We start from the raw sequence: 57671 nt of genomic DNA on the forward strand, positions 1-57671 counted from the left end.
TCGCCCATTCACCTATAATTTCAATCAACATCAAGTCCCGCCCTTAAGAAACTATGCTGTACCCACAATTCCAGAGCTCCCCCTAGCCTCTTTTTCAGGGGGATTAGAGGGGCAGGGAAAGGCTCTGACGTTACTTTTTCAAGTTGTGTGTACAGGGTAGCCCTTAAGAAAGGCGTGCCGGGGAATAAGCGGCCCTAATCGTCAAACAGTAGACTGGTACTACATAAGACGTTAAGTTGACACGAATGCTACTCGGCGACTTCAGCTTCCGCTTCCGCTTCCGGTGCATCTGGCACATCTTGCTTGATCGTCAAATAGCGAATCACTTCTTCGCTCAGACGCATCGCGCGCTCCAGGGTAAAAATTGCAGCGCCCGGAGCTGTATAGTTCATTTGAACGTATACTCCGTCCCGGTGCTTGCCGATTTCGTAAGCCAAACGGCGCTTGCCACGGTGCTGAGTTTCGATGCTTTCAGCACCCTGATCGCGCAAAATAGTTTGATATTTAGCGATCGCCTGGTCTGTCATTTCCTCACCCAAATCAGGGCGCAGAATGTACATAGTTTCGTAAATAAACGGTTTCATGGCAATAATCCCCTTATGGACAACAAGGCTTCTCACGAAGCAAGGACTTATTATCATATCCCAACCATGAACAATCTCAAAACAAAAAAACCAAAATCCCCAAATAACACTCCCTCGCCGTGGAGAACCCTGTGGACGTACAGCATCATGAGCGCGATCGCACTTTTAATGCTGTTTCCCCTGCTGTGGCTGCTCAGTACCTCCCTCAAATCCCCCAACGAAAACATCTTTCAATTTCCCCCGCAACTGTGGCCACAACAGCCAACCCTCGAAAACTTCATCAAAGTTTGGCAAACCAACCCCTTCGGTCGCTACCTTTTCAACAGCACCCTAATTGCCGGCCTGACAGTTAGCATCAACGTCCTCTTTTGTGCCCTCGCCGCTTACCCCTTAGCCCGACTCAAATTTCGCGGCCGCGAAGCCATCTTAATCACGATCGTTTCCACAATCATGATTCCCTTCCAAATAGTCATGATTCCCCTATACATATTGACAGTACAACTCGGACTAAAAAATAGTTATTTAGGCGTAATCTTTCCCGGACTAGCCTCAGCCTTCGGCATATTTTTATTACGACAAGCATTTCTAGCAGTTCCCAAAGAACTAGAAGAAGCCGCCCGCATCGACGGTTGCAGCGAATTAGGCATTTGGTGGCACGTCATGATTCCGGCAATTAAGCCAGCTTTAGTGACCCTAGGAATTTTCGTATTTATCGGTTCTTGGAGCGACTTTCTGTGGCCACTGCTAGTTTTAGACAGGCCGGAATATTACACTTTACCTTTAGGGGTAGCCAATTTAGCCGGGACATTTTCTTTAGATTGGCGTTTGGTGGCGGCGGGTTCTATTATTTCTATTGTTCCAGTTTTAGGGCTATTTTTGCTCTTGCAAAAATACATTGTGCCAACAGAAACTGCTGCTGGAGTCAAGGGATAGAATCAAGATAAACAATCGGCATTTATCCGCGTTCATCTGCGGTATAAAATTAAAATCTTTTGAACTCACAACTCACAAAGTTTATTTGTGATGTAGGAACGGCCCGAAATCCGCTGGATTGTTTACTGTGCTTCGGTTGTAGATACTATCATCGCTTTTGCAAATGCGATCGATGCCGAAGACTGGCAAAAATTGCGATCGCACCTAACCGGCGAAAGAGATATCGACTCTTCGGAATTTTGAGGAATCAAACAAACTGTGGTAATTGTCAGCGACAATCCTGAAGTGCATGGCTATTTGCGGGGCAAATCGCCATGAAATCTGATTCACAACTGAAATGCGAGCTGATTTTTCCTAACTAAAAATTTCCGCCTACCTGGGAGTAAAAACTGCACTGGGGTAAGCAATCCGCTTGTGATTGAACTGTTCCCAAACCCGGACAAAAATCTCTGCGATTAGAGACATATCCTCCCGCGTTAAACCCGAATCAATTAACTGATTATCCTGCCAGCGAGCCCTCAAAATCCGATTAACCATATTCAAAGCCTCTTCATGAGTAGCATCCTTGAGCGATCGCAAAGCAGCCTCGCAAGAATCCGCCAGCATCAAAATCCCGGTTTCCCGCGACTGCGGAATCGGCCCATCGTAGCGAAAATCCTTCTCCCTCACTTGGCGACTTACGATTGTTAACTTTGAATTATCCGCATCTGACAAAGCACTCTTTAAATCTTCTATTTCTTTTGCCGCAATTTGCTGCGCTTGGTGGTAGAAGTAAGCAATTAACATTGTACCTTGGTGCTCGGGAATAAACGCCTGAATTGCCTTCGGCAATCGATGCTTCCGCGCCATCACCAAACCCTCGCTAACGTGCTTTTTAATAATCTCCGCGCTCGCCCAAGGGTCATTAATTTCATCGTGTTTGTTGCCCCCACCCATTTGATTTTCACAAAATCCGAGCGGGTCGTGCATTTTTCCAATATCGTGGTATAATGTCCCAGCTCTGACCAGCTCAACATTGCAGCCGAGTTCTCGGGCCGCAGCCTCCGCCAAACTCGCCACAAACAGCGTGTGCTGAAAAGTCCCCGGAGCCTCGGCAGCCAATTTCTTCAATAGCGGGCGGTTGGGATTGGCAAGTTCCGCCAGCCGGATCGGCGTAATCAAGTCAAAAACGTGTTCCAAATAAGGGCTGATGCCGATCGCCACAACGCTCCAAGCCAAACCGGCCAAACTTTGCGCGCCCACAGTACCGAGCACAACGTACCAAATTGCACCGGCAGCCGCGCTGGCAATCAAAGTCCCCACCAGATAAACCGTACCCTGAGTCAAGCCCACAGCCACGCCCAAAAGAGCCAATTCCTCGCGCGATCGTAGCCGCCCGGCCATAAAAGCGCCTAGCAATCCCCCGGCTCCGCTAGCGACTAAATGAATGAACTCCACATTTAAGCCAATGGGCAGCAGCGCCGACAGCAGCCCCACCACAGTCACTCCTACCGCCGAACCGTAGAAGCCGCCCGCTAAAATCCCGATCGCGGGCAAACTCGTCCAAGGCAGCCCCAAACTCACCAGCACCGGCGCGCTCAAAGTCAGCAGCAGCAATAGCACATGATCTCTCCGGCGCAAGCGGTAGTGCCTTTCCACCAGCAGTACGATCGCAATTGCCCCCGCGACTAAACAAACAAAACCCGTCAGCCCCAGCCAATTTACCCCCCGGCGGCTCAAACCAAAATAGTCCAGCAACACGAAATCTTGCTGCGAGATCTCTTTTCCTTGTGCAACAATTATCTCGCCCTGATCTACGGCGATCATCACCGGTTTCACCTTTTGCGCCGCTAAGTCAGCGAGCTGTTTGGTTTCCTCGCGATCTCTCACCAGATTTGGCTGCAAAATCGCTGTTAAACCCTCAACCGCCAAAGCTTGAGACTCTAACGGCACTTCATCCGCCACTTGCAGCATCACAGCTTCTTTCAAAATCTCTTTTGGCAACCCCTGCGGGATACCTTGAGCCACCATCCTTTTGGCTGCCCGAGTCATGCCCGTTTGCGTTTTCTCCCAAGCTGCATCCGACAAATCAAATAGGGAAGTATCGTAAATCTGTGGGAACCCCAAAACCGACGGTTTTTCCAGCGCCTCCACAGCATTGAGATAGCGCCGACGAGCAGAGGAAATACTGTCTGTCAGGTTTTGAAAGTCTGCCGCCCCAACCGATCGGCTGTAAGCTTGCAGTTGAGCGATAGCATCCTGCCGAGAGTTGTTCTCCGTCTGGCCACCAACTGCGGGGGAACTCAAACTCAATCGCTCGGAACTTGCACTTTTGTCCCCCGCTTGCGCCAAAATCGATCGCCACTCCCACTCGGGACAGCCCCGCAAGTAAACCTGAGCTGCATTTGAGAGCGCCGAGGTACTGGCAAACGGAAACGGGCCTACCGCCCCCCGCAGCTCGCTCCCCTGCTGTAAAAATTGTTGCAATTCTTGATAAATTTGTCGATCAACTTCCGGATCTAGCATTAATATCGCTACAGCCCCGATCCGCGCTGCTTTCCGCTGTTCTTCAGTAGTTTTGTAATCCGGGACGCTAGCAGTAGCAGGAGCCTTAATCGTCTGAGGAGCTTTCGTCCCCACATCCAGTTTCGGCTGGTTGTAAAAGCGGTGCCCCAGAGTGCTGCTTAGAGAAACTACAGCTACGAGCGCCAACATAGGGGAACGAGCTTGATTTTTGAGGCTTGATTTGGAGGTTTTACTTGAAAATCTAGTAAAAGTCTCGGGCGGAGCCCATTTGTGGCGCGACAAACGGTTCAGGAGAGACCCGCCAGCGCGATCGGTATCTACTTTGCTGTCGCCATTTTGCACTTTAGCAATGTGTTGGCGCAGTGAGCGTGCAGCCCCTAGCTGCTCAATCTGCCGCATCAATGAGGAGAGCGTATTCATTTGTGTCGAAGATATATCACTGTTATCCAGCAGCTTTGTCAGAATTTCTGACTCTGCATCTTGATTGAGTTTATCCGAACTACCGTGGCTGAATATTCAACCCCCCAGGCTACTTTGCCTGACTATCGCCAGCAGTTGAGTTTCCTGACGGTGGCCAACAACGCAAGCAGCTTTTTGGCTTCCCTTGTCTATCTTGAACAGAACTCCCGTGCCAGGGGTAAACACCCTGTTTCTCCCTAGATTCTTAGTTTCCAAACCCATATTCTCGTTGAAACCCGGCTTGTTGGGGCAGGCGCGTCCGATTTAATTTTTCGCTTTTTAATATTTAATTGTCGCTCTCCTTCCACTTTCGCTTTTGAGTTGCTTAATGGCTAATTTCTGGTTTCCCCTTACCGTTAAAAGCTCCAAACTTTATATTTTACGAGGTCTAATGACATAAGGTGCAGCCACAGATCGGGCTAGTGCTGCAGAATCCAGTCCGGCATCAGGCCTGTAAACTCCTGCCCAAACAGCAAACAGGTTATTTGCTAACTCTACAATTTTTCCATCACTACCCGTTCCCCAGAGCGAGGGTTCTCGGCCCTCGGCTAGCTGCTGGGATTTAACGTCAGCCGAAGATATCTGTCGCCATTCTACAGGAATTCCAGCAACGCCGTTATAGGCTCCAGACAACGCTCCCGTCAAAGCGCAGGTTATTTGTCCGGCTATACCACAGCGGGCAGCCCGCACCACTGACAAGCGTAAATCTTCTGGGGTGTTCAAGAAGCAGTAGAAAGCTAGGGCAATGGGAATGAAATTTTCAGGGTTGACAATTGAGTTTGTTTGTGATTTTTTCTTGCCCTCGTCCTGTCTTTCTCGAAAAGCTGTGGCGCTTTTGCACAGGTGAGTTGCGGCTGTTTCTAAATCGGCTCCCTTTTCTAATAGTATTTGTACTTGCAGCAACAGCTCTGTTAGGGCATTCTCTGTTTTCACGTAGGCAATTGTTTCCTCGATCGCGGTGGCGGGGTCAAGTTTTTCTTTTAGAGTTCGGGCGATCGTATATCCTACTGCTAAAATTGCTGTTTCCCATTCTGGCTTGTTTTCGTTTGGCCAAACCTCTATCGCCAGCATGATTTTTTCTCGCAGCTTGGCTTTATTTTCGTGAAAAAACATCGCAGCAGGCAACGCCGCAACGGCAGCTTCACAAGGATTAAAGATGCTTTCAAACTCCGTGCTTGGCGGATGGTAGATTTCCGATTTGGCAAATGTTTCCCAAGTATCGCGCCAATCTTTTAAATCTAAACCCCTACACCGAATTAAACTTTGAGTACACGCCACCGCAAGTCTCCCGGATGCGGATGAGTCTTTGCCACTGGGGATTTTGCTATTGAGGGAATTCAACGCGAATGTTGCCCCACCTATGGTTAATTGTTGGTGTTTCGTCAGTGGTAAAATCGGCTCCAAGTCTTCTGCTTGCGGGGGAATACCCACGAGTTGCCTTTGGTATTGCAGGCCTATAGAGTCTCCTAAAACTGCACCCAGGATTGTTCCTTGAAACTTGCTCAACAGGGAATGCCGCATTTGAATTTAACTCAAGTTGTTAGTAATTGGTAATTTATAATTTATAATTTTTTTTGGTATCCTTTTTTGCCAAATTCTTGTGATTAATTGGAATTAAACCCAAACATATAAGGGCTGGTTTTCCATCTAAAACCGGCCCTCATCCGATCGCTACAATCGGTAAATTTTTAATTTTTAATCAGGTAACTAACTAGAGCTTGCAGCCCCAGCAGGTAACTTTCCGAGCCAAAACCGCTGATTTGCCCGATCGCCACCGCTGCGATAAACGAGTGGTGGCGAAAAGCTTCCCGCCGGTAAATATTGCTCAGATGAACTTCTACCGCAGGGATATTCACCGCGGCGATCGCGTCTCTAATTGCCACACTCGTATGAGTATAAGCTCCAGCATTAATCAATAAGCCTTGGTGCTGCCCTAACATCGAGTGAATTGCATCCACCAATACCCCTTCATGATTCGACTGCTGAATGGAGACTTGCACCTGGAGGGCTTGCGCTTCTCGTTCTAGCAACTTGTTGATATCATTTAAAGTCGCAGAACCATAAACTCCAGGTTCTCGCTGACCCAATAGATTCAGATTAGGGCCGTGAAGTACCAGGATATTTAACAATTTTAAAAAATCCAGCGCAACAAAAATTATGAGAGTTTTGACCTGGGATTTAGAACCCGTCTCCAACCTCAAACCTCAAACCTCAAACTTCTAATTCAGCCCTGACTACCTGCGATTCCTCGGTTGGTTGACAGGAATACGAATTGGTTCGAGTTCCGGTTCAGGTTCGGGACCCAGCAGTCCTTCTATCAGCTTGCGAACCCATTCTTTAATTTGTTCCAGCACCTTTTCAATGTCTTCCATTGAACGGATAGCTCCTTTTTTTATAGTCTAGATTGCTAAACCGACGGCTAAATCTCTGAAAATAAGCAAGCACGACTTTGAAACCAAAGGTCAAACTTGCTTTCTCGCTTGCTGGTTATTTTGAGCAATGGAGAGAGTCAGTATATTTGCCAATCAGTCCTATCTTATTATCATAACGAATCTTTACAGATAATCAAGAGGCAAAAGGAAAATTGCCGAATTATATCGGAGTATAGAGTGTTAAATAAAGCTTAAGCTTACGGCTGACAGTTGACAATTGACAAATTACTAGATTTTTTCTACGCTTTTGCCAACAATAATTTACGCCGGAGCCGATCGAGCGCCGTACAGCTACTCAGATGCCGAATCCACTCGCGGCCTCTGGCATCGCCAAAGCGGTATTCAAAACTTTCTGCGGATCCGTGGGGCCCTGCTAAACCAACATAAACCAGTCCGACAGGTTTAGCATCTGTGCCGCCTCCGGGCCCGGCGATGCCTGTAATGCTCAATCCCCAATTTGTATTGAGGCTGGCGCGAACTCCCGCAGCCATTTGTTTTGCCACTTGGTGGCTGACTGCCCCAAATTCGGCTAAATCTTGCGGATTAACGCCTAATAATCCTTCCTTAATTCGATTGTCGTAAGAAATAATCCCACCTAAAAAGTAGCAAGAACTCCCGGGAACACCCGTCAGCATCGCCCCCAATCCTCCTCCCGTGCAGGATTCAGCCACGCTAAGAGTTTGCCCCGCATCCAGCAACAATTGGCCCACAGTCGAAGCGAGGGTATCGCTATCAGCACCGTAACAGTCCGAGCCGGCAATTTGTCGCAATTGTTGTTCGATCGGCTCAATCAAGTTTTTCGCAGCCACGGAGGACTCCGCGCGGGCCGAAATCCGCAGTTTGACTTCGCCGTGATTGGCGTAGGGAGCCACAGTAGGATTAGTTAAATTCAGAAAACTATCTACTTTTTCCGCCAATGCCGACTCAGCAATGCCCCAAAATTTCAATGTGTGGCTGTAAATAGTTTCGCTGCACCAGCCGCCATTTTTCAGGTAAGGAACAGCGGTTTCTCGCCACATCAAGTGCAATTCCGCCGGTACGCCGGGAAATGTCATTATTGTCACGTTAGAAACCGGTTGCCAAATAATGCCCGGTGCAGAACCGCTGCGGTTCGGCAGAATGTCCGCAGTTTCTGGAATTAAAGCTTGTTTCCGGTTGCTGGGACTCATGGTGCGTCCCCGCTGGGCAAATTTGTATTCGATATCTGCGATAATTTCCGGCTTTTCGATGAGGGGAACCCCGAAAAAATCGGCGATCGTTTCGACTGTGAGGTCGTCTGGTGTGGGGCCCAGGCCTCCGGTGAAGAGCAAAAGCTGCGATCGACTGACAGCGATTTCTAACACTTTTTTGATACGTTCTGGATTGTCCCCCACCACTGTTTGGTAGTAGTGAGGGATTCCCAGACTCGCTAATTCTTTGGCTAAAAACTGGGCATTGCTATTAAGAATATCGCCTAACAGCAATTCAGTGCCAACACAAATAATTTCAGCAACCATTCAATTTTAGATTTTAGATTTTGGATTTTAGATTGGGGAATTGGGCATAGGTAATTGGGAATTGGGCATTGGGAATTCGGCATTGGGAATTAAAAATTATTTTTCTTCCTTCTTCCTTCTTCCTTCTTCCTTCTTCCTTCACCTAGCGTGTCTCCAAACTTTCCAGCTAGCGTATCCCAGCAAACTTGTCGCACCCATAGCGTAAATTACGCCGCTGGGAAGCGAAAAAGCTAGGGCTAAACTTCCTACCCACAGTGTCAGCGAGTAAATAAATAAAACCGCAAATCGATGGGATAGTCCGGCTTGTAGAAGTCGGTGGTGCAGATGGCGCTTGTCAGCAATAAACGGTGACTTGCCGTTGCGAAGTCGATCGAGAATCACCGCCGACATATCTAAAATCGGTACAGCTAAAATTAAATATGGCAGCAACACAGAAGTAACAGCCGTAGTTTTAACTAACCCAATTACTCCCACTCCAGCGAGAGTAAACCCGATAAAATAAGCCCCGCCATCTCCCATAAAGATTTGAGCCGGATTGAAGTTGTAGCGCAGAAATCCCAAGGTCCCGCCAGCTAAAGCCGCTGCAATCAGGGCCGCCGCCGGTTGGTGCATCGCCAGACTGACAATCAGCATCACAACTGCTGCAATCCCTGAAACTCCGGCAGCTAAACCGTCCAAACCGTCAATCCAGTTGATGGCATTCGCCATGCCGACGAGCCAAATCACGGTAATTGGCAAACTCAGCCAGCCAATGTTAGTCAGTCCCAGGGAGGGAACTGTGAGAAACTCAATTTGTACGCCTGCCATCCAAACGATGCTGGATACGCCAATTTGCATGAGCAAGCGTTTTAAGGCTGAGAGCGAAAATAGGTCGTCTGCTAAACCGATGAGGAAGAATCCGATGCCACCGAGGGTGACTCCCCAAATTTCGTATTCGTCTTTGGGATTGAGAACTTGTCCGTTAGCATCGATGAAGCCTCCTGAGAGCCAGACAAATAAGAGGGCAGTGATAGTGCCGAGAAAGATGGAAACTCCTCCCAAGCGCACCATTGGGCGCTTGTGGACTTTTCGCTCGCCTGGCCGATCGACTCGCCCGCTTTTTAGACCAATTTTTTTGACTATTGGCGTACTCCAGAGGACGATGATCGCAGAAACCAGAAAAGCGAGTATGTGGTACAGATACTGGTACGGCATCTGAAATCAATTTTAAATAGTGCGGGGCAATTAGACTGTCAGGCAGAGTCTACTACATTTCAGATGGCTTATAACAAGGAAACATCTTGAAGAGCGACTGGGGGTTTGGGAGTCGGAGATTTGCCGCAATGGCAGTTGCCCTGGGGCGAATTGTGAGGTTTTTCATTCATAACTCTCGAATTAACGATTTGAAATATCGACTCTTTCGCGAACAAAAAAGTCAATATTTGGCGAGCGGGCCCAGTTTAGCGGTATCTTTCGCAACCGACAAATACCCTTAGTCAAACCAGCCCCGCCCGACAAATATCTTTACTAAAAACCGTATTGGCGATCGATATTTTTGGTGAAAACCGCTTGTCAATATCGCTCCCGGCAACTCTCAATCTTTTCCTGCTCTTTTACCCTTTTACCCGTACACTTCCAACTACCAATTTCCCATTGCCGATCAGGAAAATTAAGCTAATGCCGGCACTTTCAAGTACAAGTGGGGATATAAGGGGAAGCGAGCGCACAGTGCTGCTACTCGACGCAGGCAGTTGGCTGCGACGCTTTCATCATCTGGATTTAGCAGTCGATCGGCAATAATATTGCCAATCTCGGTAAATTCTGGTGTTCCCATTCCCCTGGTGGTCATCGCCGGCGAACCGAGTCTCAAACCGCTGGTGACAAAGGGCGATGCCGGATCGAAAGGCACGGTATTTTTATTAGCAGTAATATTCACACCGCTGACTAATTGGTCGGCTCGTTTGCCTGTCATGTTTACCGATCGCAAATCAACTAGCATTAAGTGATTGTCCGTGCCGCCGGAAACGAGTTTTAAACCCCGCTGCTGCAACTGTTCCGCTAATGCGCGCGCATTTTCAATTACTTGACCGGAATAAGTTTTAAATTCAGGCTTTAATGCTTCGCCGAAAGCTACTGCTTTGCCCGCAATGACGTGTTCTAAGGGCCCACCTTGAGTTCCGGGGAAAACTGCTTTGTCAAACTTTTTACCTAATTCCGGGTCATTAGTCATAATCAAGCCACCACGGGGGCCACGCAGGGTTTTGTGAGTGGTGGTGGTGACTGCGTGACAGTGAGGGAGGGGGTTGGGGTGATGCCCTGTGGCGACTAACCCGGCGATGTGGGCGATGTCGGCGAGCAGGTAGGCTCCGATTTCGTCGGCGATCGCTCTAAACTTCTCAAAGTCGATAATTCGCGAATATGCTGAATAGCCACAAATTAGCAATTTTGGTCGGTTTTCTTTGGCGAGTGCCAAAATTTCGTCATAGTCGAGCTGTTCTGTTTCTTGGCTGACGCCGTAGTGAAAAGCTTTGAACCATTTGCCGGATACGTTAACCGGCGAACCGTGGGTCAAGTGTCCGCCGTGGGACAAATCCATGCCCATAATTCCGTCTCCTGGTTCCAGCAAGCTCAAAAACACTGCAAAGTTGGCTTGAGCGCCGGAGTGGGGCTGGACGTTGGCGTGAGCGGCTCCAAATAGCTGTTTGGCGCGGTCGATCGCAATTTGCTCGATGCCGTCAATAAATTCGCAGCCGCCGTAGTACCGTTTGGCTGGCAGTCCTTCGGCGTATTTATTGGTCAGCACTGAGCCTTGAGCTGCCATTACCGCTGCGGAGGTAAAGTTTTCGCTGGCGATGAGTTCTAGGTGGTCTCGTTGGCGCTGGAGCTCTTGCCCGATTAAATCGGCAATCAGCGGATCGGTTTTGGAAAGGAATTCTAAGTTAGTGTCCGTCACAATAATCAACCTCTTGACAATTTTGGGATTGGGAATTGGGGATCTTATACGGTACTACGGATTTCGCACGATTGACATAAATATTACGTTGTGTTCAGGTTAAGCGGTTTGTCCCCAACTCCTGACATACAATGAAATTACTGGTGTGAAACCTGTCGGAGGTATCAAGTGTTAGTCATTTTAATGGAAAATCAGATGCTTGCCCCTCAGTGTGTTTGCCAAAGTTGTTTGCTGGCAGATCGCACTGGCCAACCGCGCTGGAGCGGTGGAGAGCTTCGCTGTGGACATCCAGTTGCTAAACCTACGGAAAATTTGCCCGATCGGTACGAGTGTCAAATGGGCTTCGTCATTGCCAATATTAAATAAGAAAGCCTGGCGTTGGTAGTTGAGGCTGCTCCCTGCTGAGTGAAAAGCAAGTTCCGGCAGAGTCGAAACACAAACCCTGCTGCTGCGTTATCCTGAGTTTAATGGAATTCATAGTTAATCGATAGACTCAGGAGAGTTCATTATGACTTGGCGCGGATCTACAACTGTTCCAGAGCGGATTTTTGCTTCTTTGCCTTATTTGCTCCCGTTGGTTGACGGGCTTGCCTTTGGCAGGTTTCTGTTTACACAGTTTCCTGTCCTGCAACTGTTGTTGATACCGCTAGCTCCATTGATGCAAATTTATAGTTTGCCCTTTGCTAGCTTGATTATCTTCTTTGCCCTGTATTTAGGAGTAGTTAGAAACGAAAACATCAGTCACTTCATTCGTTTTAATGCGATGCAGGCGATTCTTTTAGACATTGTTTTGATGCTGTGCGGTCTAGTTTTGCCGATTTTTTCTAACGGCGTCCAAGTCGCATTTATTGCGGAAACTCTCTATAACATGGTGTTTTTAGGCGCTTTTGCTGCATTTGTCTATGCAGTCGTGCAGTCGCTTTTGGGACGCTATGCAGAGATTCCTCCGCTTTCGGATGCTGTTTATATGCAGGTACGATAGTCAGTTGGCAGTTGGCAGTTGACGATTGACTGTTGACTGTTGACTGTTGGTTCTAATTACCAATTAATTTCCAATTCCCAACTTTTACTAACAACTGACAACTGTATTTTCAAGGCTGCCAATGCCTTCTATTTCAATTCGGACTCGATCGCCTATTTGTAGCGGCCCTACTCCTTGCGGCGTTCCCGTCAGTATCACATCACCGGGAATTAGGGTCATAATTTGACTGATGTAGGAGACGAGAAAGTCTGGCGAAAATACCATGCGATCGATCTGGGATGACTGTACCGGTCGCTCGCTCTCATTGACAAAAGTCTGCAATTGTGCAGCAGGACTCAGTTCGCGGACAATCCAAGGCCCCAAGGGACAAAAAGTATCGAACCCTTTGGCCCTGGCCCACTGGTTGTCCCGCTTTTGCAAATCTCTAGCTGTTACGTCATTGGCGATCGTATAGCCCCAAATTTTGCTGTGTGCTTGTTCGGGAGTGCAGTTGCTACAATGTTCGCCAATTACCAGGGCCAATTCTCCCTCGTAGTCTACCCTTTCCGACTGCTGCGGATAACGAATCGCTGCACCTGCAGGGATGACTGCACTCGGAGGCTTGAAAAACAGCAGGGGTTCTTCCGGTACTGGGGTTCCCATCTCGGCAGCGTGATCGACATAATTTTTGCCTACGGCTACAATTTTTGAGGGAGAGCACGGGGCGAGAATTTGGTAACTATCGGGTGAAAGTTGCAAATCGGTTGGTTGTCCTTTCAACCAGGGCGGTGCATCAAATACTTGAACGCTGTGGCTTAGTTGCAGTAAACCGTAATGAATGTGTCCTTGTGTTGTTTTAACTCGAACGTAGCGCTGCGCCATAGTATTTTAGATTTTAGATTTTAGATTCTCGATTCAAAAAGACTTGTGCAAGTCCTAAATAGAATATATATAAACATGGATCTAGGGATAATTTCTGAAAATTTATTGCTCGATCGACCTTTAAGATTTTTGCTGTATTATTTTTAACCGGGTTTCCGTGCAAATTCCGCGCAGGGGTTTGTCCCAGGAGTCAACTGGTAGTTGGGGGCTCAAGGCAAATTCAAAGATAATGCCGATCGTAACTTTGGATTCCCACTCAGCTAAACTGAGCATTCGATCGTAATAGCCGCCGCCGTAGCCCAAGCGATAGCCGCGAACATCGCAGCCCACTGAGGGTACGAGCATTAAATCTACTTGTGAGGAATCTATTTTAGGAGCATCCGGCAGTGGTTCGAGTATGCCATAAGCTCCAGTATGTAAAGCATCTCCGGGCTGCCAGATGTGCCAGGATAGCTCTTTGCCGACACAGCGGGGAAATCCCCATTTGCGGGGAGTTACAAATAGGGGACTTAAATCTGGTTCTTGGCGACAACTGAAGTAGGCGAGGATGGTTTTTGCTTCGGTGAATAGGCGCGAGTTTTGCAGGTGATTGCAGATGCTCGTGCTCTTTTGTCTCCATTCTTGTGCTGATAGGGATTTGCGGGTGTGGAGGAGCGATTTTCTTAATTCAGTTTTAGTTAATGAAGGTTCAGCAGTATTCATATTTTCGATCGAATCTCTCGTTTGACTTTCGGTGTGAGACAGGGGTTTTCAACCCCTGTCTCACACCGAAAGTCCTCTAAAAGAGGACTACAATTAATTGCATTTTTATCACATTCTGTAGTCGGTTTTAACTCACCGAAGAGCACCATTCTCAAGAACAGGCAAGATGCCTGTTCCACAAAGAGTAGATTTTCTTCTTGTGGAACGGGCATCTTGCCCGTTCCTAAAAGGCTTATTGACAATGGTGCAACATCTCAGTTTTAACCGACTTTAGCTTTGAGGCAGGGGTTTCAACCTCTGCCGGATTGTCGGAAAGTATCAACAAAGTGGATTTGAGAGCACATATTGTCTCACCACAGGACAAACGCTGAATAGCGTTTCATTCTCCTGTTCTTCTATTTCAACTAACGATCGCCTACCCAAAGATTGCAGCCCGTTGAATAACTCGGAGGGCGATAAATCGGCATTTTGTAGCAATTGCTCTATTGAAACTGAATTTGCTTCGCGGCTGAGGCGGCAGATTAGCTTTTTCTCTAATTCTGACAAACGATTTATTTGTGGGTACAATATTGCTGCCAATTCTTCCCCTAAGAATAGCCTATCATATTTTAAAAAATCTGCAACCCTACCTCGGAATATTTCTTGAATGGTGTTGGCGACTATTTTTAACCACAATGGATTGCCTCGGTAGGTGTTAATTAAGTTGTCCCCTTTTTCGGGATTGAGTAAACTTTTTTGTCGTAAAATTTCGGTTGCTGCTGTACCTATGCCTTTGAGTTGCAAGGTACGAACTGGTGAATTTTCACCTTTTAAGGCGGTAATTTCTCTGGGAGGTTCCCAACTGTTGAGGATTAAGCAACTGTTGTGGGTTGTTTCTCCAATTTGTCTGAAGAGGATGCTGTAATTTTCGCATTCGGGGCGGTAATTTCCTGCTAGTTGTCCGCTGCTAAGAATGCTTTGCACGTCGTCGAAGATGATGAGACAGCGGTTGTTTCGCAGATATTCCATTAACAGGGAAAGTCGATCGGGGATGCTGCTAGAGAGTTCGATTTGTGGTTTATTTAAGAGAAATTCTAGGAGATTTTTTAGGGTAGTTTCTAAGGGTGGGGAGTGGCGGAGACTTCGCCAGATGACGCATTCAAAGTTATGCTGAACTTTTTGTATTAGGTGGAGGGAAAGTGCGGTTTTGCCAATGCCGCTTATTCCTAATATGGCGGCCAGGTTGCACTTGTCTTGGACGATGGATTTTTCGAGGGTGGCGAGTTCGGATGTGCGATCACACAATGATGAAATATGAGGTGCGTCTGCTAAGTCTAGTCGGGTTTGGGGTTTGGATATGTCTGAGGTGGGGGCGGATGGCGATCGGGTTTTTGGGATTTCGGGAGCTTGCAAACTATTATCACAGACATTTACATTACCAATCTGTAAAGAATTTTTTCCATAATTTGAAAAGTAGGCAAATTGCGACCTCTCCAATGCCGACCTAAAATTTAATTTATTGACATTTTCACCTAATACATCGGAGAGTAGTTGCCATAATTCCGATGCGACATTTCTGACATGACCTTCTGTGCAGTGAGATTCTTCTGCAATTTTAGAGTATTTTTGACCTTTCCATACACCCAGCAGGATAGCTTTTTGCAGATCCTCCAAATGTTCTCCCGTCTTGGCGAAAACCATGTCATCGGCAAATCTCAAGACTTCTTGAACGTTCATTAGTCAGATAGGCGTGAAAGTTTTGCCTATTTTATCATATTTTTTATGACATTTTCTGACAAAGATGACACAATCTGACGTTTTCTGACAGATCGCTCGTCTCAATTGCTGATAAAATTTGACATTTTATGACTCCGATAAATTCATAATTAGAAGATAATTATAAAAAACAAATAACTTCCTGTGGATTAAACTAGCGGGTAGCAGAATGCTATGAACATTAATTTTAGACGCTATCGGGAACAGAAAGGTATCAGTCAAGAATCAGTTGCCAGCGGGCTCGGCATTTCTGTAGATCAGGTTAAAAATTATGAGCAGTTCCCTGCACAAGTTCCGATGGGAATGGCAGTAAAATGGCTGCAAATATTAGGTGAAGACATTGCAACTGCCATGTCAGAGGAAATACATCCACTCCCAGGAATTGAACCAGGCAGTCCCTACGCTGAACTTTATCGACGGCTAAATTTACTTAATCAGTATATCGATGAAAATTCTTTTTTACCTTGGCTAGAATTGCCAACGGAATTACGTAGACCTAACGATCTGCAAGAACAAATTAACCAGTATTACCAAAAACCAAATGTTGTCTTGACAGGAGCATTTGACTCGGGTAAATCCTATCTTGCTAATAGTCTTTTAGGCCAAAAAGTATTACCAACAGGCTATCAGCCTGCAACAAGAGTCATTACCATTGTTTGTCATGTGGAAAGTCGCCCCGAATGGTTTGAGGGAAACGTGGGAATTATTGATGAGAAATTTTGGCAAGATGAAAACGGCAAGCTAAATTTTGACTTCCTATATTTAGAGGATCGCGAGCGTTGTCAGAAGCATTTTTTGCAATTCGGCTCCTTTGACCTGCTAGAAAAATATGGCGTACACCAATATGATGACTCTGACGACAGCAATGACGGCGGACATACAGCTATAGTTTATGTAGATGCTCCTTTGTTAAGAGGGTGTAACCTGATTGACCTTCCAGGTTACTCTGATAAACAAGATGAAGTATCAAAGGATGTTGAGAAAGCTAATAGTGCCACCAAAATTGCTAATGTCTTGCTTTATGCTTCTCCTGCCAAGGGTCACATCAATGGTCAAGATATGGAGCGACTTCGGAATTTGCTGCGTTTGCTGCCGGCCCCAGAGAATGAATGCAAGGACTTTCCGACGCTAGGCAATTTCTTTATTGTGGCGACACACGCAGATCCGAGTATCCCTGACGATGAGCTTCCCAAAATTCTCAATAAAGCTTCAGCCAGACTGTATAAAGAACTTGATGAAACTGCTATAGAGTTTCGTCGGAAGCTAACAAAGCGGGATATTATCAAGGAAGATGTGCAAAAGCGTTTCTTCACTTTCTGGTCAGAAAAGCCGGAGCGCTGTCAGCGTCTATTTGATGATTTAACTCAACTCCTCTGCGAGACTCTTCCTAAACCAGTCATCTCTCGTATAGACCGCGAAATTAATGCGGTCAAAAAGGACAAAAAACAAGAATACGCTAACTCGATTGAGCAATATCAAACAACTGTTGCCAAAATAGAGGAGTATCGAAAGGAGCTTGACAAAGCGGAAAAAAATGAACCTGAACGTCAGCGAGAAATGCGGCAAAAACGCAGTCAAGTGAGCAAACAAATTAAGGAATTAGAGAAAGATACCCGCAAATCATTTCAGACCTATGCGGAAAAAAAGATCGATGTAGAGTTTATAGAACAAATGATTCGCCAGAGATACGACAAAAAGAAAGAGGCTCAAGAATACGCTCCCGGTTATTTAGTCGATCTGCTGCAAAGTCATTTAGAAAGTCGGATTAGTGTCAATTCTGAAAAACTCAAGGCTGAGATTGACGCTTTTCTGGAAAAATACCCAGCGCCTAAACTTCCCAACAAAGATGGAATAGTAGTATCTATTCCCTTCGATACAAAAGGAGCTTTTCTTGGTGGGATAGCAGGTTTAGGTACTTATGGTGCCTTAGCCGCTTGGGCAGCAGGCCTTGGCAATCTTGGCAGCTATATCTTAGTAGCGAAATTAGTCAGTCTTTTGTCAGCACTTGGTATTAGTATCGGTGGTGGCACGGCAACAGTAATTTCTTTCGTAGCTGCGATTGGTGGCCCAATAGTTCTAGGGATCGGTTTAGCTGCTGGACTGGCTTCTTTGGTGTGGAATTTATTTGGGGAAGCTTGGCAAAAGCGGTTAGCAAAAGAAATTTACCAACAATTCAAAAAACAGGGTGTTGTTGATAAATTCTTAGGAGGAATCGACCGTAAGGATTCAGGTCAAAAAAACTTAAGTGGCGGCATCTGGTAAAATAAAGGAATGAAAAAGCCCACAGCCACCAGAGAGCAGAAAAAAACCGAGATAGAGCAGTTGAGCCAAGCTGAACTGGTGGAAATTGTGTTGGGGCTGCAAAAAATCATTGAAGAATTGCAAGAAAAACTAGCTATTGCTACAGGCAAAAGTCGAACCACCAGTCAGACTTCATCAAAACCCCCATCAACGGAGCTACTCCAAAAACCAGAGAAACCAACAGTTAAACCAGAAGCAGACCCAAAAAAGAAACCAGGCGGACAACCGGGTCATCAAGGGAAAACCCGAAAAGGGTTTGGACGAGTAGACAGAACCGAAATTAGCTCGCCCGACATCTGTCTTAATTGTGGTAGTAAAGAATTAAGTGAAGTAATTAACATCCACAGACAGCAAGTAGCCAGTCTAGTAGCAAAACCAATTGAAGTCGTCGAATATCAGACACAATCGTGTAAATGCCTAGAATGTGGTGCAGTAGTTCGAGGAAAACAACCCCAGGGCATAATTCCAGGGCAAGACTTGAGCGTTAATCTCCAAGCACTCTTAGTCTGGCTGGGGAATTATGGACATCTTTCCTACGCCAAGCTGACAGAATTGTTGTGGGAACTCGGCACGATAGAAGTGGGAGTGGGAACACTCCAAAAAACCAATCAACGAGTAGCAGCAGCGGTAAAGCCAGCGATAAATGCACTGTGGGAATGGGCACCTCTACAATCAAACGTTCATGTAGATGAAACGCCGTGGTGTGTCATGGGAGTCAAAGAATGGCTATGGACGGCTAGTGGAGAAGGATTCTGTTTATTTCATGCAGCAGATACCAGGGGGCGTGTGGAATTAGAAACCATGCTGGGTACAGAATTTGCGGGAGTCTTAAGCTCAGATGATTTCAGTGTTTATAATGGTGCGAAAGTCGCAGCCCAACAGAAGTGTCTGGCTCATTTACGACGGCATTTTAAGAAAGTGCTGGGACTTCCTGGCAATAATAATGCAGCAGTCGCTCAAATATTTCTGTCATTAATAGATGAAGCTTTTAGAGCCCATGAGTCCTGGCGAAAGACGAGGGATCTACTCACCTACCACTCGTGGGCTCAGGATTTCAAAATACGATTGAATCAAGCTTTGGCGACTTGGCCCGGCCTTGTGGGTTATGCCGCAGGTCTGTTACTAAAATCCTTACGGGATAAGGCAGAACAATGGTGGTATTTTCTCAATGACCCCTCGGTTCCTCCGGATAATAATTTAGCAGAACGTTCTCTACGGCTAGCTGTAACTAAACGGAAAGTTTCTGGCGGCTCTCGTTCGATGAAACGATTTGAGGAAACGGCTAATCTGCTGAGTGTGATTCAAACCTGTCGTTTTCAAGCTCGTTCAGTAATGGCTTTTTTCCGTCAGGCTATTTCTGCCCATTCTTGTGACTACTTTCCTGTGCCTGACCTCATTCCCTTCTTTCAGACCTGAATCCTTACAATCGACCAGTATTGGCAAGAGACAGCCACAGCCTTTGATAAAGGTGCCGATGCAGTTGAAGCAAAATGTAAACAGTCTCTTAAGCATCTGCATGAAATTACTTCACCTGATACCCAGTCAAAAGAACGAATTGAAGAAATTATCATAAATCTGGAGAAACTCAGGTTTTTTTTCGCCAACATTCCTTGGGATACCCAGGAAGAATGTTTGTAAAAAAAACCAGCGGTTCTCGTGGCAAACAACCCAAACCCAATAAAACGACGTATTGAACGGGTAGTTTTAACTAGGCGATCACCCTTTTTTTAATCACATTCCCAAGCGTGATCGCCCTTCCTGAACTGAGGTGCGATCGCTCTCATTTTGGCGTTGCTTAATCAGGGTATGAAAAAAATCAGTTGAAAATCCCCAAGCTTTGTCGATACTGGTTTCTATGACTGGCATATTTAGCCTTTCATACCGTAAATCAGCAACGCCTCTTATTCTTACTGACTACTGACTAATGACTTCTTTTACTGTATTTGAGAGCCGTGGGCGCGGGGGTCGGAGCTACTTGTTTTCACAGGCCCTGTGGGGGGAGTAAAATTAGAAACTTGACCGCCTGCTTGGACGTGTGGCAGAGGTTTTCCTGCAATTAAAGCTTCTAAGTTAGCTTCCATAATACTGCGCGGCATTTCGCCCATCGTTTCAGCAACGGGGCTGCCTTTATCATTCAAATAGACAAAGTGCGGAATGCCGTCTACTCGATATTTGGTGATTTCTGGCAGCCATTTGTCATTGTCTACATTCAGCATCACAAAATTCATCGGTTCGGCGTATTTCTGTTTGATTTCGCTCAGATCGTTAGCCATTGCCTGACAGCTACCGCACCAATTAGCATAAAATTCCATGAGTGTCGGTTTGCCGTTTATCAAAGCTGTTTCTAATGGCGTTGAAGCTTTTGCCATGTCGGTGAGACTGCTTGACGGCGTTTGGGTTTGCAGCCCGAAGAAGATGGATATTGAAAGGGCGATCGCTGTTAACACGATCAATAAGTTTCTGAGGCGCGTGGCGACTTTTGTTTCGGGATTTTTGGCGGCGGGGGCGACAGTTGACTTGGGCGAATTCTGGGTCATAAAATAAATTGCGCTTTGATTTCTATGTTTTTATTTTAAATAATAAATTCAAATTATAGCACATTTTGAGATAATCAGACTCATCTCCTAAAAATTTGTGGTAAAGGCAGCAATTAGACCAAGTGCGCTAAAACAGAAGATAACAAAGATTGTTTGTAAATTACCGAGGACTTGCAGGGTGAAAAAACGGGTAACACTGACGTTTCCCCAACGATCGATCCAAATGCCTGTCACCTATCGACTGGCAAAGGATTTTAATGTTGCCGCCAACATTATCCGTGCTCAGGTGGCTCCGAATCAAGTGGGCAAACTGGTGCTAGAGTTATCAGGGGACATTGACCAACTAGAAGCGGCGATCGACTGGATGCGATCGCAAAACATCGGCGTTTCCCTAGCCAGCCGGGAAATACTCATAGACGAAGATATCTGCGTTGACTGCGGTTTATGTACGGGGGTTTGCCCGACAGAAGCTTTGACCCTTGACCCAGAAAGCTTTAAACTCAGTTTTGCTCGATCGCGGTGTATCGTTTGCGAGCAGTGCATCCCTACTTGTCCGGTGCAAGCTATTTCTACTAACCTCTAGGCCCTGTACAAACTCATCAGGATTATCATCTTTTTTTCCTGGTTCCCCTAATTGTGCCATAAGATGAAAAAAAACTCTTGGGTTTCCCTAACTCTACTTTTTGTTACTTATTTCACTTTGGGCTGGAAATTATCTGAGTTTGATGTTCCCCCGCACCTGACTTGGTTTTTAGCCATAGCTTCTATTTTAGTGTTGGCTGTCGCCTTGTCGTTCCCCCTGAGAGAAACAAAAGCCTTAATAATGCGGTGGTTTTCCAGTGATGTCGGTGCTTTTCTTTCTATTATTTTAGGAGCTTTTGTGGCAGTGGTAGTTTTTGCCTGGCTGCACCTTTTTGCTACTTGTTTAGTCTTGATTTCAGCGGTAGCTTTGGCAAGACTTGATATTCAAATATCTGGTTGGAAAAATTGGCGCGCTTTTGCGGTATTAGCTAGCATTTCTTTAAGTGGTGTGGCGTTGGGCGGAGCGCTCGAGTTTTGGTCAAAAACAGGCAGGCTCGTATTCTCTTAATTGGAAACGGGAAATTCACGCAGCCAAATTCTCCAACTCGCAACGCAGATTTAGCCCCAAACTATCAGAGGGCCCATCAATAAATACAGCTTATTTTTTTTCAATCCCCCACCCCCGGATTAATGCCCGGTTCTGCGGCGTAATCATAGCAGTTTTCAAGCCTCGTGAGATACAGCCTCTCAATTGCCGATTCCCCATTCCCAATTCCCAATTACCAATTACCGACGAACCTGGAGTGCAACTGAAAACCGCTATGGCAGTTTTGAGGCGTAGCGACTGTTGCTCAAAATTTTATTCCCAAAAAGCCGCAACTCTGGCAGCCAAAAACTCGATCGCAATAAAAAAGCAGCTTTAGGGAGCTGCTCGTCAGAATGCATGAGGTATTGTTTTTAGAATAGGACAGGTTGAATTCGATCGGTGCTGGGTTACATTTTTTGATACGAGAGAGTTGATGAGTGAATGGACGATCGTAAAATCGTCACATAGCAGGATAGCATTGATGCTAAATTTCCCGACAATCAAGTTAGCGTTTAACTGTCCTTGCGCCCTACAGCCCTTCAGCGGTGGGGCCCTTTTATTTTTAGGGAAAACTCAATAGCCGACTTTAAGGCATCAGACGAGTATGCCATTAGTTCTTGTATAAAATCTCCACATCGCCACATCCTCATACTTATAAAAGTTACGCATCACATCCACTCAAACCCGGTGGATTGCAAAATATTGGGTGGTTAAACGGGCACATTCCGACAAAAACCAGTATTTTTACCGAAGTCCAAGCATTTTAGATTTTAGATTTTAGATGTTGGGAATGACTGAGGAAGCTGGTGGTTGGGAGGTGGCGTAGAGTTGCATTATTTTTGGGAACTAATACCAAAAGTCCTCAGAAACCCGGTTTCTGAATGTATCAATTGAGATCGGGCCCGGTTTCTGATTTAATAACTTTTTGGATTTCCTCGATCGCCCTAGTCGCCACTGCTTCAGGTCTTTCACCCACACCAGCACAGACTCGGACATCTGCTTGAGTGTAGAAACGCTCTCGCTCTTTCAAAAGGCTTTGCAGCTTAGATTTGATCTCGCCCTCCTGCAGTAGGGGTCGAGCGGTGTCCGAACGCAGTCGATCGTACAGTTGGTCTACAGGCACATCAAGCCAAACCACTACACCATAGTGCAAGTAACCCCAATTCATCGATCGGGTCACAATACCACCGCCCGTAGCCACAACCGAAGTTTTATAAGCAGACAATTCGCCGAGCACTTTAGTTTCTAGTTCCCGAAAAGCCTCTTCCCCTTCTTGATCGAAAATCTCAGCAATTGACTGATTAGCCACTCGAACTATTAGCTCATCAGTATCAAAAAAACGGTATTTTAATTTTCTTGCCAGAATCCGCCCCACCGTTGTTTTTCCCGCACCCATCATCCCGACAAGATAGATATTTACTCCCCTCAACCCGTCCACTGCCAAATCCTCCGATATTTTTCTATTTTTTCAGGTTAATTGATCTGCCACTGAGACCATCATCGTCCCCAAACTCATCACCCTCATCCAGTCCCCAATCCTCCTCTGCTTCTGCCAGAGGATTTATTGGTGCTTCATCAGCGGGTTTAGGAATCTCCCCTCCCGGAGGAACAATCACCCGATACTCCGCATCGTATACCGACTCAGTTTGCCCCACCCCAGACTGGCTCGGATCTCTATAGCCATAAGAATATACTGAGCCAGCCCAAGATTTGCTTTTGGGTTCCTGCTGAGCTTCGTAAGCCCTCGGATTTGCCCCGGGAACATCATTGACCTGCGGTTGATCGGGAAAATCGCGATCGTCCCCCCAATCGTCATCACCCCCTTGAGAGCCGGATTTTGAGCCATGTGAGACCCAATCGTCCTCATCGTCTGCTGCATAAGTCCCCGGTTGAGCGTAATCCTGCGGCCCATCCGGGTTCGGAGTTTCTTGCTGGAAAGTCCTGGCACTGTAACCCACGGACGTGCCGTACTCAGTTCGGTGGGAACCAGCAGCCTGAGTTTGGCTATTTTCCCTATTCAGATCCGGGTCAATTTCCAGCTTTCGAGGAGGGGGAGGCGGCGTGTAAGGCGTTCTCCTGTCATCTGGGAAAGTATCGGGACGGCTGCGACTGGATCGGCCGGTGCGGTCTGCCGTTAGAGATAGGTAATTTGAGAATGCCAGCAAACCAGAAATCAATAAAGATGTGAGAGCTCCCACCACCATGCTGAGCAGAATCCAGATAGATAAGGGTAAAGCAGGCGATCGAATTCCCAAAAACACCAGCGATAATGCCGGCTCCACATTTTGCAGGGCAAAAATAGTTAACCCCAACACAATTACTAGCAAAAATACAAGTCGCATATTAAAAATATTGGTAATTGGTAATTGCTAATTGGGAATTGCTAATTAAAACTAACAAATCATCAATAATAACAAACTGTCAACTGTCAACTGCCAACTAACTCCCTTCTTCTTCCTTCCAGCGTTTGAGAGGAACGCAATCAATCCCCAACTGGTCTAAAGCGCGAGCCACCACAAAGTCTACCAAATCTTCAATAGTTTGCGGATTGTGATACCAAGCAGGAATCGCTGGTACAATTCTAGCTCCAGCTTCTGCCAAGGTAGTCAAATTCCGCAGGTGAATCAAGCTAAAAGGCGTTTCGCGAGGCACGAGTACCAATTTTCGCCCTTCCTTGAGCTGAACGTCGGCCGCTCTTTCGAGCAAATCCGAACTCAAGCCAGCCGCCAATTTGCCCAGCGTACTCATGCTACAGGGAATAATCATCATCCCTTGGGTACGAAAGGAGCCACTAGCAATATTAGCACCGACATCTTGCCAAGGATGGCACCGAAGTTTACCCATTGTGGCTACTCCTGCTTGTTCCCGCCAGAATTCCTCTTGAAGCGTCGGTTCTGCGGGCATTCGGGTGTTCTGTTCGCTTTGCCAAACCATGTAAGTAGACTTGGAAGCTACCAGTTCAATAGCCCGATCGGCTTCCAACAGATATTTCAGAGTTCGCACCGCGTAAATCAGTCCCGAGGCTCCGGTAACTCCTAAGATTAGGGGGTAGTTATTCGTCATTAGTTATTTGTTAGTTGACGGTTGACTGCTGTTAGTAATTAGTTGTTATATCAAATCTGCTAGCATCGGAATTCTTCCTATATTTCTTCTCTTCATCTGCGTGAATCTGCGTCTATCCCTTGTTATCTGCGGTTAATACATTCTCTTTTTTTTACCGCAGATATAGCCAAATTAACAGAGATTAACGCCGACAAATTATAGAAATTCCGGTTGCATCGTCCGTGAGTGTTGACCCTTCGGCTTCGCTCAGGGCATCGCTTTTAACGGGATTGTACGCCCGACGATGCTACCGGATTTGATATTAGTCATTAATTATTTTTTGATGATTTTTGAGTCTAGTTGGTAGCCCAGTTTTTAATACTTAGTTGCCAGATAATGACAACTAAGTATTGAGAAAAGTTAACTGTCAACTGTCAACTGTTAACTGATTATTCATCATCATCAAAAGCTTGGCTACCGCCACCAACTGCAACTAAATCAATTTGCTGGCGGTAGTAGTCAACACTCTTGACTTGAACTTCCACCCGATCGCCCAAACGGTACTGATTGCGGTTTTTGCGACCCACCAGAGTTTGCTGGCGCGATCGATATTCGTACCAATCATCCTTCAGCGAAGAAACGTGCACCAATCCCTCAACACGCAAGATGTCGCTCTCCGGCGGCCGCACCTCAATTTCCACAAAGAAACCGTAAGATTGCACCCCTGTAATCAAACCCTGGAAAGTTTGGCCGGTGCGTTCTTTCATCAATCCGGTTTTCTTCAATCCCTGCAAATCGCTTTCAGCGTCTTCAGCAACTCTTTCGCGTTCGGTTAAGTGTACTACTACCGATGCGAACTCCGTCTCAAATTCGTGGTGCAAGTCTGGGGGGAGAACATTCCAAGTAATTTGACCGTGACAGGAGGAATGGTGCAAGTCAACTTTTTCCTTAGCCCGTGTTGTGCGGCTGCTGCGGCCTTGCTCGAACACCGCTTGCAACACCCGCAGCACCAGCAAATCGGCGTAGCGGGAAAGCGGCGAAGTGCACCGCGTGTAACCCTCTGACAGCCCCAAACCGAAGTGCGGCTTGGGAGTGGTGCTGTAAACAGCGGGCTTCATGGTGTCTTCCAGCAGGTAGGTGAGAACTCTTTCCGACTTTAGGCCGGCAAACTGCTGGGTAAATCGCTGAAAGTCCAAGGGCAAAACTTCTTCTTCGGTTTCGAGATAAAGTTCGCCTCCGAGGTTGTTGGAGAGTTTGATGAACTCTTGAATGTCTGCCGGGTCTGGCATCGGCTGGACGCGGTAAATTGCTGGGACTCCCAAGGCTTGCAGGTGGGCGGCGACAGCTTGGTTGGCGAGTACGACTAACTCGGAGACAGCCGACTGAGCGGGCGGAGCGGTTGCAAAAGCTCCTAATTCGCCTTCGTCGTCGAAGTGAGAGTTAGCATCGGGCAAATTTAGTTCAAAAGCTCCTCGCTTCAGCCTTGTCTGTCTGACAGCCTGTGAGGCGGCACCGAGTTGATCTAGGAAAGGACGGAGGGCGGAGGATAAAGGGTGCTCTTCGGCATCGCCTGGTTCGAGAATTGCTTGAGCTTGCTGGTAGCTGAGCTGGTAGTCAATTTGAATGACGCTGGCTTGAATTTCGTATTCTAGGAGTTCTCCAGATTCGTCTAGGGTCAGCAGTATGCTGAAGGTCAGCCGTTCGGTGTCTGGCAGCAGAGAGCAGCGCTCGTTGAGGATTTCTGGGAGTACGGCGATGATTTTTTCTCCCAGATGGGCGGCGGTGCCTCGCTTGCGGGCTTCGCGGTCGATCGGGGTTTCTGGCTGCACGTACTCGGCGGCGTCGCTGATGTGGATTCCTACTTGCCAGCCGCCAGACTTCCGGGTTTCGATCGACAAAGCGCGTTCCACTGGCGGATCGGAGAGAAAGGATGTCGGATCAAACTCGTTTTCGGCTCCTCCCTCGGAGAGATTTTCCTCCTGGGCTTGGGGGGCATCCTTTTCGCTGTTGGTTGTTCCCGGTTCGTTTTTGCTGAAGCTAACAGTCAGAATGTTACGCAAATCTAGGCGTTTTTTGATGTCGGTTTTTTTGACTTTGCTGGGCAAATTTTCGGCTGCTTTGATGACGGCGGCGGGGAACGATCGCGGCAAGTCGTGTTTGCAGCATACGATGTCGAGGTCGTCAGCGGCTTCGGCGTCGGAACCGAGTACCTGTACTACTTTGCCGACTGGGCGGTGGGTGCCGAGGGGGTAGCGTTTGACTTCGACGTGTACTAGGTGGTCGATCGCCTCTTGGAGATTTGTGCCATTTGCGAGCAAGTCTAGTTCAAACAACAGGCGATCGTCCAGGGGGATTGCTCTGTAGCTGACGCGGCCGGTGGGGGTGGCGGTTTGCTTGACTCGCGCGAGTACCGAGGGGTTGGCGCGTTCGAGGATGAGCATGACTTCGCCTTCGGGCGATCGGCGGCGGCTACCTTCTTTGATGATTTTGACTAAAACTCGATCGCCATTCCAAGCTGTCGAGAGGTGACTTTCCCGCACGTAAACGTCTTCTGAGCCTTCGGCGTCTTGAATTGCAAAGCAAAATCCTTTGCTCGAACAGCGCAGTTTTGCTTCTACTACGTCGTCTTCAGCTACTCGGCGATAGCGGCCTTTGTCTTTGACTAATATGCCAATTTTCTCTAGAGCTTCTAATGCGATTTGAAGTTTGAGTTGACTGGTGGCGTCGTTGCAGTCGAGTTTTTTCTCCAATGCTTTAGGAGCCACTAATTTGTCTTCTGTAAAATTTGCCAGCAGTGCAGCGATAGAAAATTCCATGTAGCGATCGATCCTCTTGTTTCCAGCAATTAGTCTAATTTTGGCGAAATCAGCCGCACCCCCTCGGGCCCTCGCAGTGCCTGCTTCCCAACAAATGCGCGGGTTAATAGGTGGAGACGCGAGCACAGCCACCTTGTTTCATCGCGAGGTTTTTTTGAGATTCTCTCCCGACACCGGCTTGGTGCTAATTGTCTGCTGTCTGTCTTGAACTGACTGCTGACGGTGCAGACAAATGTCCCGCACGCTATTCCCCAATACAATTTTTTAGCGTTGGTTTGTTTGCTTTTAGGTCAGCAGCGCCGAGCACTTCGCGAATTAGAAAGCCCCTGTCGGTTCTTAAAAGATGGCTCGATACTGAAAGCGACGGCTTGAGTCGAGGATGAGCCGATGGAGGGATGGAGAGGGATAAAATTTGCATTTCTTCCTTCTGCCTTGTTCCTTCTGCCTTGTTCCTTCTTCCTTTTGAAGTGCCTCTTGCTTCTTGCTTTAGCAAAGAATTTACCGGAGCTTTAAGGCAAAATTGCTAGTAGCTCGCTGCTGCGATGCCCTTGTTTTTTTGCACGCGATCTGTCCTTGCGGACGGAGGTGCAACGAGCGGGTCGGGAGCAATCTGTGCTGTAGAAAGTGCAAGGTACACAAAACCGGAGACTTTTACTACTTTTGCTTAGTTGCTGTGTCATCTCCTATAGGTAGAAATGACGCCCGGTGCTTGTTAGCTTAAACTGCCGGATGTGGGATGGGGTTTAGTGGCGTGAAAGGTTGCGCGGATGACTCACCTTTAATTTATTGTATGTTGAATATGTGCTTTCAGAAAATTGTTTTCTCAGGGCTGTACTACACTTAAGTCATAAGCCCCCTCTGGTTTCGGGGTCAAAAAATTATGTTTGCTGAATTTCGCGCCCTTTATCCCGCTGGACAGTTAATTTGTGAGTTGCTGACTGTTCATCACGGTAAGTTTGTTGTTCGCTGTCTGGTTCAGGTTGACGGCAAAACTCTTGCTACTGCTATGTCGGCTGCTGAGTCTGTTGAGGATGCGGAAGACCGCGCCCGGTTGCGAGCGATCGCTGTTCTTGGATTTGCTGCGCCCGCGAGTGCGATCGCAAGTGTTGATCCGGCTCCGGTTGCTCCAGTTGCTCCGATTGCTCCGGTTGCTTCGGTTGCTGCTGTTCCCCCTCCCCCTCCCCCTCCTCCTGCTGTTCCGGTTCCTGTTGGGCCGACAAGTGTTCCTCTTCCGGTTCTAGAAATGCCTGTTGCTGAAAAATTGCCTGAAACACATCAAAGCAATTTTGTCAATACTGAAGCGAAATTAAATGAAGAGCCGATCGCACCTGTACCCGAACCGCTGCCTCCAAAGGTCGATCGCGTGGAAGCTACTGGATTTGTACCGAAGCAGTTAGACTCGGACGCTTGGCTTTCTTCTAGCTACGGCGAACCGATCACGGAACTAGAGGTGCCGACTGCTAGCCAAAGTGAACTGCTACAGGGTGCCGCCGAAGTCAGGGAATTGCAACCGATAGCAGTAGGAATTCCGAGCGATGCGATCGAGGATAATTCTGATACGATCGCCCAAATAGACGCCATCCTCAAACGCCTGCAATGGAAGAAAAAACAGGAAAGCGACTGTCTCGAACAAAATTACGGCAAGTCGTCGCAGAGAGAGCTTTCTAGTGAACAGTTGGTAGATTTTCTAGAATATTTGGAAATCTACAGCCGAACTACTGAGGAAATCAAGCGGTTGAACTGGACTGCCAACCAAGGAAAAGATTATCTCAAACAAGGTTATGGCAAAGAAGCGCGCCATTTCTTAAATCAAGTAGAATTGCTCGACTTCTTGCAATATCTCGAATCTTTGCCTTAGTAATTATGTAGGGTTTCTAGGTGTGATGTTTTTTTAGAAAAAGCTACATATAGCAGTTTTCAATTGTATGAAATACAGTAAGGACTTAACTAAGACGCCGTATCATGCGCCCCAGCATCTGTAATTCACTCGACTGAAAACTGCTATATGACCGTTAAAAATTAAAAATCAAAAATGAAGAATATTTCCTCATTTTTGATTTTTAACTTTTTATTTAGACGACAGCGGCGATCGGGCGGCTGGCGGAAGGACGGCGATCGATCACTTGATCGACTAATCCGTAGTCCTTTGCTTCTTCAGCGGACATGAAGAAATCCCGTTCGGTATCTTCTTCAATGCGGGAAAGCGGCTGACCGGTATGGTTGGCAAGATGTTCGTTCAGGCGACGTTTGTGGTACAAAATCTCTTTGGCCTGAATTTCAATATCGGTTGCTTGGCCTTGAGCTCCGCCTAGAGGTTGGTGGATCATAATCCGGGAGTGAGGCAAACTCATCCGCTTGCCTTTAGCGCCGGCACTCAACAGAAAAGCGCCCATGCTGGCGGCCAAACCGAGACAAATAGTGCAAATGTCGGGGCGGATGTGGTTCATCGTGTCAAAAATGCCCATACCTGCTGTTACCGAACCCCCGGGGGAGTTGATATAGAGGTAAATATCTTTCTCCGGGTCTTCGGCGTCTAAAAATAGCAATTGGGCAACGATCAGGTTGGCTAAGTCAGAGTCAACCTGTTGGCCCAAGAAGACGATGCGATCGCGCAGTAGTCGCGAGTAAATGTCAAAGGCGCGTTCGCCGCGACCGGATTGTTCTATAACTGTTGGGATCATTGACAGGGCCTGCCTATTACGTATCTTTTTTTAATTTTAGCGATTAGGGCTCAGTTATAGTTAGCGATCGGTGGCGTGCGATCGAGAAATCGGCACAATCCTTTAGTGGGAAGGGGTTGGGGCGGTCATTTGTGGGAATTGTGGCGGGGGTGCGATCGGATTTCCGATCCAAGGGCGATCGATGTTGAGGAAGCGGACATCAATAAACGTTAAATGTTGTTATGTGGCGATCGTATCATTGCGATAACTTCCATCGCTCGATCGCCGCTGACACTAGGAAAAAGGTCTAGAAACTCCGCAGGGCGAATCACCCGCTTCGAGATCATCAAGCAGAGTCTTCATCGGGAGGCGAGTAGCGATAAAGACAGGAGTCGCCCCTAAAATGTCGGGGTCGCTATGAACGATAGGTAGTGTGGGGTTGATATAAAAATCTTCGGGAGTCATGAATCTGATGACGGTGGGCGATCGTCCAATTCTACTAAAGCTACTTTTACACAGGCGCGAACAGCACTCCAATCACGTTCGGATAAATGCCCAATCAAAATCAGGTTGGCAGAAGGCGGTAAAGTAAGAATGAAACTGCGGAAAACAGATACAATTCTCAAACCTGCGGATGCCCAATCTTGCAGAGTATAGTCAGTAGAGCCAAGATTTGTTGTCTGGGTAGTGATTAACCCAACTATGAAATCAGGGCGGTTTCTATGATAAGTAGTCGAGGACAAAACCACAACTGGGCGACGTTTAACACCTGTGACACCTGGAAAATCTACTGTTACTACATCACCAGGATTGAATTTCACTCATCCATCTCCTCACTCTCCGGGAAAAGTGTAGCTGCGTATTGCAAAGAAAAGGTAGTTACATCGAAACAATCTTCCTCACTCCAGGTATCACTTTGTTCGACGACAGCGACATTATGCTGTGATAACTCGTTGAGGATCAGAGTTGCCAAGCGTAACCGCTCCGTTGGTGACAAAGTGTGGACAACTTGAATATAGATTTCTTGAGCAGTAGTCGGCATAAAAAATCCTCCTGCCTTCAATTGTAACCTAAACAGGCGTCCCGATCGGAAGATCCCCTTTATCTCAGATCGTTAGAAGAGTTATATCCACTACATACTAAATTACTCAAATTTTAATCACCCAACCACGGTGATACATTCCATACAAAATTAACCACCAAAATAATACCGCAGTCACGGCAAACGCTAGGGAACCATTCAGCGGCCCAGCCCACGGCAAAAACCAGTTCTCGTAAATCCAAGTGTAGGTACTTGGAGGACTTTCGCCGCTGCCAATATGGGTTTTTAGGAGAATTCTGGCGACAATACCGGAAGCAACAAACAGAAAAATAGCATTCAATCCCATGATTTCAAACAATCTCCCCCATTTCCAATTCCGCACTTCAATTGTTTCGTAGCAAGCTGCTAGCAATAGCAAGGCCCAACCAGCAGTAAAAACTACATAAGAACTTGTCCAAAGTTGTTTGTTGAGCGGAAATAAAAATCCCCACAAACGGCCGATTACTACGCAACGGAACCCCCAGATTGCTAAGTTGATACTGGTGCGGGTTTTGATTTGCTGCACGCGCAGCCATTCTCCTGTAAAGTAGCCTGTGAGGACTGTGACAATTGCGGGTAAGGTACTCAACAATCCTTCGGGGTCGAAGGGGCCGCCTTTGTACAGGTGTTGGCTACCGAGAATTAGCCGATCGACATATCCTCCTAAATTTCCTTCTGGCGTGAGTTCGCCGGCAGTGTACCCCCCTACAGCAAATACGGTTAATGCCGCCCAATAGCCCAAAAGCACGGCAACAGCGAGCAGTTTTTGATTGCGGGGGGAAAGGTTGATAATGGCGATCGCACTGATGAAATAAGCTAAGCCGATGCGCTGCAATACTCCCATGATGCGGATTTTACCGAAGTTTTCCACTGGGGCGCTGTTGAGAAGTACGTCAAGGGCGATCGAAGATGTATTTAGCAGCAATCCTAATATAAATAGAATCGCGGCGCGGCGAGCAATTCGCCAGTAAATATTTGAAGAAGGAAGAAGGAAGAAGGAAGAAGGAAGATGGTTTTTAGCAGATTCTGATTTTTCCTTGGTTTGTGGAATTTTTGAGGTTTCTCTTCCGGTTTTTGGATAATTTTGAATATATTTAGGCAGCGAAAAAGACATCGCGCAGCCAACGATGAATAAGAAAAATGGAAATATTAAGTCTGTGGGGGTGCAGCCGTGCCATTCTGCGTGCTTTAGCGGTGGATACACCTGTTCCCAACTACCGGGGTTGTTGACGAGAATCATCGAGGCGATCGCAATTCCGCGAAAAACATCAAGGGATTTTAAGCGCATGGGGAAGAAGGGAGAAGGAAGAGGGAACAGGAAAGACAGAACAACTCCTAATTACCAATTATTAAGTACCCATTACCCTTTAGCTAAATTTCAATGCCTTCGAGAGTCATAATGACTGCATTCTTCATCAACATATCGCAGCGTTCTGCATAAAAAGATGCTGCCTTATCATACTTGTTGATTTGTAAAACGCGCAAAAACATTTGCCTTGCTTGCGCGAATTGCTGTTGGTAGTGAAAAAAAATTCCCTGTTCAAAATAAGTTTGAGTTTGTGCTTTTAGTTCGATCATTGTAGCCGAGTCGCCATCGTAAATTTCAAATACAGCCACAGGTGTTTGTTTTCCTTTTACTTGAACGCGATCGAGAAATCGGCACTTGTAATTTTGGGGGTCGTCGATCCGGCACAAAGTTTGAACGCTGGCTACAATACCAACTCCATAAAGCTTTGTCAATCCTTCTACGCGGGCGGCTAAATTCACAGCATCGGAAATTACCGTACTTTCCATCCGTTCCGCTTCGCCAATAGTACCCAACATTAAAGTTCCCGTATGCAAACCAATCCCTATCGAAATAGCTTGATATCCGCTATTTTGCCTGTGTTTGTTATAAATTTTAACTTGCTGCTGCATCTCGATTGCTGCTTGCACAGCATCTTCAGGCTGGTTAGGAAACAAAGCCATAATCCCGTCACCAATATATTTATCTATAAAACCGTTGTACTCGCGGATAACTGGGCCAACTCGGCTTAAGTAAGAGTTAAGAAATTCAAAGTTTTCTCGGGGAGACATACTTTCTGACAGACTTGTAAATGAGCGAATGTCGGCAAACATAATCGTCATTTCTGCTTGTACAGAGTCTCCTAGTCTGGCATCAACGATGCTTTCTCTTTTGAGAAATTTCAAAAATTCACGGGGTACAAAACGGGCAGATGCAGCGGCAATTTTTTCTAGTTCACTTTTGCTGGATTCGATTTGATTAAGTGATCTAAATGCTCTCAGTGCGGTGACTACTGTGGTAAATAACTTTTTGTTAGTAAGTTCTGTTTTGGTTTTGTAATCATTGATATCATAGCTGACAATTACTACATCTTCTGGTACTTGTCCGGGCTGTCCAGTGCGTAAAATAATCCGCACTACTTGATTATTTAAAATATCGCGGATGTATTTAACTACTTCCAAGCCTGCTTCTTCTGTTTCCATCACTACATCAAGTAAAATTAATGCTATGTCGTAATTATTTTGAATTATTTCTTTAGCTTCTTTTCCTGAGTAAGCGCTGATAAAGGTTATACTTTTTCCTTCAAATTTAAAATCGTTTAACGCTAGTTTAGTAATATTGTGAATTTCTATTTCATCATCTACAATTAATATTTTCCAACTTTCTTCTAGCGGTTTTTCTTCCGCCTCGTCTTCCTCGGCAAATATTAATTCATCGTCCCCCGCCGCGATTAATTCCTCATCGCCCGCAGCCAACAGGTTTTTACTAGCTTCTGACATATATCGTTCTCCTATATAAAACTTATATCCATGTTGGCGGTCTAATAACTAAGTGCTCATTTTAGCGGGAAATTCAATCATAAATCTTGTGCCTTTATTTACTTGACTTGTACAGCTAATTGTGCCTTTTAGTTTTTGAGTAACAAGGTTATAAATAATGTGCAGTCCCAATCCCGTGCCTCCCTGACCTCTTTTGGTGGTAAAAAACGGTTCAAAAATTTTACTGAGATTTTCTGGGTCAATTCCTTTGCCGTTATCGGCATATTCAAATATTAGCCGATCGCCCTCTAGTTTGAAATCAAAAGCCAGAACGCCTTCGTCTTCTCCATCGTAGGCGTGAATTAGGGAATTCAACACCAGATTTGTCACAATTTGACACACTACGCCAGGGTAACTGTCCACTACAATATTTTCATCACACTTAATCTCTATTTTGTGCTTAGTTCTTCTTAGTTTGGCTGTTAAGGATGTCAAAATTTCCTCTAGATAGTTTTTAACATTAAACGGGCGTTTTAACTCGCTCGACTGATCTACAGCTACTTCTTTAAAACTGTGAATCAAGTCGGCTGCCCGCGTGAGGTTAGATAAGATCATATTACTGCTTTGCACGGCGGTATCCAGAAACTTTTCTAACTCGGAACGTTTTATTTGGCCGTTACTGTAAACCTCAAAAAACTTGGTGGCTTTTTCAGCAAGCAGGGAGGCGGCGGTGATGCCGATGCCGATGGGAGTATTGATTTCGTGGGCAACACCTGCAACCAACCCTCCGAGGGCGGCCATTTTTTCCGATTCTACCAGTTTATTTTGAGCCGATTTTAAGTCTTCTAAAGTTTGGGAGAGTTCGGAGGTACGCTGCTGTACTAAACTTTCTAGATTCTGATTGAATTGGTGCAAGTTGTCGTAAAGTTGAGCGTTTTCGATCGAGATAGAAATTTGAGAAGACAGCAGTTTTAATATTTCTAACCTGTCTTGTGTAAAAGCGCCTGTAGTCAGATTGTTTTCTAAATATAGAAGGCCAGTGAGTTGGCCTTGATTAATTAACGGAGTGCAAAGAATTGATTTAGGTTGAACGGCCATGATATAGGGTGTGCGAGTAAATTGTCCTTCGCGGCTGGCATCGTTTAAAACTATACTTTCCTGGGTGCGGGCGACGTAATTCACAACAGCAACGGCCAGCAAAGTTACTTCTTGATCGTCGGGTACAAAATCTATGGGAATTGATTGCATGACAGCAACGCGATCGACATCTACAGATCCTGATGCTTCAATCACCCATTGACCATCTTTTTCTAGTATTAAAAAGCCTCTTTGCCCCCCGGCATTTTCAATAACAATTTTCATCATTTTTGCCAGCAGTTTGTCTAAAACTATTTCGCCGGCTAAGGTTTGCGATGCTTTAACTGCTGTGGTCAAGTCTAGCACGCCTGCACTATCGTTCGTAGTGGAAGTGCTGCTGGTAGATTGGTGAGTTTCGATATTAGTTGAAATCGAGCCTAAAGTTAGCAAGTGGGAGTATTTTGATTCTAAATGTGCTGCTTTGGCTGTTGCTCCCCATCGCTGATAGCAATAACGCGCTTCTGTTAAGTAAGTTTTGGAATTTTTTTCTCGTCCTATGGATAGATAAAAGGCTCCGGCCAATTCTGCTGCTAGTGCTTGTACCTGTATGTATCCGTTTTCTTGGGCTCCTTCAATTGCGCGATCGTAATATTCCATTGCTTTCACAATATCCCCCAAAACACGTGCTTTTTCTGCTGTAAGTAAGTCGCATTTGTGCTGAAGATTCATGGGTGCAGACAGCGCTTTATGTTGCATTTTTTTCCGGTTACTGACAGCGTAAAAAATATGCTCTTCTTGTTCCTCATTGGTGGCAAAGGGATAGGCTGCTAGGCGGGCTAGAGAATCGTAAAACTGGTATTCGGAAACATTAATAAAGCTTGCAACTCCGTCTAAATATACTTCGGCTTGCGCTGCATTTTCTAGCGCTGTAGCGATATCACCAAATAAATACGCTAGTATTAATTTTTGCAAATAAAAGTGCTGTAGTCCCACCCGATCGTTAGCTTTCAACAGCAGCGACAACAATTTTTCTTCGCTATATTCTTCACCTAATATAAGGTGGGGACTTTCCAATTTTCCCATCAATTGCAAAATAGTTTGCCGATCTATTTGATTCCAAGTCAATACAGTTTCTTGCTTGAGTTGAAACAGCAAATGGTTGTAACTTACCATTCTCCGTTCCACTTGTGGCAATTCTTGACCGATGAAATACAAAGACTGACAAATATTTACGGCTGAATATCCGACACATTCTAAATCCCCATTTTCTAGCGCACTTTGATAGGCGTCCTCTAATAGCGGCAAAGAGTCTTTAACGTGATGCTTGCCGTTCATCAAAATAAATGCTACTAAATTAAGCGTTTTGCTTTTGAATTCTAACGCATTTAATTTATCGCTCAAATTTAAAGCTAATTGACCGAAGCGATCGCCCGATTCAATATCTCTAACTATTCCTTTTAAAATTGCTCCGTAATTAGCATAACCGAAGGCAGAAAAAGTAGAATTTCCGTAATTAATAGATAAATTAACTTGTTCGCACACAATTAGTGGCAGCAGCCCAGGTTCAACTATAAATGTAGCTGAAAACATACTGGAAAGCACGCGCATAGTTGCCAATTTATGAGGATTTGTCATCATTGGCAAGTTAATTAAATCTTCTATTTTTTTTTCGGTTAAATAAGCTGCGGTTTTAGCTAGTGCTTGCTGAATGTGCAGGGGAATAGGCAATTCGGGAAAGTTTATCCCTAACATTTTTAGTGCTTCGCGACCAATTTTTACCGATTCTTGGAGTTTGGTTTGCATCGCACAAGCTATGATTCTGATTTCAAAAACTTTGATTTTGTCTAGTTCATTTTTTGCGTGTTGCAGAACAATTTCAGCCCATTTTTCCATTGGCTCAAAGTCGGTATTGAGGTAAGCAGCTTCTGCTGCTGACTCGTAGAGTGCAAGAGTCAAGTCGTAGTCAGTTTGCCAACTTCCGGGAGGAAGGAGTTCAATACCTGCGGTTAAATATTTGAGGGCAAGTTCGTAAGCTGCACTTGCTTTTGCTTTGCGACCTGCCATTAAATTTAATTGGCATAATTGAAATTTTTCTAATTGGCTGCTGATGATGGGTTGGGCTAAATTTAGTTGGTTGACGGTATCAAAAATATGCTCTTCTAATTGCTCGGGCGGTGCATTTTGTATCAGAATGTGACCAATTTTAAGATGTATTTCTTGTTTCTGATAAGCGGATATTAAAGCATAAGCTGCTTGTTGCACTCGCTCATGCAAAAATTTGTAAGTGACCCTAGGAACATCAGCCACGGGTAGAGACAATTCATCGGTAAAGTCTCTAGATATTGTGTCAGTTATTTCTGTGCTTGCTGCTAGGGCGAACGGAATTTTGTAGGCGTTATTCACGAGCAAAATCAGACCGGACTGAATTGCCTCACCGAGGTCGGTTGCTGCCGACTCCAGAGGCTTTTCGGCGATGGTCGAGAGAATTTCTAAATCAAATGTGTTACCGATACAAGCGGCTAATTTGAGCAGTTCCTGCGTATTATGTGAAAGTTTTTGAATATTATTTATCATTAATTCGACAACATTGTCAGTTATTGCCATTTCTTGTATTTGTTCGATATCCCACTGCCACTCGCCTGTGATTTGGCATTTTTTTACAATACGCTCTGAGATTGGTTGGGCTAAGTCAGAAAGGTTGGGTTCAGCTAGCTCGACCAAATTAGGCGAGGGTGAATATTTAAATTGGAGCAAACTTTTTGAACTCAGAAATTTTATTAATTGAGTTAAAAAGAATGGATTTCCACCAGTTTTTTGAAAAAGCAGTTGTGCTAAACTTAGGGATTTTTCTGGGGCGCAATTCAAAGTATCGGCAACGAATTGGTTGACGCTGCTTATATCTAAAGGTGAAAGGGCGATCGCACTTACAGTGCCGCCTGCTTTTTTAATGGCTTCGGCGGTCAGCATTACGGGGTGATTGGCATTTACTTCCTGCTCTCTATAAGCGCCAATTATTAATAAATATTGAGTTTCGAGGTCAGTTGCTAGCAGTTCTATTAACTTGAGAGATGCTGAATCGGCCCATTGCAAGTCGTCGAGGAAAATTACTAAGGGGTGTTCTTTTTGAGCAAAGACGCGGATGAAGTTTTGAAATACTAAATTAAAGCGATTTTGGGATTCATTGGCTCCTAAATCTGGCACAGCGGGCTGTGGCCCGACAATCAGTTCTACTTCGGGAATAGCTTCAATAATTACTTGGCAGTTGCCGCCGAGTGCCTTTAAAATTTTTTGTTTCCAAATATGGATTTCTGTGGCATTTTCTGTGAAAATTTGCCGCAACAAATCTTGAAAAGCTTGGAGCAAAAAAGCGTAGGGAATATCGCGCTTAAATTGCTCAAATTTGCTGTCAATAAAATACCCATTCTCCAGCCGAATCGGCTTGTAAACTTCATATACTAAGGACGATTTCCCCACACCTGCACCACCAGAAATCAGCACGATTTCTGTATTGCCTCGCCTCATCCGCTGGAAGATACTGAGAAGCATATTAACTTCTGTTTCTCGCCCGTAAAATTTTTGGGAAATTTGCAGGTGACTTGACTGATCTTGTTCGCCGAGGGTTATGTGGGAAATTTCGCCTGTAGTTCGCAGTTGATCGAGGCAATTTTTTAAGTCGTACAAAAGTCCCAAAGCACTTTGATATCTGTCTTCTGCCGTTTTTGCTAAGAGTTTTATGACGATATCGGAAACGACTTGAGGAATCTCCTTGGTTCCTACTTGATTGATTCTGTCTTCGATGGTTCTGCTTTCTACTTTCTGCTTTCTGTTTTCACAGGGAGAAACTGGCGTTTTGGCAATATGGCAGTGTACTAATTCCATGGGATCGATCGCCTGAAAAGGCAATTCGCCACACAGCATTTCATAAAAGGTGACGCCTAAAGAATAAAAATCGGTGCGGTAGTCGATCGCCCGATTCATGCGTCCCGTTTGTTCAGGAGACATATAGGCGAGAGTGCCTTCGAGTAAATGGGGATGGCTGGGGGCAGGGTTTTCGCCCGGTAGCAGGGAGGCGATCGCAAAATCAGCAATTTTGACATCTCCTGTCTCGATATTGACAATAATATTGCTGGGTTTAATATCTTTGTGGATGATGTGGTGTTCGTGGAGTTGCCCAATAGTTTCTGCTAGTTTGATGGCAATATGCAAAAATTGTTTTAACTCTAGCTGGTTGTTACTGAGAAAGTCTTTTAGGGAAATGCCACCAAAATCTTCTAAAACTAAAACAGGAAAGTGATTGTATGTTTCTATTTTGTAAAGCTTGACTATTCCGGGCAAATTCAAATTTTTAAGAATTTCGGCTTCGTGCAGAAGTTGGGAGATTTGCCCTGGGGTAGGGTATGGCGGCGTGAGAGTTTTGAGGATAACGGGTTTTTCTTCCTCAAGCTGCATCCCTCGATAAATAACTGTGTGAGGGTTGGTATAAAGTTCTTCGTCAATGTGGTATTCAGGGAGAGAAAGCATGATATTTGGGGGTAATTTGAAAGAGCCGGATAGACAATTTTAAATATTAGATAGAGAAGGATTTATCACATAAGGCCTTGGATCTGACCTACAGTTGCATTCTTTTTTGCCACAAGTATTATTAAGTAAGTGGAAATACACATCACCGAGCGAGTGGGGTTTTTACGGCAGTAAACTGACTGCTATTATATAGCTGAGCTAAAACCCTCCCTAAAGAGTTTTGCTATATCCTTTTTTGTCGCTTATTTACTTATCTATATTTTAGTCTTCAAAAAATCAGAAGTTGCCTTTTGCGATCGCGCTAGTGCCAAAATAAACGGGTGCGTGCAACTCAACAGCTAAAATCAAAAAACAATCATGCAGAATATAACTGCCTCAAATCCAGCTAAGGCGACCGATCGCGCTTTTGACACCGCAGACATTCAATTGCTGGTAGTGGATATAGACGGCACGATCGCAGGTTTGTCAAATGACATCCGAGAACCAGTCAAGCAGGCAATTTTGGCTGCCGAGTCGCGGGGAGTGAAAGTGGCCGTCGCTACGGGCAGAATGTACCGCTCAGCTTTGCGTTTTCACCGCGACATCGGCTCAACATTGCCACTCATTTGCTACCAGGGCGCATGGATTCAAGATCACGCTACTCAAAAACGGCTGCGGCACTTGCCACTGTCGAAACAAACTGCTCTGCAACTGTTAGATTATTTTGAAGAACCGCATTTGCGACCCCTCCTTTCGATCCATTTCTACATTGACGACCAACTTTACGTGCCGGAAATTACCGCAGCTACCCGAATTTATGGCGAACGATCGGGCATTGAACCAATTGTGATTAAAGATTTGCGGCGAGATCTTCCGGGGGAACCGACGAAAGTTTTGGCTTTGTGCGAGAATCCGGGGGTACTCGACGGCTTGCTCAGCAGTATGCGACAGCGCTACACGCCTGCGGAGCTTTATTTGACTCAATCGGTTGCTACTTTTTTTGAAGCTACGCATCCTTCGGCAAATAAGGGAGATGCGGTGCAGTATTTAGCGGAGGAACTTTTAGGTTTGCAGGCGGCGAATGTGATGGCGATCGGCGACAATTTTAATGATGTAGAAATGATTGGCTACGCGGGTGTGGGCGTGGCAATGGGCAATGCTCCTGATGCGGTGAAGGCTGCTGCTGATTGGGTGGCGCCGGATGTGGAGGAAGACGGGGTGGCGGCTGCGATCGAACAATTTGTTTTGGGCGATCGTTGATATTTGTAGCACCAATAACGCAGGGGCGGGTTTAGGGACATTTGGAAAAAATGTATATCAACCCGCCCCGACCCAGCGACAATTTATTATTATATAACTGTGTAGTTTTGAGTTCTATGCAATCAAATTTTGATTATAAAAAAAATCCACACTTTCGGATTTTTCGAGATCAAGTGCAGTCAATTACTTTTTTTGCAACATCCGAATATTTATTTAACGAACCGCGAAGACGCTAAGAACGCGAAGGAAGAAATGAAGAAGGCGGGGCGGGCTTACAGATCTTCTGGATGTGAATTATAGATAATTTCAAACTCTTAAAAGTGGGTTCCCACAGAAAAAGCACCGACGACTGGCCGTGTTTCGTCTCGGTGCTTTTTCTGGTTCGCTCCTCACACGTCCATCAATATAGCTGACTCAGTAAATTGTGTCAATACTTTTTACAAAAATTGTTTTATGAGTCGGCTGCTGCCGGGATGCTGGTGCGGTGGAGCGAGGCTGAACCTGTGTAATGCAGGGGTTTTGGTCGATCGCCCAAGGGTTGGATTGAGCAGAAAAATTTTACTTCAATTCCAGCAGCCAGTCCAAAATCAGAGCGTTGACTTCACTCGGCCGCTCGTCGTGGGGACAGTGGCCTGTGTTGGGAATGGAAACAAATTTCACTGGTTTATCGTTGGCGGCCAATTGTTGATAAATTTGGCTGCCGGCGATTGGCGTCCAGGGGTCGTCTGCGCCCCAAAGTACCAATAACGGACGATCGACTTTGGGCAGCAGTTCTGACGGTTGAGGGCCTGGAGGGGCTGTCAGAATCGAGGCAAACACCTGTTGAGCTCCGGGCTCGCACGAGGGGGCGTGGAGGAGTTCTACGAGTTCGTCGGTGATGGCTTCGCGGTTCCCGTAGACTTGGCGCAGGGTGTTGCGGATGCGGTGTTTTTGGCGGATGTTGTTGAACATAAATGGGCCGATCAGGGGCGATCGAACTAATTTAGTAAAAGTCCCCATCACTACTCGCAGCGGGAAATTCAGTTCGTCGGGCCGGTGGTTGAGTCCGCCAGCACAGTTGATTAAGACTGCGCCGGCTGATATTTCTGGATGGTTGGCGACTACCATCAAACTCAGCAAAGCGCCGATCGAATTCCCGACAAATACCGCCGGTTCCTGTACCAGATCCGCCCAGAAATCAGTCAGCAATTCTTCCCACAATTCCAGAGTGTAATCTAGGGCTGGTTTGGCGGAAGCACCGAATCCCAACAAGTCCAGCGCAAATACGCGATAGCCGCCGGCTGCTAGTGGGGGGATATTTTGTCGCCAATGTCCGATCGAAGCCCCAAATCCGTGAATCAAGATCAGAGGGCGGCCGGTTCCTTGGACGGTATATTGGATTTTGTGACCTTTCCAAGTCCAAATTAGCTTTTCAAAACTGGTTGCAGATACTAGCTGTTGTGCTGTCACGGCTCTTAATGTAAATTTTCGTTAACTTCTTTGATCATACCAGCACAATCCCTCTAAGGGCGGCCTCGGCGCAACGCCCCACAAGAACATTGAACAAATAGTGGAACGGGCTAGAAGCCCGTTCGTGAGAATGGTGCAAGATATCAGGTTAAATAAACATATAAACTTCCTTCATTCTTCCTCCTTCATCCTTCCTCCTTCATTCTTCCTCCTTCATTCTTCCTCCTGACATCCGTTACATCCGTTACAGAATCCGTTGCCGAACTTCCTTCTTCCTTCCTCCTTCTTCCTTCTTCCTTCTTCCTTCTTCCTTCTTCCTTCCCAATTTTTAGTTTTTTTCTAGCAACCAATAAGTCATCATATTCCCCTTACCTTTTACCGGAATTACGCCTCGCCTCTCAAACAAATACTTATCTTTCAAAAGCTCATAAGTAACATCAGTAACTTGAATTCTGCCTGCAAAACCCGTAGCTTCCATCCTCGCCGCCACATTCACCGTATCTCCCCACAAATCATACGTAAACTTGCTCACACCAATTACTCCCGCAACCACCGGCCCGGAATTGATGCCAACGCGAATTGCCAGTTTTTCCCCTGTCTCGGCGCACAACTTTGCTATTTTTGCCTGCATTCCCAGGGCCATTTGGGCGATCGCCTCGGCGTGATCCTGTCTCGGCGTAGGCAACCCCCCGACTACCATGTAAGCATCGCCAATAGTCTTAATTTTCTCCACCCCGTACTTTTCAGCTAACTGGTCGAAGTGGGAAAAAATTACGTTCAAGCGCTTTACCAACTCGGTGGGAGACATTCTAGCAGACAACTCAGTAAAGCCAACAATATCAGCAAATAAAACACTTACTTGAGCAAAACTGTCGGCGATCGTGCTTTGCTCTGCCTTCAAGCGTTCTGCGATTGGTTTGGGTAAAATATTTAACAGCAACTTCTCGCTTTGTTCTTGTTGAACTTTTAGCGCTTCTTGCGCTAATTTGCGCTCTGTAATGTCAGAAACAGTACCCTCATAGTAGATCAGCTCACCTTTTGAATCTCGAACAGCCCGGACATTTTCTGACACCCAAATCCGCCGCCCGTCTTTGCGACATACCATAGATTCAAATCCAGAAACGGCATTTTCAGCATCCATAGCAGCCACAAATTCGAGGCGGCGTTCCTGGTCAACGTACAGTTGCTGAGCAATATTTGTAATGTCGGACATCAGTTCTTCAGGGGATTCGTAACCGTACAATTTTGCCAAAGCTGGATTAGCGCTGACATAGCCTCCTGAAGGCGTGCTTTGAAAAATGCCTTCCAGCGCATTTTCTACAATGCTGTGATATTTTTCTTGAGCGATACGCAGCAATTCTTCTGCTTGTTTGCGCTGAATCAAAGAACCTAATTGAGTGCCGACTGCATTAAAAACGTCTATAAATCGCGCGTCTTTCCGACAAGACGAAATTTTAAAGAAAACTAGCACGGCCAATACTTCATCGTCTACCAAAATCGGCACGCCAAAACCCGCTTTGAATCCAAGTTCTAGTGCTATTTGACTTCGGAGAAAATGCGGGTATCCCCGGGAAATATCTTCTACCCATTCCGGTTGTTTGGATGCCCAAACTCGTCCCGGTAGCCCTATATTCATGGCAAATGTCAGTTGTTGGCTTTGGGTGCGGAACGATTCCATCCTCGGGTTGCTTGCATACCAGCCCCGGGCCGATCGCAGGACTGTTCCTTCTGCATCGGGAATCCAAGCTTCTCCTACATCCCATCCGATTGTTTCGCCAACGTGGTGCAGAATTACTTCTAAAGCTGAGTGAAAGTCTACAGCTTCGCCGATCGCCCGCGTAGTTTCCAGCAAAAACCGAATTGATTCTTCAGCCCGCTGACGTTCTGCGATTTCTTCCTGCAATCTAGAATTGCGATCGTGCAGTTCCCTAGCTTGCAGTTGCAGTTTGGATTGCAGCGAACGAAGGGAAAGTTGGTTTTGGACGCGGGCTAAAACTTCTTCTACTTGAAACGGTTTAGTAATATAATCTACTCCTCCTACTTGAAAAGCTTTAACTTTTTCCATAACGTCATCTAGCGCACTAATAAAAATTACCGGAATATCTTTAGTTTGTTGGCTTAACTTTAACTTCTCACAAACTTCATAGCCGTTCATTTGCGGCATATTAATATCTAATAAAATTAGATCGGGAGGAGATATTTGCGCCCCTTGCAAAGCCAAGTGTCCGTTAATAGCCTTCCTGACATGATACCCGTACGCTGTCAGCATAGTCGATAAAAGTCGCAAGTTGTCCGGCATATCGTCAACGATCAGAATGTCTTTAGGAGTCGCTGGTAATGGATGGTCGTTCATCATAATATAATTGAGTTAAATCGATAATGATATCTATCCGAAAATTATCGACTAAATCTGTTAAAGCGTTAGCGAGATTTGCCTCAGTTTCGGGAATTTCCTTGATGAGTTCGAGGATGCGGTGGTCATCTACACAAAGTGCTGCTCGGTGCAACTCGACCACCCAGCCTGTAGGCATTACACTCAAATCCTCGGTGGTCAAACTTTTAAGCAGCGTCGGTGTTGAAAAAGAACTAGATAGGTTTTCTTTCTCATAAATATAACGCAGGTTCAGGTGATACGCTATCTTTTCAAAAAGTACCTCTTCCCGAAACGGTTTACAAATCAAATCGTTACAACCAGCAGACAAAATTATTTGCCGCTGCTCGTCAAAAGCACTAGCAGTCAGGGCAATAATTATTGTTTCTCTACCTTCTAGAGTTTTCTTGATCTCTCTTGTCGCTTCATACCCATCCATCACGGGCATCAGCATATCCATTAATATCAGGTGCGGCTTCCAAGTTGAATGCAAAGCAATTGCTTCTTGACCGTTAGTTGCTTCGCAGACTTCAAATCCCAGCGGAACCAGGAGCTTAAGCAGCAGTTGGCGATTTTCCGCTACATCTTCAACTATTAATATCCGATAAGTTTCTTGTCCGGCTTCTAAAGCAATAACTTGTTTAACCGGCGATTTTTCTTGTTCATCACTTTCTGTTACCACGTTAACCGAGATATTAAAGCTGAAAGTTGTGCCTTGGTTGAGTTTACTTTCAACAGCAATATCACCTCCCATAATGCGGACAAACTGTTGGCTGATAGGCAATCCTAGACCCGTTCCCTGCATGGATTTTCGACCAGTTTCGGTTTGTACAAAGGGCTTGAATAATGTGGAAATTTCCGAGGGAGAAATGCCGAACCCAGTGTCGGCAATTTCAAAATACAATTGGTTTGTGTTTTCTTCGGTGGTGTCTTTTTCAGCTTGGCTGCTGACGCGCAAAGTAACGGTTCCGTGTTGAGTAAATTTAATCGCATTGCCGAGGAGGTTAATTAAAACTTGCCGCAATTTAGCTTCGTCTGTTTGAATGTACTGCGGCAAATCCTCGGCATTTTCAAAAATTAGGTGCAAACCTTTTGAGTTTGCTTTTAGTTGCAGCATTTCTTTGAGACTGTTGAGAAGGTTGTATAGATTGAAGCGGCTGGGATTGATAGTAATTTGACCGGCTTCTATTTTGGACATTGACAAAACATCATTGATGAGTTCGAGCAAATGTTCGCCGCTGCGATTGATAATTTCTATGTACTCTTTTTGTTCTTGCGTGATAGAAATGTTGCGAGCCATGACTTGCGAAAAACCGAGAATAGCGTTGAGAGGCGTGCGGAGTTCGTGGCTCATGGAAGCGAGAAATTGGCTTTTGGCGCGGTTGGCAACTTCGGCGTTTTCTTTGGATTTAATCAGTTCCATGGACTGCCTTTGAGTGCGGGTGAGCAATTCCGCTTGCTGTAATGCTACTCCTAGCTGAGTACCTACATCAACTACAACGTTGATTTCAGCTTCACTCCACTGGCGGGGAGCCGAATTTTGATAGGATGCTAGTAATCCCCAGAGCTTTTTACCGCAGAAAATTGGCACAATAATGTAGGATTTAGCTTGAAATTTTTCTAGCAATTGGATGTAACAAATATCGAATCCTTGCTTGTAAATATCTGGGACACAAAGGTAAGTTGTACCTCGGCTGTAGGGCCCGCCTTGGGTTTCTTGCAAATAGGTATCGCGTACTTCTTGTGAGGGGCTATCTAATTCTTTGACAACGCAACGGTCGCTGTCTAAAGCGTCTTCAGTAAAGTGAGAATCGATCTCCTGTGCTTGGATGAAAGAAACCCACTTGTGGTCACGGGATTCCGCTACAAATTCGCCGCTCCAGTCTGGATTGAAACGGTAAATGGCGACTCGATCGCACTTCATGGTTTGGCGCAATTCTCGGGTTGTGGCGTAAAAAATTTCTCGGATATCTAAAGTCTGGCGCATTCTTTCAATGACGCGGGCGATCGCTCTTTGTCGTAAAGCACTTTCTTGCAGTTCGGTTTCTGCTTGCTTGCGTTGGGTAATATCTACAGCCATTAAAGCAATGCCGATCGCTGTACCGTTATCGTCAATTAGCTGAGTATTGTACCACTCGCAGATGATAATTCTGCCGTCTTTGGTCAGATTTTCGGAAGTGCTACTGGATTTGGCGTTCAACTCCTGATTTAAAATATCAGATAATTGCGGGTGGTAGCTTTCAGGTACGATTAAATCGGAGGCGACTCGACCAATCGCTTCTTGCTCGCTGTAGCCAAAAATAGCAACGGCCGCGGGATTCCAAGTGATAATTTCTAAATTGAGGTTTAACTCGATAACTGCGAGCGGCGTTTGCTGCAATAAAAATGAGATTCTTTGCTGCGATGCTAGCAGTTTTTCTTCGGATAATTTGCGGTCTGTGATGTCATTAGCAGTGCCGAGAATTTGTTTGGGTTTACCATCCTTTGTTCTGAGAAATACTGTATCCCAACTGTGAATCCACCGCCATTCACCGTTTTTGTGCCTCATCCGGTATTGAAATTCAAGGATATGACCGTCTTTGGCTAGCTCCAATTTTTGGAGGTTTTCAAACAACTTTGGCAAATCGTCGGTGTTGACCAGCGTTGGGATCATTGCTGTACCCATATCTTGTATTTCTTGGGCGGTGTATCCGAGCATCGTCGAAATTTGTCGGTTGGTGTAAACATTCCGCTGTTCAATTAAATCGTAAACGTACAATAGGTTGGGATTGGAATCGGCGATCGCTTGAATGAAGTGCTGGCTTTCTCTGAGTGCGGATTCTGTTTGTTTGCGAACACTAATATCTCGCGCCACGATAATCACTGAATCTAGAGTAAGCGGAGAAACTTTAGCGTCGAGACAAACTTCGCGCTCTCCGAGTTGAAAGCTATATTCAACATTGATGCTTTGCTGCGTTTTTAGAACTTGTTTGATGGCATTTAATACCAAATCTGCCACAGGTTCCGGCAAGACTTCGTGAGCGGTTTTGTTAATCATTTCGCTTGGAGGCTTCACCAAATTCGTTGATGCTGTCGGAGCGATTTTGAGGCAGCGCCCTTCGGCATTTCTCACTAAAACTGTGTCAGTCATAGCGGCAAAAATAGCCCGCAATTCTGCTTCAGATTCTTGCAGAGCTTGCTCAGCGCAGATGCGGGTGCGAATTTCTGCTTGCAGCAGTTTATTTTGCCGATCGAGCTGCTCAAGCCGGTTTTTTTCTCGATCGATCAGTTGAGCTTGAGCGATCGCAATCCCTACTTGAGCCGCTACAGCTTCTAACAAGTCGATTTCATCGGATGTCCATTCCCGGTAGCGATCGCACTGGTGCAAACAGATAGCGCCGTTTGCTCTACCTTGGTAGGAAGTGCGAATTGCCAGCATCGATTTCAACCCAACCTTCTGGCAAATCGGTTGAACAGCTTGCAACAGAGGGTCTGAATAAACATTATTGGAGGCGATCGCCATATCTTGTATCATCATTTGTACGACGTGAGGATTGCCCCAAATTGGAATGGGTACGTTCCAAACAGATTCGCACTCGGGTTCGAGATACTCGGCCGCCAAAGGAAGATCGACTTGGGGGGTAGTAACGTAAGTATGAATCAAACAGCGATTGGCGCAGAATGCCAGACCGATTTGAGTTGCAGCTATTTGAAATATTTGTTCTGGCTGCAAGCTTGAGCGAATTTCTTGAGTTATTTTTGCAATTAGCAATTCTCGTTGAACTTGCCGTTCTAAAGCAGCTTTAGCTCCAGCCATTTCTATTTCTGCGTGCTTGCGCTCGCTGATATCAAAAAGTACGCCATACCAAACAATATCGCCATTATCGCGCATTTCTGGCTGAGAATTAGATTGCAGCCATTTGAGTTTACCCGACGGTGTAATAATCCGCCATTCAAAGGCAAAAGGTTCTAAAGTGTGGGCGCTACTAGCAAGTTTTTTGACCAGATATTCTTGGTCATCTGGATGATTTTGCTCGAAGCAAAAGTTTGGATTTATTAATATTTCCTCACTCTCTAATTCGTAAATCTTCCGACAAGCATAACTAATATATTCAAACTTGAAACTTCCATCGGGCTTCTTTATAAATTGATAAAGAACTCCCGGTATATTGACCGCCAATTTCTGCAACCGTGCTTTGCTTTCCCGGAGTGATTGTTCTGTCCGCTTGCGAAATTCTACCTCTTGTTGCAGTTGGGCATTCTGCTGTTTTAATTGTTTTGATAGCTGTTGTATAGTCAATTGACTTTCGATTCGCACTAAAACTTCTTCCACTTGAAAAGGCTTAGTAATGTAGTCAACACCGCCGACTTCAAAAGCTTTGACTTTGTGAAAAGTTTCCTCAAAAACGCTCAAGAAAATAACCGGAATTTCCCTAGTTTTTTCGTTAGCTTTCAGTCGGGCGCACACTTCATAGCCGTTCATTTTGGGCATGGCAATATCCAGCAAAATTAAGTCGGGGAGAACGGTAAAATTAGCATTGACCACCATTTCTCCCGAAATCGCCCGCTGAACTTTATACCCTTCTTTCGTCAGTATGTTTGATATAAACCGCAGGTTTTGGGGTTGATCGTCAATAATTAAAATGTGAATCTTTTCTTTATCTAATATCATTTTGGGTCTAAGTCTTGTGAATTTTTTACTGCTAGTAGAGTGATTATTTAATAAGTTTAGCGATTCTTTTGCGGTCATAATTTTTATTATTTTTTTTCGTTCTCATCAACCAAAATACTAATTTTAGATATTAGCCCATTAAATAACGCAGCTTCTATACTTTAAACTTATTAGTTAGTTGCTCGTTTTAAGTTAGCCACTCAAATTAACCTTATTTTAATTATATTTAATTTCCCCCACAACTCCCATTATTTGCTCTCCAAATTAAGTCCGCTGAAAAACAATCATCACTTAGGTACTCTCGACCAAAGCAACCGGGTTTTTTAACTTTGTTCAAGGGCTGCGACCAATTATTTTCGTAAAAGCCAGTTGATACAGGCCAGTTTTTTCCTGGACTTTAGGATTAAAAGTCTCAGGAGGATAACGCAAGTTGGTGGACATTCTGCTACCACATTCAAAGGGTTTTAGCAGAGATATACACCTAGACGTACCGCGAGGCGAAGAAACCGGGTTTTTTACTGTTGTCGCTGTAACGAAATATGGCTGTGAAAAAGCTCGGTTTCCACGCACCAACCCCTGAGTCTTAAGATATTTATAGATGACTAAGCTATCGCCCATTGAAATTGCCTATTCGAGGCGGGCGGGACACCTCACTCATTGTTTGATTGTTTTTTGACATACAATTTAAATGCCGCAACAGCTTAAGAGTATAGCTCGCTCATCCCGCACCCATAGCCTACGCTCTAAACTATTGTCTTGGTCTTTTCTATGCCAGCAATTCCTTAAGTTTAGCAATGTTTTCACTGCTCAAGTAAATTTTAATTTCTAGTTCTTGCTCAGATTCCCACAGCAGCAGCATATTATCTTCGCCCAAGGCGATTTCGGGATTGTTTAATTCAAGTGTTTGATATTTAACTTCGGGAATTCCTACGCTAATTACCAGTTCCGATTCCAACTGAGGATAGATGTACAACTGCTGTTGCAAGTTATCAAGTTCTAATTTGTTAACAGTGTTGTTACGTTGGACAGGAGAATCGGGTATGTACCAATAGAGAGTTTCCTCCCGAATTTCGGGATTGACTATCACAAATGTTTCGTCAAAACGCTGGGGATGCCAGTGAATTTCGCTCAGGCCGCCGATTTGCGGAATTAGTCGCTCTACCCAGCTAATTTCTTTGCCATTGAGGTTTCCCCACCACTCACTGATAGTATCGAGATTGTCAGCATTTTCGGGGTGGCTGCTGCCGGACTGCCAGACTGTTTTTAGGTGTTGCATATACAGGTTCTCCAGCGAACTTAAAGTTGAGATTGCAGGCTTTCAATTGGAGATTCATTCGTTATACAATAATTTTAATGGACTTACCAATTATTTACCACGAAGATTACGTTGCACCTCTGCCACCGGATCACCGCTTCCCGATGGCAAAGTTTCGGATGCTTTACCAGATGCTGCTCGCGGAGGGGGTAGCAGATCAATCGCAATTTCACGCTCCCGAACTTCCCCCTCAAGAATGGATTGAATTAGTCCACGACCACTCCTATGTTCAAGCTTACTGCAACGGGACGCTCGATAACAAAGCGACTCGGCGAATTGGTCTGCCTTGGAGTCGGGCTCTTGCTAATCGCACTTGCATTGCGGTTGCAGGAACTGTACTAACTGCAAAGCTCGCTTTAGACTACGGTTTGGCTTGCAATACTGCGGGCGGAACTCATCACGCCTTCCCTGCTTTTGGGTCGGGTTTTTGTATTTTTAATGATTTGGCGATCGCCTCTCGCGTCTTGCAAAAAAATGGTTTAGTTCGCAAAGTTTTAATTGTCGATTTAGATGTCCACCAAGGAGACGGAACGGCCGTAATATTCCAAGAGGATAGCAGCGTTTTTACTTTCTCAATGCACTGCGAAGTCAATTTTCCCGGCACTAAACAAAAGGGCGATTTAGATGTACCTTTGCCTGTGGGTATGGAGGACGACGAATATTTACAAACATTGGATAAATTCTTACCAGATTTGCTTTCAAATGTCAAGCCAGATTTAGTTTTGTACGATGCTGGAGTAGACCCTCATCACGGTGACAAACTGGGAAAATTAGCTTTAACTGATACGGGGTTATTTCGCCGGGAAATGCAAGTTTTGACGGCCTGTTTGGCTGGCGGCTATCCCGTTGCCTGCGTGATTGGCGGGGGCTATTCCGATGACGCTAAGGGGTTAGTTTACCGACATTCGCTGCTGCACCGAGCCGCCAGTCAAGCCTACAGGCAGTATCGACTTTGAGCCAGAGCGACGATACTTCCGAAATATGGCCGAAAAAACAGTCTCCCTCACCCAAACGAATAAAAATACTATTAGCGATCGCTCCACCTTGCCATATCGGTACAACTTGAGCTAAAAAGTTGTTAAACAAACAACGGTACTTATGTCGAAGGCCAGCGAGTCCAATCACCCATATCCACTGCTGGTTGTCATTGTTAACTACCGAACCTCTAGTTTGACAATTGACTGCTTGCGCTCTCTAGTTAGCGAAGTGCCATCGCTGCCCGGTATGCGGGTCGCAGTTGCTGACAATGCTTCAGGCGATCGCTCAGTCGAAGAAATTAGTAGTGCGATCGCCTCAGAAGGCTGGAGCGAATGGGCATCCTTCGTTCCCCTAGACCGTAACGGCGGATTTGCCTTCGGCAACAACGCCCTGATCCGTCCCGCCCTACAATCCACCAATCCCCCCCTTACTTCCTGCTGCTCAACCCCGACACCATAGTTCGCCCCGGCGCCTTAAAAGCCCTCGTCGATTTCATGGACACTCATCCCGAAGCCGGCATCGCCGGCAGCCGCTTGGAAGACCCCGACGGCACGCCCCAGGAGTCAGCTTTTCGGTTTCACAACCTCTTGACCGAACTCGATTTTGGTTGGCGCACAGGCTTTATATCCAAGTTATTAGCCAACTGGGCCGCAGCGCCTCCCATTTCCCAAGAAACCTGTCAAACTGATTGGGTAGCTGGAGCCAGCATGATCGTCCGTCGCGAAGTATTTGAAAAGATTGGCTTGATGGATGAAGCTTATTTCATGTACTGCGAAGAAATGGACTTTTGTCTGCAAGCGAACAAAGCTGGCTGGAGTTGCTGGTACGTACCCGAAAGTCGCGTTGTCCACTTAGTCGGCCAAAGCTCAGGCGTCACTGACACCAAAAAGCCCGCCAAGAGGCTGCCCACCTATTGGTTTGATTCCCGGCGTAGGTACTTTATCAAAAACTACGGCTTGGTTTACACAGCATTAACTGATGTATCCTGGGCTTCGGGTTTTGCAGCCTGGAGGGTGCGCCGCGTACTTCAAGGCAAACCCGATGGCGATCCACCACAATTGCTGAGGGATTTTGTATTAAATAGTGTATTTTTTAAGGGGGGTAAGATTGAAAAATCCAAAAACTTTTAAAGGGAGTTGGTAAATCGGTCAAAGCCAACTAAACCAGGTTAACCTAGGCAAGCAAAATATTTTATGATGCAGCCGAGAAAGTAGTATTCTCGAGCGATAAAACCGGATTGCTCCTTCCTCAAAAACCTGATAGACCCATTCATATCCTCGGCATCTAGCAATAGAGTAAACAAAAAATAGTGTCAATTAGAGCTTATGGTAACTGAGCAAAACTTAATCACCAGTGAAAATCAAGTAGAAACCCCCGGCATGGGACTGTGGCAGCAAATTAAAGAAGACTGGATTGCTCATGGTCGGGATTGGACAAAACCTGGATTTCGCGCTGTAGCAGTGCAGCGTTTTGGGGTCTGGAGAATGCAAATAGAACCGAAATTACTTCGAGCGCCTTTGAGCATTATTTATCGATCGCTCTACCGAAAAGTCCGCAATAGTTACGGGATAGACTTGCCTTACACCGTTAAACTCGGGCGGCGCGTGGTGATTGAACATCAAAACGCTATTATTATTCATGGATATTGTAAAATCGGCGACGACTGCATTATCCGCCAAGGTGTAACGATGGGAAACCGCTATTTGGACAAACCGCTAGAATCCCCTCAATTGGGCGATCGGGTTAACGTCGGCGCTGGTGCAAAAATCCTCGGAAAAGTAAACTTGGGAGACGACGTAAATATCGGTGCCAATGCTGTAGTTTTATCAGATATTCCCGCAGGCAAAACAGCAGTAGGTATCCCCGCCAAGATTCTTCAATCTACCAAAAACCAGGAAAATGCTTAGATCAACATTGCAAAAAATTATCCGCCATCTTGCCATGCGTTACGGCAAGTTCCCTGGTCTTTACGTCCAATTCTGTAACCCTGGTTCCAAAGAATACACAGAATTTCTCCGCCGCCACGGCAACTTGTACGCGATCGGCGAAAATTGCAGCATCTGGCCCAATACCGTCTTTGGAGATCCCGCCTACATCCGCATCGGCAACAACGTTCACTTCTCATCTTGTACCTTGCTCGGCCACGATGGCTCGATCGCCATGCTTGACCGGGCTTACAACGTTAAACTAGAGGCCGTAGGCAAGATAGATATCCGCGACAACGTATTTATCGGCTTCAATGCGATCATCCTTCGCAACGTCACCATCGGCCCAAATGCGATCGTCGCCGCCGGTGCCGTCGTCACCAAAGATGTCGCCGAGGGCGATATAGTGGCCGGCGTCCCCGCCAGACCGATCGGCCGCGTCGAAGACTTAGTGAAAAAATTGCAAGCCGAAACTGAAAGCCTGCCCTGGGCCGATTTGATTAAGAGCCGCGAGGGCAGCTTCGACCCCGAAATTGAACCCGAGCTCGTAAAGTTACGAGTGTCGCACTTCTACGGCAACACATCAACTCCAACTGCAGCGCAATTCTCACAATCTCACTCGTCAAGTTAGAGATTCCTCTTAAGATAAACCGCACAAATAGGCACAATTGTCTACATCATTAAAACACTGCACAAACAATGGTTGAGTCAATCACTAAGTCAATCATTTCTGCTACAGAAGCAGACTGGAGCCGCGAAAAATCTAGCAAGTGGTGGCAACCCAGTCGCCAACTGCTCAAATCTATCCGCAACTATCAACATTGGCAGAAGCAGGGTGGAATGGCAGGATCTATTTTATGCCGTTGGAACGTGATCCAGCATCGATTTTGGAGCGTTGTAACTGCAACAGACATCCCTTTAAACTGCCAAATAGAAGGAGGACTGGTGTTGCCTCATCCTAATGGCATTGTCATTCATCCCAGTGCTTCCATTGGCCCTAACTGTCTGATTCTTCAACAGGTGACAATTGTGGGTGATGTCAAAATCGGCGGTCACGTCGATATCGGTGCAGGAGCTAAAATTATTCGCTCCGTAACGATCGGCGATCATGCTTTGATTGGTGCTAATGCTGTAGTGATTTGTGACGTACCACCAGGTGCAACCGCCGTGGGAATTCCCGCAAAAATCATCGAAAAAAAAAACCAGGAAGTCTGAACAATATTTTCTAGAAGTAGCAGAAAAATTAGGAAATTAGCGGGAATTTTATTATAATATAAAATAAACTCGTCAGTAGTCGAATTCAAGAAAGAAAATTTGAAACAAATAGGATTAGTAGCGATCGGACGAAATGAAGGGCAGCGCCTCCGCCAGTGCCTAGTCTCGGCCACAGACAAAGTTGCCCGCGTCGTCTAGGTCGATTCCGGCTCAACAGACGGCAGCCTAGAGTTAGCCCGATCGCTCGGAGCCGATACAGTAGAACTCGACTTATCTATACCGTTTACCGCAGCACGCGCCAGAAACGAAGGCTTTGCCCGCTTGCTGGAACTAGCACCCGACATAGAATTGGTCCAATTTGTGGACGGTGATTGCGAATTAGTTGAGGGATGGCTCCAGAGAGTCGCACAATAACTGGCAGCCCAACCAGAATTAGCAGCAGTCGGCTGCCGCACGAGACATTCCCCGCAGCCACAGCTTGCAGGATCAATTTTGATCGATAAACACTACTCAAACTAAAACAATAATTCAATGGATACACTCAAAAAGCCAGCGCACATTGCTATTTATCTGCATTGCCTGTTCAATGGGGGTATAGAGCGGGTAATGTTGAACTTAACCCGCAATTTTGTAGCTCGCGGTGTCAAGGTAGATTTGGTAATTAACTTTCCCGGAAATCTTTTCCTGTGGGACTTTCCCCCGTCGGTTCGGATTATCAACCTTGAAGCTGAAAAGATATTAACAAGAGTTCCTAAATTAGTGCGTTACCTGCGACAGGAACAACCCACAGCTTTAATGTCAGCAAATCATTTTGCTAACGAAGTAGCACTATTGAGTAAGCATTTTGCTGGCTTACCGACACGGGTGGTGGTATCAGAACACACGCATCTTTCCCAGGAAGTGGGAAATTCCTCTCCCTTAACGTTGAAGCATTGGTCGCCTCTGACAGCGCGACTTTTCTACCCCTGGGCCGACGGCATAGTAGCAGTTTCTCAAGGAGTAGCTGAAGACGTAGCGGCTATAACTGGCTTAGCTGCCGAGCGAATCCAGGTAATTAACAACCCAATAGAGATTGATGAAATCATAGAAAAAGGTAAAGAACCTCTAGACCACCCGTGGTTTAATTCTCCAAAATTGCCTGTAATTCTGGGAGTGGGGAGATTAGAAAAGCAAAAAAATTTTTCTAACTTAATTAATGCTTTTGCTAAAGTACGACAGGTGCGCTCGGCTCGGCTCATGATTTTAGGCGAGGGGTCAGAGCGGGAGCGACTGGAATATCTAATCCGCGAATTGGGCTTGGAAAATGACGTGGCAATGCCCGGTTTTGTAAGAAATCCTTTTGCATACATGGCACGATCTACAGTATTTGTCTTGTCTTCATCTTGGGAAGGCCGGCCGGTGGTACTGGGAGAAGTAATGGCTTTGGGAACCCCAATTGTTTCTACAAATTGCAAAAGCGGCCCGTATGAAATTTTAGACGGAGGCAAGTACGGCGAGCTAGTTCCAGTAGGCGATACTGAAGCGCTGGCACAAGGTATTTTAAAAGTATTGTCCGGTCAAACAAAGCCTGCCGATCCAGCTTGGCTTGCCCAATTCAACCTGGAGGGTACTGCTCAAAAATATCTGGATATTCTGGGCATCAGTGATTGCGGATTCCGCTCAGCAGTTCCGGTAAAGTAACTACAATACTTCTAGGGGCGGGTTTCACCACAAATTTACAATTCAGACTAGCAATCTACATCAAACCGCCCCCAAAGAAATCGACAGAATTTGATTAGGGGCAATTCCACTGGTGGCAGAGAGACAAAAATGTATGGCTGGCTCACCGATCGAGACAGTAAATTGCGAATAAATAGGGCTTGCTGAATAATCGAGCGCAAACCAATAACAGGAGCGATCGATATATTCAAGCTCGATTTAAGATAAGCTTTTCCTGAGTTAATCCACTCCAATTATAATGGGAGATTATCATCAATCCCAAAACAGGTGTTCTTTTTCCAAATAGACATAAAAACACACAAAAAACCCGGCGCCACCAGGTAGTAAGGTTCATTACCAAAAAAGTAATTGCAATAACTGTACCAGATGTATTATCAAGTTTTGCCATCACTCGATTGAGACCGAATCTTCGTTTCCCTTGCCCAAACTTTCCCTCTATCGCATTTCTAATTCTTTCATCATATGCGGCTTGCTTCTTTTTTGATTTACTGACGTTGGCTGGCGGTCTTCCTAGGGGCGGTCCACTGATTCTAATGCCTCTTTCTTTGCACCAAGCTCGGTTTTCTCTTGTTCGATAAATGCGATCTGCATGAACTGACTCTGGATAATACCCTGTGAATCTATAATAAGCTTCTACTTGTGCTTTTAAGTCCCCTGATTCGTTAAAATTATCCCAGCTCATCCGGTCTAAAAATACATATCCTTCAAAACAACTGGCGGATAGTTTAGCTCCAAACTCTACGCTTTTCCCGGCCTTTCCTCTGACAATAGGACGAATATGGGGTTGACTTAAACTTACTATTCTATCCTCCATACTGTGTTTATTATTGTCAAATAACCATTGTTGTTGGCGAGAGACTTCTGTGAGGACTAGCCTGGTTTTATATTGCTTTTTATTCAGACCTTCTATGGTCGCACCTGCATCAATTAGCTGTTCAATATGAGCTAGGTTTCTTTTGATGTATTGAAGTTGTTTTTTAATTGCCTGTCTTCTTTTGTTACGGGTGGGTCGTCTTTTTTTCGCTACTGCCAAGTAGTCTTTTCTTGCTAGATTACGGTAGGTTCTTGGTTTTTTATGGGTTTTTTCTTTGATGTGTTTATACAGGATGTCTATAATTTTTTCTGTATGAACTCTGGCTCCATTTAATAGTCCTAAATCGGTCGGATAACTAATGTCTGCTGGGGCACAGGTTGCATCTATGATTAGTTTACCGCGATTGAGTGACTCATTTCTGCCGTCCGAATCCTTTTTTTTTTTTCGG

The 57671-nt window shown here is 45.7% G+C and carries 52 protein-coding genes (1 of these 52 running past the window's edge); 17 read left to right on the forward strand and 35 right to left on the reverse strand.

Translation table 11 applies throughout. From position 1 onward, the window contains the following. Window positions 1-248 precede the first annotated feature (248 nt). Window positions 249-584 (reverse strand): 30S ribosomal protein S6, encoded by a 336-nt coding sequence (gene rpsF, locus D0A37_RS25095; protein WP_006631907.1) that lies wholly within the window; start codon window positions 582-584, stop codon window positions 249-251. A 66-nt stretch (window positions 585-650) separates the two neighbouring features. On the opposite strand from rpsF, the gene D0A37_RS25100 reads away from it, so the two are divergent. Continuing rightward, window positions 651-1517 (forward strand): carbohydrate ABC transporter permease, encoded by an 867-nt coding sequence (locus D0A37_RS25100; RefSeq protein ID WP_242718565.1) that lies wholly within the window; start codon window positions 651-653, stop codon window positions 1515-1517. Window positions 1518-1889: 372 nt separating this feature from the next. Here the strand turns inward: D0A37_RS25100 and D0A37_RS25105 are convergent, their stop codons facing one another. The 8 genes from D0A37_RS25105 to glyA form a co-directional block, all read right to left on the reverse strand. Next, entirely contained in the window at window positions 1890-4442 is a 2553-nt protein-coding gene (locus D0A37_RS25105) for an HD family phosphohydrolase (RefSeq protein WP_445242443.1), read from the reverse strand. Between the two features lie 411 nt (window positions 4443-4853). After that, window positions 4854-6002 (reverse strand): ADP-ribosylglycohydrolase family protein, encoded by a 1149-nt coding sequence (locus D0A37_RS25110; protein ID WP_242718567.1) that lies wholly within the window; start codon window positions 6000-6002, stop codon window positions 4854-4856. A gap of 167 nt (window positions 6003-6169) precedes the next feature. Further along, the gene (gene aroQ / locus D0A37_RS25115) at window positions 6170-6610 is read right to left on the reverse strand and encodes a type II 3-dehydroquinate dehydratase (RefSeq protein WP_242718570.1); all 441 of its coding nucleotides are present in this window, start codon (window positions 6608-6610) and stop codon (window positions 6170-6172) included. Between the two features lie 105 nt (window positions 6611-6715). Beyond that, window positions 6716-6853 carry a hypothetical protein gene (locus D0A37_RS25120; protein WP_242718572.1) on the reverse strand — a complete coding sequence of 46 codons (138 nt, stop codon included), beginning with the start codon at window positions 6851-6853 and terminating at the stop codon, window positions 6716-6718. A 299-nt stretch (window positions 6854-7152) separates the two neighbouring features. Beyond that, the gene (locus D0A37_RS25125; protein WP_242718574.1) at window positions 7153-8409 is read right to left on the reverse strand and encodes a competence/damage-inducible protein A; all 1257 of its coding nucleotides are present in this window, start codon (window positions 8407-8409) and stop codon (window positions 7153-7155) included. Between the two features lie 13 nt (window positions 8410-8422). Beyond that, a complete protein-coding gene (locus D0A37_RS29190) occupies window positions 8423-8551 on the reverse strand; it encodes a hypothetical protein (protein ID WP_278187108.1) in 129 nt (42 codons plus the stop codon). Continuing rightward, complete coding sequence (locus D0A37_RS25130) at window positions 8548-9603, reverse strand: glycosyltransferase family 4 protein (RefSeq protein ID WP_242718576.1); 1056 nt, start codon at window positions 9601-9603, stop codon at window positions 8548-8550. Before D0A37_RS25130 ends, D0A37_RS29190 begins: the two co-directional genes overlap by 4 nt. 454 nt (window positions 9604-10057) lie before the next feature. After that, window positions 10058-11341 (reverse strand): serine hydroxymethyltransferase, encoded by a 1284-nt coding sequence (gene glyA / locus D0A37_RS25135; protein ID WP_278187109.1) that lies wholly within the window; start codon window positions 11339-11341, stop codon window positions 10058-10060. Between the two features lie 168 nt (window positions 11342-11509). Here glyA and D0A37_RS25140 point away from each other — a divergent pair, with 168 nt between their 5' ends. Together D0A37_RS25140 and D0A37_RS25145 are read left to right on the forward strand one after the other, a co-directional pair. Beyond that, on the forward strand, window positions 11510-11707 hold the full coding sequence (locus tag D0A37_RS25140; protein ID WP_006631916.1) for a hypothetical protein: 198 nt from the start codon (window positions 11510-11512) through the stop codon (window positions 11705-11707). 142 nt (window positions 11708-11849) lie between these two features. Beyond that, a complete protein-coding gene (locus tag D0A37_RS25145) occupies window positions 11850-12323 on the forward strand; it encodes a Tic20 family protein (RefSeq protein WP_242718578.1) in 474 nt (157 codons plus the stop codon). 87 nt (window positions 12324-12410) lie between these two features. Here the strand turns inward: D0A37_RS25145 and D0A37_RS25150 are convergent, their stop codons facing one another. From D0A37_RS25150 to D0A37_RS25165, 4 genes are all read right to left on the reverse strand, one after another. Further along, window positions 12411-13184: a fumarylacetoacetate hydrolase family protein gene (locus D0A37_RS25150; protein ID WP_242718580.1), complete on the reverse strand. Its 774-nt coding sequence runs from the start codon at window positions 13182-13184 to the stop codon at window positions 12411-12413. Between the two features lie 120 nt (window positions 13185-13304). After that, on the reverse strand, window positions 13305-13886 hold the full coding sequence (locus D0A37_RS25155; protein ID WP_242718582.1) for a 5-formyltetrahydrofolate cyclo-ligase: 582 nt from the start codon (window positions 13884-13886) through the stop codon (window positions 13305-13307). Beyond that, a complete protein-coding gene (locus D0A37_RS25160) occupies window positions 13883-14098 on the reverse strand; it encodes a hypothetical protein (protein ID WP_242718584.1) in 216 nt (71 codons plus the stop codon). Before D0A37_RS25160 ends, D0A37_RS25155 begins: the two co-directional genes overlap by 4 nt. A gap of 106 nt (window positions 14099-14204) precedes the next feature. Then, complete coding sequence (locus tag D0A37_RS25165) at window positions 14205-15602, reverse strand: helix-turn-helix domain-containing protein (RefSeq protein ID WP_242718586.1); 1398 nt, start codon at window positions 15600-15602, stop codon at window positions 14205-14207. A 213-nt stretch (window positions 15603-15815) separates the two neighbouring features. Here D0A37_RS25165 and D0A37_RS25170 point away from each other — a divergent pair, with 213 nt between their 5' ends. Continuing rightward, complete coding sequence (locus tag D0A37_RS25170) at window positions 15816-17903, forward strand: dynamin family protein (RefSeq protein WP_242718588.1); 2088 nt, start codon at window positions 15816-15818, stop codon at window positions 17901-17903. Between the two features lie 9 nt (window positions 17904-17912). Beyond that, window positions 17913-19358, forward strand: a complete 1446-nt coding sequence (gene tnpC, locus D0A37_RS25175) for an IS66 family transposase (protein ID WP_242715862.1) — start codon at window positions 17913-17915, stop codon at window positions 19356-19358. Between the two features lie 315 nt (window positions 19359-19673). Here tnpC and D0A37_RS29195 read toward each other — a convergent pair whose 3' ends face one another. Continuing rightward, the gene (locus D0A37_RS29195) at window positions 19674-19808 is read right to left on the reverse strand and encodes a hypothetical protein (protein WP_278187110.1); all 135 of its coding nucleotides are present in this window, start codon (window positions 19806-19808) and stop codon (window positions 19674-19676) included. Between the two features lie 68 nt (window positions 19809-19876). Beyond that, window positions 19877-20479: a thioredoxin family protein gene (locus D0A37_RS25180; protein WP_242718590.1), complete on the reverse strand. Its 603-nt coding sequence runs from the start codon at window positions 20477-20479 to the stop codon at window positions 19877-19879. A 178-nt stretch (window positions 20480-20657) separates the two neighbouring features. On the opposite strand from D0A37_RS25180, the gene D0A37_RS25185 reads away from it, so the two are divergent. Further along, window positions 20658-21062, forward strand: coding sequence for an NIL domain-containing protein (locus D0A37_RS25185; RefSeq protein ID WP_190741019.1), 405 nt, complete (start codon window positions 20658-20660; stop codon window positions 21060-21062). A gap of 63 nt (window positions 21063-21125) precedes the next feature. Next, window positions 21126-21569 carry a hypothetical protein gene (locus D0A37_RS25190; RefSeq protein WP_242718592.1) on the forward strand — a complete coding sequence of 148 codons (444 nt, stop codon included), beginning with the start codon at window positions 21126-21128 and terminating at the stop codon, window positions 21567-21569. Window positions 21570-21820: 251 nt separating this feature from the next. On the opposite strand, the gene D0A37_RS29200 is transcribed toward D0A37_RS25190, so the two are convergent. The 6 genes from D0A37_RS29200 to D0A37_RS25215 all read right to left on the reverse strand — a co-directional run bounded on the left by D0A37_RS29200 (window position 21821) and on the right by D0A37_RS25215 (window position 27938). After that, the gene (locus D0A37_RS29200; protein ID WP_278187112.1) at window positions 21821-21946 is read right to left on the reverse strand and encodes a hypothetical protein; all 126 of its coding nucleotides are present in this window, start codon (window positions 21944-21946) and stop codon (window positions 21821-21823) included. 527 nt (window positions 21947-22473) lie between these two features. After that, the gene (locus tag D0A37_RS25195) at window positions 22474-23025 is read right to left on the reverse strand and encodes a shikimate kinase (protein ID WP_242718594.1); all 552 of its coding nucleotides are present in this window, start codon (window positions 23023-23025) and stop codon (window positions 22474-22476) included. A 22-nt stretch (window positions 23026-23047) separates the two neighbouring features. Further along, complete coding sequence (locus tag D0A37_RS25200; RefSeq protein WP_242718596.1) at window positions 23048-23929, reverse strand: LapA family protein; 882 nt, start codon at window positions 23927-23929, stop codon at window positions 23048-23050. A 97-nt stretch (window positions 23930-24026) separates the two neighbouring features. Next, window positions 24027-24650, reverse strand: a complete 624-nt coding sequence (locus tag D0A37_RS25205) for a flavin prenyltransferase UbiX (protein ID WP_242718598.1) — start codon at window positions 24648-24650, stop codon at window positions 24027-24029. Window positions 24651-25078: 428 nt separating this feature from the next. After that, window positions 25079-27445 carry a ribonuclease R family protein gene (locus D0A37_RS25210; protein WP_242725755.1) on the reverse strand — a complete coding sequence of 789 codons (2367 nt, stop codon included), beginning with the start codon at window positions 27443-27445 and terminating at the stop codon, window positions 25079-25081. 244 nt (window positions 27446-27689) lie between these two features. Then, complete coding sequence (locus tag D0A37_RS25215; RefSeq protein ID WP_242718600.1) at window positions 27690-27938, reverse strand: hypothetical protein; 249 nt, start codon at window positions 27936-27938, stop codon at window positions 27690-27692. A 387-nt stretch (window positions 27939-28325) separates the two neighbouring features. On the opposite strand from D0A37_RS25215, the gene D0A37_RS25220 reads away from it, so the two are divergent. Next, window positions 28326-29303, forward strand: a complete 978-nt coding sequence (locus D0A37_RS25220; protein ID WP_242718602.1) for a slr1353 family protein — start codon at window positions 28326-28328, stop codon at window positions 29301-29303. Window positions 29304-29517: 214 nt separating this feature from the next. Here D0A37_RS25220 and clpP read toward each other — a convergent pair whose 3' ends face one another. After that, the gene (gene clpP / locus D0A37_RS25225; RefSeq protein WP_006635758.1) at window positions 29518-30126 is read right to left on the reverse strand and encodes an ATP-dependent Clp endopeptidase proteolytic subunit ClpP; all 609 of its coding nucleotides are present in this window, start codon (window positions 30124-30126) and stop codon (window positions 29518-29520) included. A 75-nt stretch (window positions 30127-30201) separates the two neighbouring features. On the opposite strand from clpP, the gene D0A37_RS25230 reads away from it, so the two are divergent. Continuing rightward, complete coding sequence (locus D0A37_RS25230) at window positions 30202-30339, forward strand: hypothetical protein (RefSeq protein WP_242718604.1); 138 nt, start codon at window positions 30202-30204, stop codon at window positions 30337-30339. 60 nt (window positions 30340-30399) lie between these two features. On the opposite strand, the gene D0A37_RS29580 is transcribed toward D0A37_RS25230, so the two are convergent. From D0A37_RS29580 to D0A37_RS25255, 6 genes are all read right to left on the reverse strand, one after another. Next, window positions 30400-30570, reverse strand: coding sequence for a DUF433 domain-containing protein (locus D0A37_RS29580; protein ID WP_445242444.1), 171 nt, complete (start codon window positions 30568-30570; stop codon window positions 30400-30402). Further along, the gene (locus D0A37_RS25235; protein WP_242718606.1) at window positions 30567-30926 is read right to left on the reverse strand and encodes a type II toxin-antitoxin system PemK/MazF family toxin; all 360 of its coding nucleotides are present in this window, start codon (window positions 30924-30926) and stop codon (window positions 30567-30569) included. Before D0A37_RS25235 ends, D0A37_RS29580 begins: the two co-directional genes overlap by 4 nt. Then, complete coding sequence (locus D0A37_RS25240) at window positions 30923-31147, reverse strand: hypothetical protein (protein ID WP_242718608.1); 225 nt, start codon at window positions 31145-31147, stop codon at window positions 30923-30925. Before D0A37_RS25240 ends, D0A37_RS25235 begins: the two co-directional genes overlap by 4 nt. 106 nt (window positions 31148-31253) lie before the next feature. Further along, a complete protein-coding gene (locus D0A37_RS25245; protein WP_242718610.1) occupies window positions 31254-32474 on the reverse strand; it encodes an acyltransferase family protein in 1221 nt (406 codons plus the stop codon). An 83-nt stretch (window positions 32475-32557) separates the two neighbouring features. Continuing rightward, window positions 32558-33970 carry an adenylate/guanylate cyclase domain-containing protein gene (locus D0A37_RS25250; RefSeq protein WP_242718612.1) on the reverse strand — a complete coding sequence of 471 codons (1413 nt, stop codon included), beginning with the start codon at window positions 33968-33970 and terminating at the stop codon, window positions 32558-32560. A gap of 48 nt (window positions 33971-34018) precedes the next feature. Continuing rightward, window positions 34019-39547, reverse strand: coding sequence for a trifunctional serine/threonine-protein kinase/ATP-binding protein/sensor histidine kinase (locus D0A37_RS25255; RefSeq protein WP_242718614.1), 5529 nt, complete (start codon window positions 39545-39547; stop codon window positions 34019-34021). Window positions 39548-39904: 357 nt separating this feature from the next. Between D0A37_RS25255 and D0A37_RS25260 the strand changes: the two genes are divergently transcribed. After that, complete coding sequence (locus D0A37_RS25260; protein ID WP_242718616.1) at window positions 39905-40786, forward strand: Cof-type HAD-IIB family hydrolase; 882 nt, start codon at window positions 39905-39907, stop codon at window positions 40784-40786. Between the two features lie 558 nt (window positions 40787-41344). Here the strand turns inward: D0A37_RS25260 and D0A37_RS25265 are convergent. From D0A37_RS25265 to D0A37_RS25285, 5 genes are all read right to left on the reverse strand, one after another. After that, window positions 41345-42235 carry an alpha/beta fold hydrolase gene (locus D0A37_RS25265; RefSeq protein ID WP_242718618.1) on the reverse strand — a complete coding sequence of 297 codons (891 nt, stop codon included), beginning with the start codon at window positions 42233-42235 and terminating at the stop codon, window positions 41345-41347. A 185-nt stretch (window positions 42236-42420) separates the two neighbouring features. Continuing rightward, entirely contained in the window at window positions 42421-42585 is a 165-nt protein-coding gene (locus tag D0A37_RS25270; RefSeq protein WP_242718620.1) for a hypothetical protein, read from the reverse strand. Beyond that, entirely contained in the window at window positions 42564-44591 is a 2028-nt protein-coding gene (locus D0A37_RS25275; RefSeq protein ID WP_242718622.1) for an adenylate/guanylate cyclase domain-containing protein, read from the reverse strand. Before D0A37_RS25275 ends, D0A37_RS25270 begins: the two co-directional genes overlap by 22 nt. Beyond that, window positions 44557-49257, reverse strand: coding sequence for a response regulator (locus D0A37_RS25280; RefSeq protein ID WP_242718624.1), 4701 nt, complete (start codon window positions 49255-49257; stop codon window positions 44557-44559). Before D0A37_RS25280 ends, D0A37_RS25275 begins: the two co-directional genes overlap by 35 nt. A gap of 766 nt (window positions 49258-50023) precedes the next feature. Beyond that, window positions 50024-50533, reverse strand: a complete 510-nt coding sequence (locus D0A37_RS25285) for a hypothetical protein (protein WP_242718626.1) — start codon at window positions 50531-50533, stop codon at window positions 50024-50026. 77 nt (window positions 50534-50610) lie between these two features. On the opposite strand from D0A37_RS25285, the gene D0A37_RS25290 reads away from it, so the two are divergent. From D0A37_RS25290 to D0A37_RS25310, 6 genes are all read left to right on the forward strand, one after another. Further along, window positions 50611-51528 (forward strand): histone deacetylase family protein, encoded by a 918-nt coding sequence (locus D0A37_RS25290; RefSeq protein ID WP_242718628.1) that lies wholly within the window; start codon window positions 50611-50613, stop codon window positions 51526-51528. 142 nt (window positions 51529-51670) lie between these two features. Then, a complete protein-coding gene (locus D0A37_RS29585) occupies window positions 51671-52009 on the forward strand; it encodes a glycosyltransferase family 2 protein (protein ID WP_445242445.1) in 339 nt (112 codons plus the stop codon). After that, window positions 52006-52680 carry a glycosyltransferase family 2 protein gene (locus D0A37_RS25295; protein ID WP_445242561.1) on the forward strand — a complete coding sequence of 225 codons (675 nt, stop codon included), beginning with the start codon at window positions 52006-52008 and terminating at the stop codon, window positions 52678-52680. Before D0A37_RS29585 ends, D0A37_RS25295 begins: the two co-directional genes overlap by 4 nt. Before the next feature lie 195 nt (window positions 52681-52875). After that, window positions 52876-53457 carry a serine O-acetyltransferase gene (locus D0A37_RS25300; RefSeq protein ID WP_242718630.1) on the forward strand — a complete coding sequence of 194 codons (582 nt, stop codon included), beginning with the start codon at window positions 52876-52878 and terminating at the stop codon, window positions 53455-53457. Next, window positions 53450-54106 (forward strand): acyltransferase, encoded by a 657-nt coding sequence (locus D0A37_RS25305; protein WP_278187113.1) that lies wholly within the window; start codon window positions 53450-53452, stop codon window positions 54104-54106. The genes D0A37_RS25300 and D0A37_RS25305 overlap by 8 nt, the downstream gene beginning before the upstream one ends. A gap of 68 nt (window positions 54107-54174) precedes the next feature. Continuing rightward, window positions 54175-54690, forward strand: coding sequence for a serine O-acetyltransferase (locus D0A37_RS25310; RefSeq protein ID WP_242718632.1), 516 nt, complete (start codon window positions 54175-54177; stop codon window positions 54688-54690). Between the two features lie 194 nt (window positions 54691-54884). Here D0A37_RS25310 and D0A37_RS29590 read toward each other — a convergent pair whose 3' ends face one another. After that, entirely contained in the window at window positions 54885-55034 is a 150-nt protein-coding gene (locus D0A37_RS29590) for a hypothetical protein (protein WP_445242446.1), read from the reverse strand. 187 nt (window positions 55035-55221) lie between these two features. On the opposite strand from D0A37_RS29590, the gene D0A37_RS25320 reads away from it, so the two are divergent. Then, window positions 55222-56370: a glycosyltransferase gene (locus D0A37_RS25320; protein WP_242718634.1), complete on the forward strand. Its 1149-nt coding sequence runs from the start codon at window positions 55222-55224 to the stop codon at window positions 56368-56370. Window positions 56371-56596: 226 nt separating this feature from the next. Here D0A37_RS25320 and D0A37_RS25325 read toward each other — a convergent pair. Beyond that, window positions 56597-57671, reverse strand: a protein-coding gene (locus tag D0A37_RS25325; RefSeq protein ID WP_445242447.1) for an IS5 family transposase (it continues 421 nt past the right edge of the window). Within the gene, window positions 56597-57671 belong to an annotated coding region that runs on past the window's edge; the region does not span the whole gene.

This window comes from Microcoleus vaginatus HSN003, assembly GCF_022701255.1.
Taxonomy (GTDB): domain Bacteria; phylum Cyanobacteriota; class Cyanobacteriia; order Cyanobacteriales; family Microcoleaceae; genus Microcoleus; species Microcoleus vaginatus_B.

Coding starts and splice junctions, on each gene's coding strand:
- rpsF (WP_006631907.1), bottom strand. CDS start 584: ATGAAACCGTTTATTTACGAAACTATGTACATTCTGCGCCCTGATTTG.
- D0A37_RS25100 (WP_242718565.1), top strand. CDS start 651: ATGAACAATCTCAAAACAAAAAAACCAAAATCCCCAAATAACACTCCC.
- D0A37_RS25105 (WP_445242443.1), bottom strand. CDS start 4,442: ATGAATACGCTCTCCTCATTGATGCGGCAGATTGAGCAGCTAGGGGCT.
- D0A37_RS25110 (WP_242718567.1), bottom strand. CDS start 6,002: ATGCGGCATTCCCTGTTGAGCAAGTTTCAAGGAACAATCCTGGGTGCA.
- D0A37_RS25120 (WP_242718572.1), bottom strand. CDS start 6,853: ATGGAAGACATTGAAAAGGTGCTGGAACAAATTAAAGAATGGGTTCGC.
- D0A37_RS25125 (WP_242718574.1), bottom strand. CDS start 8,409: ATGGTTGCTGAAATTATTTGTGTTGGCACTGAATTGCTGTTAGGCGAT.
- D0A37_RS25130 (WP_242718576.1), bottom strand. CDS start 9,603: ATGCCGTACCAGTATCTGTACCACATACTCGCTTTTCTGGTTTCTGCG.
- D0A37_RS25145 (WP_242718578.1), top strand. CDS start 11,850: ATGACTTGGCGCGGATCTACAACTGTTCCAGAGCGGATTTTTGCTTCT.
- D0A37_RS25150 (WP_242718580.1), bottom strand. CDS start 13,184: ATGGCGCAGCGCTACGTTCGAGTTAAAACAACACAAGGACACATTCAT.
- D0A37_RS25155 (WP_242718582.1), bottom strand. CDS start 13,886: ATGAATACTGCTGAACCTTCATTAACTAAAACTGAATTAAGAAAATCG.
- D0A37_RS25160 (WP_242718584.1), bottom strand. CDS start 14,098: ATGCCCGTTCCACAAGAAGAAAATCTACTCTTTGTGGAACAGGCATCT.
- D0A37_RS25165 (WP_242718586.1), bottom strand. CDS start 15,602: ATGAACGTTCAAGAAGTCTTGAGATTTGCCGATGACATGGTTTTCGCC.
- D0A37_RS25170 (WP_242718588.1), top strand. CDS start 15,816: ATGAACATTAATTTTAGACGCTATCGGGAACAGAAAGGTATCAGTCAA.
- tnpC (WP_242715862.1), top strand. CDS start 17,913: ATGAAAAAGCCCACAGCCACCAGAGAGCAGAAAAAAACCGAGATAGAG.
- D0A37_RS29195 (WP_278187110.1), bottom strand. CDS start 19,808: ATGCCAGTCATAGAAACCAGTATCGACAAAGCTTGGGGATTTTCAACT.
- D0A37_RS25180 (WP_242718590.1), bottom strand. CDS start 20,479: ATGACCCAGAATTCGCCCAAGTCAACTGTCGCCCCCGCCGCCAAAAAT.
- D0A37_RS25190 (WP_242718592.1), top strand. CDS start 21,126: ATGAAAAAAAACTCTTGGGTTTCCCTAACTCTACTTTTTGTTACTTAT.
- D0A37_RS29200 (WP_278187112.1), bottom strand. CDS start 21,946: ATGCATTCTGACGAGCAGCTCCCTAAAGCTGCTTTTTTATTGCGATCG.
- D0A37_RS25200 (WP_242718596.1), bottom strand. CDS start 23,929: ATGCGACTTGTATTTTTGCTAGTAATTGTGTTGGGGTTAACTATTTTT.
- D0A37_RS25205 (WP_242718598.1), bottom strand. CDS start 24,650: ATGACGAATAACTACCCCCTAATCTTAGGAGTTACCGGAGCCTCGGGA.
- D0A37_RS25210 (WP_242725755.1), bottom strand. CDS start 27,445: ATGGAATTTTCTATCGCTGCACTGCTGGCAAATTTTACAGAAGACAAA.
- D0A37_RS25220 (WP_242718602.1), top strand. CDS start 28,326: ATGTTTGCTGAATTTCGCGCCCTTTATCCCGCTGGACAGTTAATTTGT.
- clpP (WP_006635758.1), bottom strand. CDS start 30,126: ATGATCCCAACAGTTATAGAACAATCCGGTCGCGGCGAACGCGCCTTT.
- D0A37_RS29580 (WP_445242444.1), bottom strand. CDS start 30,570: ATGACTCCCGAAGATTTTTATATCAACCCCACACTACCTATCGTTCAT.
- D0A37_RS25240 (WP_242718608.1), bottom strand. CDS start 31,147: ATGCCGACTACTGCTCAAGAAATCTATATTCAAGTTGTCCACACTTTG.
- D0A37_RS25245 (WP_242718610.1), bottom strand. CDS start 32,474: ATGCGCTTAAAATCCCTTGATGTTTTTCGCGGAATTGCGATCGCCTCG.
- D0A37_RS25250 (WP_242718612.1), bottom strand. CDS start 33,970: ATGTCAGAAGCTAGTAAAAACCTGTTGGCTGCGGGCGATGAGGAATTA.
- D0A37_RS25255 (WP_242718614.1), bottom strand. CDS start 39,547: ATGCTTTCTCTCCCTGAATACCACATTGACGAAGAACTTTATACCAAC.
- D0A37_RS25260 (WP_242718616.1), top strand. CDS start 39,905: ATGCAGAATATAACTGCCTCAAATCCAGCTAAGGCGACCGATCGCGCT.
- D0A37_RS25275 (WP_242718622.1), bottom strand. CDS start 44,591: ATGATGAACGACCATCCATTACCAGCGACTCCTAAAGACATTCTGATC.
- D0A37_RS25280 (WP_242718624.1), bottom strand. CDS start 49,257: ATGATATTAGATAAAGAAAAGATTCACATTTTAATTATTGACGATCAA.
- D0A37_RS25285 (WP_242718626.1), bottom strand. CDS start 50,533: ATGCAACACCTAAAAACAGTCTGGCAGTCCGGCAGCAGCCACCCCGAA.
- D0A37_RS25290 (WP_242718628.1), top strand. CDS start 50,611: ATGGACTTACCAATTATTTACCACGAAGATTACGTTGCACCTCTGCCA.
- D0A37_RS29585 (WP_445242445.1), top strand. CDS start 51,671: ATGTCGAAGGCCAGCGAGTCCAATCACCCATATCCACTGCTGGTTGTC.
- D0A37_RS25300 (WP_242718630.1), top strand. CDS start 52,876: ATGGTAACTGAGCAAAACTTAATCACCAGTGAAAATCAAGTAGAAACC.
- D0A37_RS25305 (WP_278187113.1), top strand. CDS start 53,450: ATGCTTAGATCAACATTGCAAAAAATTATCCGCCATCTTGCCATGCGT.
- D0A37_RS25310 (WP_242718632.1), top strand. CDS start 54,175: ATGGTTGAGTCAATCACTAAGTCAATCATTTCTGCTACAGAAGCAGAC.
- D0A37_RS29590 (WP_445242446.1), bottom strand. CDS start 55,034: ATGTCGGGTGCTAGTTCCAGCAAGCGGGCAAAGCCTTCGTTTCTGGCG.
- D0A37_RS25320 (WP_242718634.1), top strand. CDS start 55,222: ATGGATACACTCAAAAAGCCAGCGCACATTGCTATTTATCTGCATTGC.